Source organism: Xanthomonas arboricola (assembly GCF_003353015.1).
Taxonomy (GTDB): Bacteria; Pseudomonadota; Gammaproteobacteria; order Xanthomonadales; family Xanthomonadaceae; genus Xanthomonas; species Xanthomonas arboricola_E.
The window spans coordinates 284,073-341,743 of the sequence record NZ_QREM01000010.1 but is presented as its reverse complement, the minus strand read 5'-3'; the positions used below and the strand labels follow the sequence as shown (position 1 = coordinate 341,743).

At 66.7% G+C, this 57,671-nt stretch carries 48 protein-coding genes, 1 other RNA gene and 1 pseudogene (1 of these 50 only partly in view); 30 read left to right on the top strand and 20 right to left on the bottom strand.

Features of this window, described 5'->3' with window-relative positions:
• Nucleotides 1-33 precede the first annotated feature (33 nt).
• Nucleotides 34-252: a twin transmembrane helix small protein gene (locus C0541_RS18940; protein WP_115050948.1), complete on the bottom strand. Its 219-nt coding sequence runs from the start codon at nt 250-252 to the stop codon at nt 34-36.
• A 60-nt stretch (nt 253-312) separates the two neighbouring features.
• Here C0541_RS18940 and C0541_RS18935 point away from each other — a divergent pair, with 60 nt between their 5' ends.
• Genes C0541_RS18935 through cyoE form a run of 4 tightly spaced genes read left to right on the top strand, consistent with a single transcriptional unit; the run spans nt 313 to nt 3,714 of the window.
• Entirely contained in the window at nt 313-1,038 is a 726-nt protein-coding gene (locus tag C0541_RS18935) for an SURF1 family protein (RefSeq protein WP_115050947.1), read from the top strand.
• 27 nt (nt 1,039-1,065) lie between these two features.
• Entirely contained in the window at nt 1,066-1,641 is a 576-nt protein-coding gene (locus C0541_RS18930; RefSeq protein WP_115050946.1) for a hypothetical protein, read from the top strand.
• A 10-nt stretch (nt 1,642-1,651) separates the two neighbouring features.
• Entirely contained in the window at nt 1,652-2,815 is a 1,164-nt protein-coding gene (locus C0541_RS18925) for a COX15/CtaA family protein (protein ID WP_115050945.1), read from the top strand.
• Nucleotides 2,816-2,817: 2 nt separating this feature from the next.
• The gene (cyoE, locus tag C0541_RS18920; RefSeq protein WP_115050944.1) at nt 2,818-3,714 is read left to right on the top strand and encodes a heme o synthase; all 897 of its coding nucleotides are present in this window, start codon (nt 2,818-2,820) and stop codon (nt 3,712-3,714) included.
• Nucleotides 3,715-3,932: 218 nt separating this feature from the next.
• Here cyoE and C0541_RS18915 read toward each other — a convergent pair whose 3' ends face one another.
• The 6 genes and pseudogenes from C0541_RS18915 to rpsU all read right to left on the bottom strand — a co-directional run bounded on the left by C0541_RS18915 (nt 3,933) and on the right by rpsU (nt 10,899).
• Complete coding sequence (locus C0541_RS18915; RefSeq protein WP_115050943.1) at nt 3,933-5,480, bottom strand: thioredoxin family protein; 1,548 nt, start codon at nt 5,478-5,480, stop codon at nt 3,933-3,935.
• A gap of 301 nt (nt 5,481-5,781) precedes the next feature.
• Nucleotides 5,782-6,702: pseudogene (locus C0541_RS18910) on the bottom strand (bile acid:sodium symporter family protein).
• Nucleotides 6,703-6,929: 227 nt separating this feature from the next.
• Complete coding sequence (dnaG, locus tag C0541_RS18905) at nt 6,930-8,678, bottom strand: DNA primase (protein WP_115050942.1); 1,749 nt, start codon at nt 8,676-8,678, stop codon at nt 6,930-6,932.
• A gap of 109 nt (nt 8,679-8,787) precedes the next feature.
• Nucleotides 8,788-9,738, bottom strand: coding sequence for a YhjD/YihY/BrkB family envelope integrity protein (locus C0541_RS18900; RefSeq protein ID WP_115050941.1), 951 nt, complete (start codon nt 9,736-9,738; stop codon nt 8,788-8,790).
• Between the two features lie 248 nt (nt 9,739-9,986).
• The gene (locus tag C0541_RS18895) at nt 9,987-10,433 is read right to left on the bottom strand and encodes a GatB/YqeY domain-containing protein (RefSeq protein WP_115050940.1); all 447 of its coding nucleotides are present in this window, start codon (nt 10,431-10,433) and stop codon (nt 9,987-9,989) included.
• 250 nt (nt 10,434-10,683) lie between these two features.
• A complete protein-coding gene (rpsU, locus tag C0541_RS18890; protein ID WP_002808376.1) occupies nt 10,684-10,899 on the bottom strand; it encodes a 30S ribosomal protein S21 in 216 nt (71 codons plus the stop codon).
• Nucleotides 10,900-11,179: 280 nt separating this feature from the next.
• Here rpsU and tsaD point away from each other — a divergent pair, with 280 nt between their 5' ends.
• From tsaD to C0541_RS18875, 3 genes are all read left to right on the top strand, one after another.
• Nucleotides 11,180-12,244, top strand: a complete 1,065-nt coding sequence (gene tsaD / locus C0541_RS18885; protein ID WP_115050939.1) for a tRNA (adenosine(37)-N6)-threonylcarbamoyltransferase complex transferase subunit TsaD — start codon at nt 11,180-11,182, stop codon at nt 12,242-12,244.
• A gap of 74 nt (nt 12,245-12,318) precedes the next feature.
• On the top strand, nt 12,319-12,675 hold the full coding sequence (gene folB, locus C0541_RS18880) for a dihydroneopterin aldolase (RefSeq protein WP_115050938.1): 357 nt from the start codon (nt 12,319-12,321) through the stop codon (nt 12,673-12,675).
• A 232-nt stretch (nt 12,676-12,907) separates the two neighbouring features.
• Nucleotides 12,908-15,079: a glycoside hydrolase family 3 N-terminal domain-containing protein gene (locus tag C0541_RS18875; protein WP_115050937.1), complete on the top strand. Its 2,172-nt coding sequence runs from the start codon at nt 12,908-12,910 to the stop codon at nt 15,077-15,079.
• Between the two features lie 287 nt (nt 15,080-15,366).
• Here the strand turns inward: C0541_RS18875 and C0541_RS18870 are convergent, their stop codons facing one another.
• From C0541_RS18870 to C0541_RS18835, 7 genes are all read right to left on the bottom strand, one after another.
• Nucleotides 15,367-16,545 carry a PQQ-dependent sugar dehydrogenase gene (locus C0541_RS18870; protein WP_115050936.1) on the bottom strand — a complete coding sequence of 393 codons (1,179 nt, stop codon included), beginning with the start codon at nt 16,543-16,545 and terminating at the stop codon, nt 15,367-15,369.
• A 165-nt stretch (nt 16,546-16,710) separates the two neighbouring features.
• Nucleotides 16,711-17,043: a hypothetical protein gene (locus tag C0541_RS18865; protein WP_115050935.1), complete on the bottom strand. Its 333-nt coding sequence runs from the start codon at nt 17,041-17,043 to the stop codon at nt 16,711-16,713.
• Nucleotides 17,044-17,210: 167 nt separating this feature from the next.
• Nucleotides 17,211-17,708 (bottom strand): hypothetical protein, encoded by a 498-nt coding sequence (locus tag C0541_RS18860; RefSeq protein ID WP_115050934.1) that lies wholly within the window; start codon nt 17,706-17,708, stop codon nt 17,211-17,213.
• Nucleotides 17,709-17,796: 88 nt separating this feature from the next.
• The gene (locus C0541_RS18855; RefSeq protein ID WP_115050933.1) at nt 17,797-19,104 is read right to left on the bottom strand and encodes an APC family permease; all 1,308 of its coding nucleotides are present in this window, start codon (nt 19,102-19,104) and stop codon (nt 17,797-17,799) included.
• Nucleotides 19,101-19,877 (bottom strand): L,D-transpeptidase family protein, encoded by a 777-nt coding sequence (locus C0541_RS18850; RefSeq protein ID WP_115050932.1) that lies wholly within the window; start codon nt 19,875-19,877, stop codon nt 19,101-19,103. The genes C0541_RS18855 and C0541_RS18850 overlap by 4 nt, the downstream gene beginning before the upstream one ends.
• A 399-nt stretch (nt 19,878-20,276) precedes the next feature.
• Nucleotides 20,277-21,374, bottom strand: a complete 1,098-nt coding sequence (locus tag C0541_RS18840; protein ID WP_115050930.1) for a dipeptide epimerase — start codon at nt 21,372-21,374, stop codon at nt 20,277-20,279.
• On the bottom strand, nt 21,371-22,783 hold the full coding sequence (locus tag C0541_RS18835; protein ID WP_115050929.1) for an SH3 domain-containing protein: 1,413 nt from the start codon (nt 22,781-22,783) through the stop codon (nt 21,371-21,373). Before C0541_RS18835 ends, C0541_RS18840 begins: the two co-directional genes overlap by 4 nt.
• A gap of 307 nt (nt 22,784-23,090) precedes the next feature.
• On the opposite strand from C0541_RS18835, the gene C0541_RS18830 reads away from it, so the two are divergent.
• The 11 genes from C0541_RS18830 (at nt 23,091) to hglS (ending at nt 30,768) form a co-directional block, all read left to right on the top strand.
• Nucleotides 23,091-23,897 carry an N-acetylmuramoyl-L-alanine amidase gene (locus tag C0541_RS18830; protein ID WP_115050928.1) on the top strand — a complete coding sequence of 269 codons (807 nt, stop codon included), beginning with the start codon at nt 23,091-23,093 and terminating at the stop codon, nt 23,895-23,897.
• 103 nt (nt 23,898-24,000) lie between these two features.
• The gene (locus C0541_RS18825; RefSeq protein ID WP_115050927.1) at nt 24,001-24,747 is read left to right on the top strand and encodes a M15 family metallopeptidase; all 747 of its coding nucleotides are present in this window, start codon (nt 24,001-24,003) and stop codon (nt 24,745-24,747) included.
• Nucleotides 24,748-24,825: 78 nt separating this feature from the next.
• Nucleotides 24,826-25,023: a CPXCG motif-containing cysteine-rich protein gene (locus C0541_RS18820; RefSeq protein ID WP_115050926.1), complete on the top strand. Its 198-nt coding sequence runs from the start codon at nt 24,826-24,828 to the stop codon at nt 25,021-25,023.
• A gap of 137 nt (nt 25,024-25,160) precedes the next feature.
• Nucleotides 25,161-25,538: a hypothetical protein gene (locus C0541_RS18815; RefSeq protein WP_115050925.1), complete on the top strand. Its 378-nt coding sequence runs from the start codon at nt 25,161-25,163 to the stop codon at nt 25,536-25,538.
• 225 nt (nt 25,539-25,763) lie between these two features.
• Nucleotides 25,764-26,126: an EF-hand domain-containing protein gene (locus tag C0541_RS18810; RefSeq protein ID WP_115050923.1), complete on the top strand. Its 363-nt coding sequence runs from the start codon at nt 25,764-25,766 to the stop codon at nt 26,124-26,126.
• 284 nt (nt 26,127-26,410) lie between these two features.
• On the top strand, nt 26,411-26,818 hold the full coding sequence (locus C0541_RS18805; protein WP_193725975.1) for an EF-hand domain-containing protein: 408 nt from the start codon (nt 26,411-26,413) through the stop codon (nt 26,816-26,818).
• A 37-nt stretch (nt 26,819-26,855) separates the two neighbouring features.
• On the top strand, nt 26,856-27,614 hold the full coding sequence (locus C0541_RS18800; protein WP_115050919.1) for an HAD family hydrolase: 759 nt from the start codon (nt 26,856-26,858) through the stop codon (nt 27,612-27,614).
• A 121-nt stretch (nt 27,615-27,735) separates the two neighbouring features.
• Nucleotides 27,736-28,323, top strand: a complete 588-nt coding sequence (locus C0541_RS18795) for a hypothetical protein (protein ID WP_115050916.1) — start codon at nt 27,736-27,738, stop codon at nt 28,321-28,323.
• 160 nt (nt 28,324-28,483) lie between these two features.
• The gene (locus C0541_RS18790) at nt 28,484-29,095 is read left to right on the top strand and encodes a hypothetical protein (RefSeq protein WP_115050914.1); all 612 of its coding nucleotides are present in this window, start codon (nt 28,484-28,486) and stop codon (nt 29,093-29,095) included.
• 42 nt (nt 29,096-29,137) lie between these two features.
• A non-coding RNA gene (locus C0541_RS18785) (sX9 sRNA) lies at nt 29,138-29,214 on the top strand.
• Between the two features lie 186 nt (nt 29,215-29,400).
• Nucleotides 29,401-30,768: a 2-oxoadipate dioxygenase/decarboxylase HglS gene (gene hglS, locus C0541_RS18780; RefSeq protein ID WP_115050912.1), complete on the top strand. Its 1,368-nt coding sequence runs from the start codon at nt 29,401-29,403 to the stop codon at nt 30,766-30,768.
• Between the two features lie 468 nt (nt 30,769-31,236).
• Here the strand turns inward: hglS and C0541_RS18775 are convergent, their stop codons facing one another.
• The 3 genes from C0541_RS18775 to C0541_RS18765 form a co-directional block, all read right to left on the bottom strand.
• Nucleotides 31,237-34,377, bottom strand: coding sequence for an efflux RND transporter permease subunit (locus C0541_RS18775; RefSeq protein WP_115050910.1), 3,141 nt, complete (start codon nt 34,375-34,377; stop codon nt 31,237-31,239).
• A gap of 130 nt (nt 34,378-34,507) precedes the next feature.
• Nucleotides 34,508-37,756, bottom strand: coding sequence for an efflux RND transporter permease subunit (locus tag C0541_RS18770; protein ID WP_115050908.1), 3,249 nt, complete (start codon nt 37,754-37,756; stop codon nt 34,508-34,510).
• Between the two features lie 98 nt (nt 37,757-37,854).
• Complete coding sequence (locus C0541_RS18765; protein ID WP_115050906.1) at nt 37,855-39,093, bottom strand: efflux RND transporter periplasmic adaptor subunit; 1,239 nt, start codon at nt 39,091-39,093, stop codon at nt 37,855-37,857.
• 256 nt (nt 39,094-39,349) lie between these two features.
• On the opposite strand from C0541_RS18765, the gene C0541_RS18760 reads away from it, so the two are divergent.
• The 6 genes from C0541_RS18760 (at nt 39,350) to C0541_RS18735 (ending at nt 47,318) form a co-directional block, all read left to right on the top strand.
• Nucleotides 39,350-40,666 (top strand): M20 family metallopeptidase, encoded by a 1,317-nt coding sequence (locus C0541_RS18760; protein WP_115050904.1) that lies wholly within the window; start codon nt 39,350-39,352, stop codon nt 40,664-40,666.
• A gap of 168 nt (nt 40,667-40,834) precedes the next feature.
• Nucleotides 40,835-41,650, top strand: coding sequence for an NADPH-dependent 7-cyano-7-deazaguanine reductase QueF (gene queF / locus C0541_RS18755; RefSeq protein ID WP_115050902.1), 816 nt, complete (start codon nt 40,835-40,837; stop codon nt 41,648-41,650).
• A 103-nt stretch (nt 41,651-41,753) separates the two neighbouring features.
• A complete protein-coding gene (locus tag C0541_RS18750) occupies nt 41,754-42,047 on the top strand; it encodes a LysM peptidoglycan-binding domain-containing protein (protein WP_115050900.1) in 294 nt (97 codons plus the stop codon).
• Between the two features lie 83 nt (nt 42,048-42,130).
• Nucleotides 42,131-42,688 (top strand): hypothetical protein, encoded by a 558-nt coding sequence (locus C0541_RS18745; protein WP_115050898.1) that lies wholly within the window; start codon nt 42,131-42,133, stop codon nt 42,686-42,688.
• Nucleotides 42,689-43,079: 391 nt separating this feature from the next.
• The gene (locus tag C0541_RS18740) at nt 43,080-45,311 is read left to right on the top strand and encodes an NADP-dependent isocitrate dehydrogenase (RefSeq protein WP_115050896.1); all 2,232 of its coding nucleotides are present in this window, start codon (nt 43,080-43,082) and stop codon (nt 45,309-45,311) included.
• A gap of 270 nt (nt 45,312-45,581) precedes the next feature.
• A complete protein-coding gene (locus C0541_RS18735) occupies nt 45,582-47,318 on the top strand; it encodes a caspase family protein (RefSeq protein WP_115050894.1) in 1,737 nt (578 codons plus the stop codon).
• On the opposite strand, the gene C0541_RS18730 is transcribed toward C0541_RS18735, so the two are convergent.
• A complete protein-coding gene (locus C0541_RS18730; RefSeq protein WP_115050891.1) occupies nt 47,315-47,908 on the bottom strand; it encodes a response regulator transcription factor in 594 nt (197 codons plus the stop codon). The two genes, C0541_RS18735 and C0541_RS18730, sit on opposite strands and share 4 nt — an antisense overlap.
• Nucleotides 47,909-48,518: 610 nt before the next feature.
• Between C0541_RS18730 and aceK the strand changes: the two genes are divergently transcribed.
• Entirely contained in the window at nt 48,519-50,258 is a 1,740-nt protein-coding gene (gene aceK / locus C0541_RS18725; protein WP_115050888.1) for a bifunctional isocitrate dehydrogenase kinase/phosphatase, read from the top strand.
• Between the two features lie 108 nt (nt 50,259-50,366).
• On the opposite strand, the gene rho is transcribed toward aceK, so the two are convergent.
• Both rho and trxA read right to left on the bottom strand, forming a co-directional pair.
• Nucleotides 50,367-52,262: a transcription termination factor Rho gene (gene rho / locus C0541_RS18720; RefSeq protein ID WP_161960156.1), complete on the bottom strand. Its 1,896-nt coding sequence runs from the start codon at nt 52,260-52,262 to the stop codon at nt 50,367-50,369.
• A gap of 217 nt (nt 52,263-52,479) precedes the next feature.
• Nucleotides 52,480-52,821: a thioredoxin TrxA gene (trxA, locus tag C0541_RS18710; protein WP_010370143.1), complete on the bottom strand. Its 342-nt coding sequence runs from the start codon at nt 52,819-52,821 to the stop codon at nt 52,480-52,482.
• Nucleotides 52,822-53,019: 198 nt separating this feature from the next.
• Between trxA and rhlB the strand changes: the two genes are divergently transcribed.
• From rhlB to ung, 5 genes are all read left to right on the top strand, one after another.
• Nucleotides 53,020-54,738: an ATP-dependent RNA helicase RhlB gene (gene rhlB, locus C0541_RS18705; protein WP_115050885.1), complete on the top strand. Its 1,719-nt coding sequence runs from the start codon at nt 53,020-53,022 to the stop codon at nt 54,736-54,738.
• Nucleotides 54,739-54,813: 75 nt separating this feature from the next.
• The gene (gene ftsE / locus C0541_RS18700; protein ID WP_064629648.1) at nt 54,814-55,500 is read left to right on the top strand and encodes a cell division ATP-binding protein FtsE; all 687 of its coding nucleotides are present in this window, start codon (nt 54,814-54,816) and stop codon (nt 55,498-55,500) included.
• On the top strand, nt 55,497-56,447 hold the full coding sequence (gene ftsX / locus C0541_RS18695; protein WP_115050882.1) for a permease-like cell division protein FtsX: 951 nt from the start codon (nt 55,497-55,499) through the stop codon (nt 56,445-56,447). The genes ftsE and ftsX overlap by 4 nt, the downstream gene beginning before the upstream one ends.
• 8 nt (nt 56,448-56,455) lie before the next feature.
• A complete protein-coding gene (locus tag C0541_RS18690) occupies nt 56,456-57,298 on the top strand; it encodes a response regulator (protein WP_161960155.1) in 843 nt (280 codons plus the stop codon).
• A gap of 5 nt (nt 57,299-57,303) precedes the next feature.
• A protein-coding gene (ung, locus tag C0541_RS18685) for a uracil-DNA glycosylase (protein ID WP_115051160.1) crosses the window boundary here: on the top strand, nt 57,304-57,671 show its 5' portion. It continues 358 nt past the right edge of the window; only the first 368 of its 726 coding nucleotides appear in the window; the start codon lies at nt 57,304-57,306; its stop codon lies beyond the right edge, outside the window.

Below are 57,671 nucleotides of genomic sequence, written 5' to 3'. Positions count from 1 at the left end.
CCCAATGCCGACTCCCCAATCCCATTGGCCGCGTCAGCGGCCGAGCCCATGCGGCTTGATCCAGCCGGTATAGATGCCCAGGATCACCACGGCGATCAGTGCGACCGATAGACCGATGCGCCAGGTCAGTGCGTTGACGGTGCGCCTGGTTTCGCCTCGGTCGGTGAGCAGGTAGTACAGGCCCGCACCCAGGTTCCACAGGATCACGATCAGGAAGGCGACAATCAGCAGCGTCTTGAGCGAATCGTTCACAACAGCCCCGGTGGTCGTCGGCGTGGTAACGGCATTGCACGCCTTTTTGCGTCGCTTGTCATGATGCGCAAGCACACGGCGGTGCTGGGATGGTGCCTGGCCGTGCTGGTCAGCGCGGGTTTTGCCGCGCTGGGGCAGTGGCAGTTGCAACGCATGCACAGCAAACAGGCGTTGCTGGAACGTGCGGCGCAGGTGCGTCAGACGCCGTTGACGCTGGTGCAAGCATTAGCCACGCCACGCGACCTGGCCTGGGTCGGCGGGCGCGTACGGTTTCTGCCCCAGCAGGTGCTGCTGGACAACCAGCTGCATGCCGGACGTGCCGGCGTGCGCGTCTATCAACTTGCCGCGCCGCAAGGCAGTCCGGTCACGCTGCTGGTTGATCTGGGTTGGTTGCCGTTGCCGGCTAACCGGCAGTTGCCGACTATCGTGCCACTGCAGGGGAGCCAGGCAGTGCAGGGGTTGCTGAGTGCGCCACCCTCGGCCGGACTTGCCATGGGGCCGGCGTTGGCCGCTGCCAATGCGCCGCAGACCTGGCTGGCCACGCGTCTGGAAACCAGCGCGTTGCGCAGCGCGTTGGGCAGGCGCGACATTTCGTCGCAGGTCCTGCGCCTGGATCCGGCCCTGCCGGTCGGTTATGCACGCGACCTGGAGATGCTGCCGAATACGCTGCCACCCGCGCGGCACTTGGGTTATGCGGTGCAATGGTTCGGTCTGGCCGCAGCCGTGCTGGTCACCGCGACGCTGCTGAGCTGGCGTGCGCGTCGCCGCCGTCGACGCGGGCACTGACGCCTGCGGCATGAGAAAATCGCCGGCATGACCTCCTCCCCATCGGCCACGCCGCATTCGGTCAAACGCGGCCGCAGGATGCTGATTGCCCTGGCGGTGCTGTTCTTCGGCTCGATGTTGCTGGCCGGCGTGCTGCGCTTTTCCGGGTGGCAGCCGGCATCGATGCGCAATCACGGCGAACTGCTCAAGCCGCCTGCGGACCTGCGCGGGTTGGTGCCGCTGCGCGCGGACGGACAGCCGTATGCGTGGGCGCCGGCCGAACGGGTGTGGCGGATCGCGCTCGCACCGCCGGCCAGCTGCACGCAGCAGTGCGTGACCTTGGCGGCCGAACTGGACAAGGTATGGCAGCTGCTCGGGCATCGCGCCGACAAGGTGGAGGTGGTGTGGATCGGCACCCCGCCGGCCGGGTTGCCGCCGATGCCGGCCCTGCGTGTGCTGCGCGACGATGTGCGGCTGCGGCAGGGCTTGCCGCGTGCCGACGATGCCGCCGGCGTGCCGGTGTATGTGATCGACCCCAACGGCTTCGTGATCCTGCGCTATGCCCCGGGCTTCGACCCGGCCGGCCTGCGTGCCGATCTGGTCAAGCTGCTGAAACTGATGTGAGCCCGTTTCGATGAACCTGTTTGCGCCACCGGCATTGTTCCGCCACTTCCATCGCATGGCCTGGCTGGCTGCGCTGTTCACTGCGAGCACGATCCTGTTCGGGTCGTTCGTGCGGCTGTCCGATGCCGGCATGAGCTGCCCGGACTGGCCGACCTGCTATGGCCGCGTCACCTGGCCGCAGACCAGCGACGAAGCCAATACGCATGTGGCCAGCAAGATCCGGCCGCTGGAATCGCACAAGGCCTGGCGTGAGCAGGTGCACCGGTTCCTGGCTGGCGCGCTCGGAGTGGAGGTGCTGGTGCTGTCGTTGCTGGCGGTGCGCCGCCGCCGCATGGGCATTGCCCAGGTGGTTTCTGCCGCGCTGCTGGTGGCGTTGTCGATTCCGCTGTACATGTCCGGCTGGCACACGCTGGCGTTTGGCGTGGCGATTGCAGGCGAGGCGATCCTGCTGCTGGCGGCGCTGCGCTGGAGCAATATCGACCTGGCGCGTGCGGCGGTGCTGACGCTGGCGGTGGTGATCTTCCAGGCACTGCTGGGCATGTGGACGGTGACGTTGCTGCTCAAGCCCATCGTGGTGATGGGCCATCTGCTCGGCGGCATGCTGATGTTCTCGCTGCTGGTGTGGATGGCCTGGCGCGCAACCCACCTGCCGATCACGCTGGCCGATGCCTCGCGGCTCAGGTGGCTGTTGCGCGCAGGCGTGGCGGTGCTGGGCCTGCAGATCGCGCTGGGCGGCTGGGTCAGTGCCAATTACGCGGCGCTGGCCTGTGGCGGCGGCAGTTGGTCGGCCGACAATTTCCCGCGCTGCGTCAGCCAGTGGTGGCCGCCGCACGACTTCCGCGAAGGCTTCACACTGTGGCGCGGGATCGGGGTGGATTACGAAGGCGGCGTGCTCGACGGCGCAGCGCGGATCGCCATCCAGATGGCGCACCGGTTGTGGGCGATTGCGACGGCGCTGTATCTGTGGTGGCTGGCCTGGCGGCTGTCGCGCTCGCCGGGCATGCGGGTGTGGGCCGGTGCGCTGGCGGTGCTGGTGGCGGTGCAGGTGACGCTGGGCATGCTCAACGTCAAGCTGGCCCTGCCGCTGGAAGTGTCGGTGCTGCATAACGGCGGCGCGGTCGCCCTCTTGTTCGTGCTGGTCTCGTTGTTGGCGCGGCTGCGCGCGCCGGAGTGAGCATGGCCGCCAGCGCACGCGATTACTGGGATCTGACCAAACCCAAGGTGGTGGCACTGATCGTGTTCACCGCGTTGGTGGGCATGTTCCTGGCCATCCCCGAGGTGCCGACGTGGGTGCAGGTGCGCACCGGTGCGTTGGGTTTTCTGGGCATCTGGCTGGCGGCGTCGGCGGCGGCGGCAATCAATCAATTGCTCGATGCCAAGATCGACGCGCAGATGGCACGCACCTCATGGCGGCCGCTGGTGGTGGGCAAGGTGCGGCCGTGGCAGGTGCTGGTGTTTGCCGGCGCGCTGATCGTGATCTCCATGACCATCCTGGTGGTCTGGGTGAATGTGATCACCGCGGTGCTGACGTTTGCCTCGCTGATCGGCTACGCGGTGATCTACACCGTGTACCTGAAGCGGGCGACCTCGCAGAACATCGTGATCGGCGGGCTGGCCGGCGCCACGCCGCCGATGCTGGGCTGGGCCGCAGTGACCGGCTTGCCGACCAGCGCCGACTGGATCAACGCCTCGCTGCTGGTGCTGATCATCTTCATCTGGACGCCGCCGCATTTCTGGGCGCTGGCGATCTTCCGCCGTGCCGATTACGCCAAGGCGGCGATCCCGATGCTGCCGGTCACCCACGGCGTGCCGCATACGCGCAAGCAGATCCTGGTGTACACGGTGCTGCTGGCGATCGTGACCCTGCTGCCGGTGGCGGTGGGCATGAGCGGGTTGTTCTACCTCGGCGGCGCGGTGGTGCTCAACGTGGTGTTCCTCTGGTACGCCTGGCGCATGCTCGACCCGCCGGACGAGCTGTTTTCGATGAAGATGTTCGGGTACTCCATCGTGTATCTGATGGCGCTGTTCGCGTTCCTGATGGTGGATCACCTGCTGCTGCCGTGGGTGCGCTAGCGGCAGCGCGGTGAAAGCCCGCCGCCGCCAACAGCCATCGGTAACCCTGCGGGGGTGTTGTGGGATGGAGATGGACGGTGGTTGGAATCTGTCCATCTCGCTCATGGCCGCCGGTTGCGCGCGTGGTCGGGCATCCGGCGGCCATGAGCCAAACCGCCGCCGCGATGGTGTCAGCGTGTCCACACGCGCGGTGCGGCTGGCTGCGCCGTCATGCCGGCTCAGCCCAACCAGCCGGCGCATTCGCCGGTGTTCTTGTTGCTGCAGCTGCGCTGCATCTTCTGCTGCAGGCGCGCCAGCACCGCAGTGCCGTCCTGGTGATGCTGCGTGCTCCAGGTCTTCAAGGCGGCGCCCAGCGTGGCAAAGCGCTGCCGGGTCCGTTGGCGGTAGCCATCGGGTTGCCCGGCCAGTTCGCCGATCACCTGCGTGGCAGCGGCTTCGATGCCGGCGGTGTCGTCCGGGCTGAGCCGGATCAGGCCATCCACGTACAGCACGCCCCACTGCACGCGGGTGGCCGGCCCTTGCGCGCTTTCGTACGCCTTCCTGAGCCAGGACAGCGCGGTCTTCTTATCGCCGCGGTGTTCGGCCAGCTCGGCCAGTTCGGGCATGTAGTAGTAGGGCGTCTTGCTGCGCGCCAGCTCGGCCAGCAGCAACTGTTCGGCGCCGCTGTTGTCGCCCACCTCGCCGAGCAATGCCGCAGCGGTGCTGATGGTGGACTGGCGTTCCTCATCGGTCCTGGCGGTGTCGGTGGCCCATTGCACGCGTTGCTGCACGGTGTCGACCACGGCCTTGGGCAGCGGCGGCTGCGCGCCCTTGGCCTCGGTTTCGGTGGGCTGGCCTTGCGCCAGGCGGGCCAGCTGGATGCGTGCGTACGCGGTGCCGAGCCGGTCGGCGATCGGCAATGCAGGGTCGGCATAGATCTTGTCCAGCGCCAGATTCAGCGCGTTGGACAAGGTGGTGCGCTCGCCGGCATCGCTGCTGGCCGCGGCGACCAGCCGTGCCGGCATGTAGTTCAGCGTGCCGAGGTTGGCGCGCACCTCTGCCGGGTCGGCCAGCACCGCGTCCAGCAAGCGGCGCGACGCCGCGCTGGCGGCCGGCGGGTGCTTGGCTGCGGTAATCGCTGCCAGGGCGAAGCTGCGTTGCAGGGCCGGCTGCGGCGCCGACCTGGACAGGCGCGTGAGCACATCGACGGCCTGCTCCGGCTCGACCAGCCGGTCATCGGTGCCCCAGGCGTAGTTGCCGAGCACGGCCCAGTCGTCCGCGCTGAGTTGCTGCGGGGTCTGCAGTGCGGTGTCCAGCAGTTGCCTGGCGGTGCTGGTGCTCTTGGCCGCGACCCGCAGCACATCGGCCAGACGCGCGTTGTCGGCATCGCCGGCCAGGCGGGTGATCTCGCTGCGATCCGGGCGCAGCACGATGATGGTCGGGTAGCCCTTGATGCCGAAGCGCTCGCCCCAGGCCTGCGCGCCCTCCGAATCGCCATCCAGATGCACCGCCACGAATTGCCGGGTGCGGGCGATGAAGGCCGGGTCCTTGAACAAGGTGGCTTTCAGGCGATTGCACGGCGGGCACCAGGCCGCACCCCAGTACAACAGGATCGGCTTGCCGCTTTCCCTGGCCTCGGCGAAGGCATCGTCGACGTCGCCTTCGCGCCAGGCGATGCTGGACGCGGGGGCCGGCGTGGTCGTCGCCTTGGTCGGTGCGGGGGCTGGCGGCGTGGCGGGCTTGTTGCAGGCGGTGAGCGTGGCCAGTACTGCCAGCAGCGCGATCAGGGGCGGGGCAGGCGTCGGAACGACAGCGTCATGGCAATCACCGATGGGCGTGGCAGGCAGGTGGATCGAACACTCTAGCGAGCGGCACCGTGCCGGCGTCGGAGTGCCTCATGACCGTTGTCCATCTGCTTACAACCGCCATCGGCAGGCAACGCGAACCGGTGTCGCGCCGGGCGTAGCGGCGTGACGAAGGCCGGCGCAGGCAACGCGCACGCGGCAAGGCAAGCGGGCCTTCGCAGGACACGCAGCGCGGACTGCGCCGGGTGTCGTCGATCAGACGACCATGGTCGTGCGGTGGCCGTCAGGTGCGATGCCCACCGGCATCGGCCGGCGTCTCGCCCGGGGCGGTGCGCGCATAACGCGCGGCCACGAAGGCGCAGACGATCAGCTGCAGCTGGTGATACAGCATGATCGGCAACACGATCGCGCCCAGGCCACCGCCGGCAAACATCACCTTGGCCATCGGCACGCCGGTGGCCAGGCTCTTCTTGGAGCCGCAGAAGACGATGGCGATCTCGTCGGCGCGGTTGAAGCGCAGGCGCCGCGCGATGAAGGTGATCGAGAGCATCGCCACCGCCAGCAACAGCGCGGCCGCACCGAGCACGGCGAGCAAGGCCGGCAACGGCGTCTTCTGCCACAGGCCTTCGTTCACCGAGGCGCTGAAGGCGGTGTAGACCACCAGCAGGATGGTGCCCTGGTCGGTGTAGCGCAGCACCGCGCGATGCCGTTCGACCCAGCCGCCGATCCACGGGCGCATGAAATGGCCAGCCAGAAACGGGACCAGCAACTGCAGCAGGATCTTGCCGATCGCTTCGGCCGGGTGCGCCATCGCGCCCTGACTGTCTCTTATACACATCTANTTATACACATCTAGATGTGTATAAGAGACAGCGCACAGGAACAGCACGCCGACATACAGCTCCGGTGTCAGCGCAAGATGCGCGAGCGGTTTGAACAACAGCCCGAGCAGCGGGAACAGCACGAAGGTGCAGGCCAGGATCAGCAGATGCAGGCGCCAGTGCAGCGCGCCGGCCTTGACCGCCTCGCGCGACAGGCGCGCGCCGTGCAGGAAGAACAGCGCGGCGATCGCCACGTCGGTGACATCGTCCATGATCGCCGCGGCGGTGCCCGAGACCGGCAGGAACGAGGCGAGCGTGACCGTGCACAGCAGCGCGAGGGTGAATGGATCAATGCGCAACCGCGCCAGCCAGTGTTTGATCATCGTGCGTATTGAGGGGGAGCGGTCTGCAGAGTGCCATTGTAGAGGCCCGTGTGCCGCCTGCGCGTCGGTCGCGCCGGCATCGGCCGACACCCGGGACCGGAGTGAAGCAGTCAGCGCGGCGCTCGGCTCGATGGCCAGGAGCTTGTTCAGGCCGCTATGAGCGCGTGCCTGGATGGCTGGCCGGGGACGTCGGCAACAGCTGGTCTGCTCCCACCGCCCCCTGCGCGCTACAGCGCGGCGAGCGCCTTGAACAATTCGCGCAGCTCGTACTTGTCGGTGTCGTCCAGGCCCTGCGCGCGCTGCTTGTCCTGCAGTTCGTCCAGGCGCTGCCGCAGCAATTGCTTGTCCAGTTGCGCGACGACGTCCTGCAGCTCCATCGCCCAGCTGTGTTCATCGCCGGGCAATGCCTGTGCGGCCAGTTTCTGCAGGGCCACCAGTTCGTCGCGTTCGGCGAAGTGCTCCAGCAGCGCGCCGGTGCTGATTTCCGGGCGTTGCCGCACCAGCGCCAGCAGTTCCATCAGCAGGTCGATGCCGGGCAGGCGCAGGCCGGAAAAATCGTGGTCGCCTTCCAGGCTCATCGCCAGCGACGGCCGCTGCAGCAGGATCGCGATCGACGCGCGGACCAGGCTGCGTTTTTGCGTGGGCGCGCCCATGCGGGCAGGTGGCCGTGCTTGCGGTGCGGACGCCTGTGTCGCGCTGGTGGCGCCCACGCCGGTCAGGCGCGACAGCTCCTGCTTCATCAGATCGCCGAACGCGCCTTCGGGAATCTGCGCCAGTATCGGCTTGGCGCGCTCGGCCAGCCGCGCCTTGCCGTCGAGCGTGTGCAGGTTGATCTGCCGCGACATCTCGTCGAAGAAGAACTGCGACAGCGGCGTGGCCTGTGCCAGACGTTGGTCGAAGGCCTGCGCGCCCTCCTTGCGCACGATGGTGTCCGGGTCCTCGCCGTCGGGCAGGAACAGGAAGAACGCCTGGCGGCCGTCCTTCATGCGCGGCAGCACCGATTCCAGCGCACGCCAGCCCGCCTTGCGGCCGGCGTTGTCGCCGTCGAAGCAGAAATACACGTCCGGCGCATTGCGGAACAGCAGTTCGGCATGTTCGGGCGTGGTCGCGGTGCCCAGCGTGGCCACCGCCTGGGTGACGCCGAACTGGAACAGCGAGACCACGTCCATGTAGCCCTCGACTACGATCAGCCGCTCGATCTTCTGGTTGGCCTGGCGCACCTGCCACAGGCCGTACAACTCGCGGCCCTTGTGGAACAGCGCGGTTTCCGGCGAATTGAGGTACTTCGGGCCCGGGTCGCGGCCGTCGGCCGGCGCGCCCATGATGCGTCCGCCGAAGGCGATCACGCGGCCACGGCGGTCGAAGATCGGGAACATCACCCGGTCGCGGAACTTGTCGTAGACGTGGCCGCGATCGTTCTTGGAAAACAGCCCGGCGCGTTCGAGCACGCTCATGCGGCGCGCATCGGTGCCCAGGGTGTCCTTCAACGCGCTGTAGCCATCGGGGGCGTAACCGATCTGGAAGCGCGCGCGGTTGTCGGCATCCACGCCGCGGCCGTCCAGGTAGTCGCGGGCGCGTTCGCTGCCCTCGAGCTGGCGCTGGAAGAACTTGGTCGCCGCTTCCAGTGCCGAATACAGCTCGCGGCTGTCGTCCTGCTGCTGCGGGGTGCGTTGCTGGGTTTCGCGCGGGATCTCCATGCCGGCGCGCTTGGCCAGCTCGTCGACCGCATCGAGAAATTCGAGGCGGTCGTAATTCATCAGGAAGCTGATCGCGGTGCCATGCGCGCCGCAGCCGAAGCAGTGGTAGAACTGCTTGGTTGGCGAGACCGTGAACGAGGCCGAGCGCTCGTCGTGGAACGGACAACGCGCCGAGTATTCCTTGCCCTGACGCTTGAGCGGCACCCGGCCGCCGACCACCTCGACGATGTCGGTGCGTGCAAGCAGTTCGTCGATGAATGCGTCGGGGATGCGGGCCATCCCGCTAGGATATCGCAGCCGCCGGCGCCCGCCGATTGCGCTGAGCGAATGTTCCCCGGCGAAGCGGTGCGTGCCGCGCGGTCATGTCCGCAGGGCACGCGGCGCGCCATCAGCTGCGTGTCGGTGCGTCCGGCGGCTGCAGCGTGGTAGCTGGTTCGGCCGCGACCGGCGGCAGGTTGTCGGTATCCACGCCGGCCTCGCGCAGCTTGCGATGCGAGCGCACGCGCTCGTCGATCACCGCGGTCAGCAGGGCGCCGACGAAGAACACCACCGAGGCGTAGTACATCCACACCAGCAGGATCACCAGGGTGCCCATCGATCCGTACGCGCTGCCAGGTGCGGCCTTGGCGATATACAGGCCAATGCCATAGCGACCCAGCGCGAACAACAGCGCGGTGATCACGCCGCCGACGAAGGCCTGCCGCCAGTTGACGGTGCGATCGGGCAGATAGCGATACAGGAAGGCGAAGGCGAGCGAATACAGCGCAAGCGTGGTGATGTAGCCGATCGCCGGCAGCACCGAGGGCAGGCGTGCGAACACCACCTGCAGGGCGGTGGTGGCAATCATCGACACGATCAGCAAAAAACCCAGGGCCAGGATCACGCCGAAGGAGAACACTCGCTTCTTCAGCCACGCCATCAGCCCTTCCAGGCGCTGCTTGTCGGTGCGGAAGATCAGGTTCAGGGCGTTCTGCAACTGCGCGAACACCGCGGTGGCACCGATGAACAGCAGCAGCGTGCTCCACAGGCCGGCCAGCGAACCCACGCCGGGTTGATCGGTGGCGTTGCGGATCACCGTATCGGCCACTTCCGCCGCGCTGCCGCCAGCCAGTTGCGCGATCTGCTGCACCAGCGCTTCCTGCGCCGGCGGATACAGCGAGGCGGTCAGCCACAGCAGCAGCACCAGCAGCGGTGCCAGCGACAGCAAGGCATAGAACGACAGCGACGCGGCCTGCGTCATCACGTCGATCTCGAGAAAGCGATTGAGCAGTGCCATCGGCAGGCTGCGCTGCAGGCGGCCCAGATGTTTCTGCAGGTGTTCGGTTGAGAGCTTCGTCACCGGCGGGGGAATCCTTGGGCATACCGTTGTGTGCGCAGGCGTGGTGAGGCGAAGCCGGCATGCGGAATGCTTCACCCGGGCCTGTGCTGGCGAAGGTGTTCTAGCAGGGCGTGTTCAAAGATCGGGTGAAAGCGGGCGCTGGATGTTGTGCGTGTACTGGGATTGAGACGGCGCTGCAGCCAGCCGCACCCAGGGGGCTCGCTGCAGTGCCCTGGCCATCGGGCACAGGGCGCTGCGCAGGCGCAGACTCAGCCTGCCAGATGCTGCTTGACCAGCGTGGAGACCAGGCCCATGTCGGCCTGACCGGCCAGCCTGGGCTTGAGCGCGCCCATCAACTTGCCGATATCGGCCGGACTGCTGGCGCCGGTCTGCGCGATGGCCGCCTGGATGGCCGCGACGATCTCGGCTTCGCCCATCTTGGCCGGCAGGTAGCGCTCGATCACCACGATCTCCTCGCGCTCGATCTGCGCCAGGTCTTCGCGTGCGGCGGCTTCGTACTGGGTGACCGAGTCCTTGCGCTGCTTGACCATCTTGTCGAGCACGGCGATCACCGCGGCATCGTCCATCTCGATGCGCTCGTCCACTTCCTTCTGCTTGATCGCGGCATTGATCAGCCGGATCACGCCCAGGCTGTGCTTGTCGCCGGACTTCATGGCGGCCTTCATGTCATCGGTGAGTTGCTGCTTGAGGGGCATGGTGTAACTCCTGGGAGTGCGTGTGACGGATGTGCCGATGCGCCATGACGGGCGCAGTGCATCGGCAGGAAGTGGGGCCTGGGCGGCGCGGACGACCGCGGGCATTGCCGGTCGCCCCTGCAGTTGCGCAGCGCTCGCCTGGCATCGGACCAATGCAAAAAGCCGGCGACGCTTGCGCGTGCCGGCTCCTGGGTTCCACCCGGTGGGCCGCGCCTTCAGCGCATGCCCCTCGGCAGGGAACCGCGTTCGATCAGTACAAGCGCTGGCGCTTGGTGACGTCGCGCGAGGAACGACGCAGCTGACGCTTCACAGCAGCGGCAGCCTTGCGCTTGCGCTCCTGGGTCGGCTTTTCATAGAACTCGCGCTTGCGGGTTTCGGCCAGCACGCCGGCCTTTTCGCAGGTGCGCTTGAAACGGCGGAGCGCAAATTCGAAGGGCTCGTTCTCGCGGACTTTAACGCTGGGCATGTGTTCTCCAGAAAATGGGATTTCCGTCCGGGAGCCCCGGGCGGGTGCGAGCGGACTCGCGTGACGGAATTTCCGGGTTGCCCCGGCGAGCCGCGCATTATAACGACTTGCCGGCCGCCTGCAAGCCCCCGGCAGCAGGTGGGCGCGCATGCCTGATAACGCCTGCGCTTGGACGTGATCCGCTGGCGATCGCATGGCCACGCGGTGGATCGCCGCTGGCCGATCTGCGCAGCGCAAAAGCTGCGAAAATGGGCCGCATCTACCTGCCTGCCGAGTTGCCGTGAAAGTTCTTGGGATCGAATCATCGTGCGATGAGACTGGCGTGGCGGTCTACGACACCGCGCTGTCCGGCGTGCCGGCGCTGCGCGCCCACGCGGTCTACAGCCAGATCGCGCTGCATGCCGAGTATGGCGGGGTGGTGCCGGAACTGGCCAGTCGCGACCATGTGCGCAAGCTGCTGCCGCTGATCCGCCAGACCCTGGACGAGGCCGGACTGGGGATCGACGAGCTCGATGGGGTGGCCTATACCGCCGGCCCCGGCCTGGTCGGCGCACTCCTTGTCGGTGCCGGCGTGGCGCGGTCGCTGGCCTGGGCGCTGGACGTGCCGGCGATCGGCGTGCATCACATGGAAGGCCATCTGCTGGCGCCGTTGATGGAAGACGACCCGCCGCAGCCGCCGTTCGTGGCGCTGCTGGTCTCCGGCGGCCACACCCAGCTGGTGTCGGTGAAGGCCCTGGGCCAGTACGCCGTGCTCGGCGAGACGCTGGACGATGCCGCCGGCGAGGCCTTCGACAAGACCGCCAAGATGATGGGCCTGCCGTATCCAGGCGGGCCGCAACTGGCGGCGCTGGCCGAAACCGGCACCCCGGGGCGTTACAGGTTCGCGCGGCCGATGACCGACCGGCCGGGTCTGGATTTCAGTTTCAGCGGACTCAAGACCCAGGTGCTGCTGGCCTGGCGCGGCAGCGACCAGTCCGACACCACGCGGGCGGATATCGCGCGCGGGTTCGAGGATGCGGTGGTGGAGACGCTGGCGATCAAATGCCTGCGCGCGCTGGATGCAGCCGAGTGCAACACCCTGGTGGTGGCCGGCGGCGTGGGCGCCAACAAGCGCCTGCGCGCACGCCTGCAGGAGGCGGCGCAGCGGCGCGGCGGCCGGGTGTGCTTCCCGCGGCCGGCCCTGTGCACGGATAACGGCGCAATGATCGCCTTCGCCGGCGCGCTGCGGCTGGAGGCCGGCGAGCGCGCCGACGCGGCGGTGCATGTGACGCCGCGCTGGGATATGGCGGGCTTGCCGCCGCTGGCGGCGGCGCGGGATTCGGGAGTGGGGATTGGAGATTCGTAGAAGCTAGTCCCTCTACCTGCTGTCTGTCGCGCTCTTGCCAATCCCCACTCCCGAATCCCCAATCACGGCTCCCAATGGACAAAGTTTTTATCGAAGGCCTGGAAATCGATGCGCTGATCGGCATCTACGACTGGGAGCGGCGCATCCGCCAGACGCTGCGGTTCGATCTGGAGATGGGGTTCGACAACCGCATTCCGGCCGCCAGCGACGAGATTGCCGACACCTTGAACTACAAGGCGGTGAGCAAGCGCTTGATCGACTTCGTGCAGGCCTCGGACTTCGGGCTGGTGGAGACGCTGGCCGAGCGCTGCGCGGCGATCGTGCTGGACGAGTTCGGCGTGCACTGGCTGCGGTTGAAGCTGAGCAAGCCCGGTGCGGTGCGTGGCGCGCAGGCGGTGGGGGTGATCATCGAGCGTGAACGGGCTCGCTGAAGGCCACCGAGTGCCGCATCGGGCGGGGCCTTCGAGCCATTGCCGAGCCCCGGAGATCCCACCGGCACCGGACCGGCGCTCCACAACCACGCGGCCGATCCCCAGCCCCCGAAGCGTGGTGCAACCGGCCCCGACAAATCCCCAATCTCCAATTCCACCTCCCGACACTTGCACCCTCGCGGTCGCGTCAGGCTAGAATTGACGGCCATGTAAACGTTTTCTCAAGGATCTCATGGCTGCTGATCGTATCGAAACCCTGATTGCCCAGATGACCGTCGAAGAGAAGGTCGGACAGTTGGGTGTGTTCGCCGACATGGTGCGGCCGTTCGCGCCGGACGTGAATCCCGAAGCCAACGTGCTCAACGCCGACGAGGTGCTGCAGCAGGTGCGCGCGGGCCGGGTCGGCTCGCTGTTCAACGGCGTCGGCGCCGCGCTGGGCGTGCAGATCCAGAAGGTGGCGGTGGAAGAAAGCCGCCTTGGCATCCCGGTGATCCTGGCGGCGGACGTGATCCACGGTATGCGCACGGTGTTCCCGATCCCGCTGGGCGAAGCGGCCAGCTTCGAGCCCGAGCTGGCCGAGCGCACCGCGCGCGCCACCGCGATCGAGGCGACCGCCGCCGGCCTGCACTGGACCTACGCACCGGCCGTGGACATCGCACGCGACCAGCGCTGGGGCCGTGGCGCGGAAGGCGCCGGCGAAGACGTGGTGCTGGGCGCGGCGTTTGCCGCCGCCCGCGTGCGCGGCTTCCAGGGCAGCGACCTGAAGGCCGACGACTGCCTGCTGGCCACCCCGAAGCACTTCGCCGCCTACGGCGCGGTGGCTGCGGGCATGGAATACAACACCGTGGACATCGCGCCGCAGACCTTGCGCGATGTGCACCTGCCGCCGTTCAAGGCCGCCTTCGATGCCGGCGCATTGAGCGTGATGTCCTCGTTCAACGACATCAACGGCGTGCCGGCCAGCGCCAACCATGAATTGCTGACCGAGATCCTGCGCGGTGAGTGGCAGTTCCCCGGCGTGGTGATTTCCGATTACACCGCCGACATGGAACTGATTGCGCACGGCTATGCGGCCGATGAGCGCGATGCGACCAAGAAGGCGTTCCTGGCCGGCCTGGATCTGAGCATGCAGAGCGGTTTCTATGCCGCGCATCTGCCGTCGCTGGTGGAAAGTGGTGAGGTGCCGATGGCCACGCTGGATGCCAGCGTCCGCCGCATGCTGCAGCTGAAGGAAGCGATCGGGCTGTTCGACAACCCGTACCGCTCGCTGGATCCGGCACGCGAAGCCGATACCACGCATCTGCCCGCGCACGATGCGCTGTCGCGCGATGCGGCGCGGCGTTCGATCGTGTTGCTGAAGAACGACGGCAACGTGTTGCCGTTGAAGAAAAGCGGCCAGCGCATCGCGCTGATCGGGCCGTTCGTGCAGGACCGCGAGAACATCGAGGGTTGCTGGACGTTGTTCGGCGACAAGGACCGCTACGTGACCCTGGAGCAGGGCGTGCGTGCGGTGGTCGGCAGCGAGCATCTGACGGTGGTGCCGGGCTGTGGCCTGGAAGAGGCGCTGCCGGACGGCATGTCTGCCGCCATCGATGCGGCGCAGGCTGCCGACGTGGTGGTGCTGGCGCTGGGCGAGCCGCAGCGGTTCAGTGGCGAGGCGCAGTCGCGTACCGAGATCGTGTTGCCGCCGGCGCAGCAGGCATTGGCCGAAGCCATCGCCGCCACCGGCACGCCGATGGTGGTGTTGCTGCGCAATGGCCGCGCGCTGGCCCTGAGCGGTGCAGTGCGCGATGCCGATGCAATTGCAGTGACCTGGTACCTGGGCACGCAGACCGGGACCGGCGTGGCCGATGTGTTGTTCGGCGACTACAACCCGTCCGCGCGTCTGCCGATCAGCTTTCCGCAGGTGACCGGGCAACAGCCGTATTTCTACAACCATCTGCGCACCGGCCGCCCGGAGCTGCCGACGCTGTCCGAATACAAGGCACGCTGGCGCGAGATGCCCAACGAGCCGCTGTATCCGTTTGGCCATGGCTTGAGCTACACCACCTTTGCCTATGCGCAGCCGCAGTTGAGCAGCGCGCAGCTTGGCTGGGACCAGACGCTGACCATCACCACGCGCGTCACCAATACCGGCCGCGTCGCTGGCGAGGAAGTGGTGCAGCTGTATGTGCACGATCGCGTCGCCAGCCGGGTGCGCCCGGTGCGCGAGCTCAAGTGCTTCCGCAAGGTGCTGTTGCAGCCTGGCGAAAGCGCGGACGTGACCTTCACCCTGGCGCGCGACGCGCTGGCCTTCACCAATCACAGGAACGTGTTTGGTGCCGAGCCGGGGCTGTTCGATGTATGGGTCTGCGCGTCGGCCAAGAGTGGCGAGGCAGTGACGTTCGAGTTGCTGGACGCCTGAGTAGGCGCGCAAGCGGGTGCGGTGGAGCGCACTCGCATGATCGGCAGCGGCGTGCGGCGACCGCTTCAGGTTGACTGTGACGGGCATGGCCCAAGGGCGTGCCGTCAGCGGGTCACCGGCGCACAGGCGCGTGGCCAATCGGTGGTGCCCCGGATTCGCGTCTTTGTGCGAGCCGCGGCATGGACCGCGCCCGGTCGAAGGCCGCGTGGCGCTGAAAATCGTGGCCACCGCCAACGCACGGGTGGCACGTGGCGGTGGCACGATCCCCTGGACGCACTTTTGCAGGACTACGCGTCGTTCTCGACCGCTGCCTTGCTCTTGGGTGTCAGCTTGAGCAGGCGCCCGGTGCTGCCACTGGCTTCGTCTTCCAGCAACCACAGCGCGCCATCCGGACCCTGTTCCACTTCGCGGATGCGCGCGCCCATGTCGTAGCGGGCCACCTCGCGTGGCTGATCGCCAAGGGACACCTGCACCAGCGCCATCGACGACAACCCGCCGATGAAGCCGTTGCCGCGCCATGCCGGGAACTGCTTGCCGCTGTAGATCACAAAGCCGGCCGGCGAGATCACCGGGGTCCAGCTGATCTTGGGCGCGGCAAATTCCGGGCGGGTATTGTGGTCGGGGATCGGGGTCCCGTCGTAGTTGTCGCCGTTGGAAACGACCGGATAACCATAGTTGGCGCCGCGCTGGATCAGGTTCAGCTCATCGCCGCCGAGCGGGCCCATTTCGTGCTCCCACAAGCGCCCCTTGCCGTCGAAGGCCAGGCCGAGAATATTGCGGTGGCCCAGCGACCACACCTGCGCGGCAACGCCGCCCTGCGCAGCGAACGGGTTGTCGGCCGGCACGCTGCCGTCGTCGTTGAGGCGGATCAGCTTGCCGAGATTGGCTTGCATGTCCTGGGCGGGGGTGAACTTCTGGCGCTCGCTGGAGCTGATCCACAGCTTGCCGTCCGGGCCGAAGGCGAGCCGATGCCCGAAATGGCCGTTGCCGCTGACCTTGGGATCCTGGCGCCAGATCACCTTCAGATCCGACAGCGTGCCGCCGCCGGTGTCATCCAGCGTGAGCTTGGCCCTTGCCACCGCGGCGCCGCGGGTGTCGCCCTGCCCAGGTTCGGCGTAACTGACATAGACCAGGCCATTCCTGGCAAAGCGCGGATGCGCCAGGACATCGCCGAAGCCGCCCTGGCCGCCGTAGGCCACGGCCGGAATGCCGGTAATGGCACTCTTGCGCCTGGTCTTGAGGTCCAGCCGCATCAACGCACCGCGTTTTTCGCTGACCAGCAGGCTGCCATCCGGCAGGAAGGTCATTGCCCAGGGTTCGTCGAAATCGGCAACGGTGGTGGCCTGGAATGGCCACTGCGCCTTGGGAACGGCAGCGGCCGGCGCGACAGCAGGCGCAGCGCATGCGGCAGTGGTGGTGAACAGGCTGGCCGAGCAGGCCAGGGCAAGCAGACGTCGGACAGACATGAGGTCCTCCTGGGGATGGGCGCAGTGACGTTGCAGCCCTCCCGCAACGTGTCCTGCGTCGGGTTTTCAAACACCCTACACGACGCCGTCCAGGCCGCCCTTGTCGTAGGTCACTCTCTAGCCGTCGATACAACAACGCCACCTCGATGGTGGCGTTGCGGTATGTCAGGGCTTGGACTTGGTGTCGCCGGTGACGAAGTCTGCAGCATTTTCCCAGGCACGCTTGACTGCGTGACGGGCCTTGCTCCAGCTCAGGCCGTCGGTGCCGCGATTGGCTTCCCATTCGCGATGCAACTCGGCTTCCACCTGATCGTAGGCACGCGCATTCTCGCGGATGCGCGCCTCATGTCCGGCGAGGTAGGCGCCCTCGTAATCTTCGTAGCGATCACCCTCGGTGTAATACGACTCTTCGGTGAAGCGCTCACGCCAGTAGTTGGATACGTTCTGGCTGCGGTCTTCGTCCGGCGCGCGGCCTGGAATCTGATACGGCACGTTCATGCTCGTCTCCGTGGTGAATGTGCGACCTAACCTAGGTGGGACCGTGTTAAATCCGTTGCCAGGACGGGTGAGGAGGGCATCAAGACGTGCGGCGTCTGGCAATGCTTTCCGGGGCACTCCAGCCAGCCGTGCGCCGCGCTCGGCAATTCAACCCGTGGTGGCGCGCATCACGTCGCTGCCGATGCGGCTTCATACGGCAACGGCGTGGCACCGGCGGCACGCAGGCTGGCTTCGGCGTGCTGCAGCGCTGCCTCCTCGGCATCGATGATGACCAGCACGCGCCCGGCCTGGATTTCGTCCTCGAACTGGCGGCGTACCGGATCGGGCACGGTGGCGCCGATCAGTGCGGAGGACCAGGTGCCGACCAGCGCGCCTGCCAGTGCCATCACGCCTGCGCCGGCGATGGTCAGGCCGATTGGTGGCACGGCAATGGCCACCAGTCCGGCGACCAGACCTGCAGCACCGCCGGTCGCGGCGCCACGCGCAGCAGCAGGAAGAAAATCCGTCTTGGCGTCCTTGCGCTCATCGGGGATGCCTTCCAGCTCGATATCCGAACGGGCAATCAACGACAGCGCATCGTTGTCGATGCCGGCGCTGCGTGCGGCCTGCATGACGCGTTGCGCACTGTCGATATCGGGCGTGCTGTAGACACGGCGCAGTTTCATCGCAAGCTTCCAGGCGGGTGAGGGCTGCAGCGTTGGACGCGCACGGTTAGGCGTGCGTGAGTGTTGCGCGAGCGTCCTGCGAAAGTGGCTACGCCGGCTTGCGCGGAAACAGGTAGATCACCCAGCCCACCAGCAGCGCGACCCCGGCGGCCGCCAGGTTTTGCCAGCTGGCGCTGGCGAGCAGGCCCAGCGACAACAGCAGCGCGGCGATGGGAATGGCCGGCCCGCCCGGCAGGCGCAAGGTGTCGCTGCGTTGCCGATAGCGACGCGCCAGCACGATCACTGCCGCAGCCGTACCGATGTAGGCGAACAGCCGGGTGACCATCGACAGCAATGCCAGCTGCGTAAACGAGCCCGACACCGCCAGCGCCAGCGACAGCACGCCCTGGGTCAGCACCGCCGCTGCCGGGGTGTGGAAGCGCGGATGCACACGTGCCAGGAATGCCGGGCCGTAGCCATCCTGTGCCAGCGCAAATAGAAAACGCGGCCCGAGCATGACCGTATTGCTGGTGGTGCCGAGGATGGAAATGGTGGCGCCCACGGTGAGGATCAGTGCCAGCGCTTCACCGCCGAAACGGCTTGCGGCATCGGCCAGGGGCGTCGGCGAGGCGGCAAGGTTGGGCAGCGTGCCTTGTGCCACGACCTGGACCGCCGCATAGATCAAGGTGACGGTGACGATCATGGTGATCAGCGCAAACGGCACATCGCGACGCGGGTTGCGATACTCGCCGGCGGCCGCAGGAATGTTTTCGAACCCGGCATAGGCGAACAGCAGCAGCAAGGCCGCCTCGCCGAGATTGCCCAGGTCGCGCAGGTCTGGCGTGGTGCCGGCAAAGGCCCACGACCAGTCCACGTAGAACACCCCGATTGCCACGAACAGCAGCAACGGCACCAGCTTGCCGATCACCAGCGCGATGCCGGTACGCGCAGCCGATTTCACCCCGATCACGTTGATGGCGGTGAGCACACCCAAGGAACCGACGACGACCAGCAGGCGCGCCCAGTGATCGGTTGCCACGGTGGGCCAGAACCGCGCGACCGCATCGGCCAGGCCGTTGCTCAATGCCGCTGCCGAACTGATGCGGGTGAGCCAGATCATCCAGCCGATCTGAAAACCGACGAACGGGCCGAACGCCTCACGCGTGTACAGATAACTGCCGCCCGGGGTGTCGAAGTAGCTCGCCGCCTGCGCGTAGCACAACACCAGCAGTGCCACGGCCAGACCGGCCAGCAGCACTGCCCACAGGCTCATCGGCCCCAGCAGCGCAGCGGTGGCCGCCGGCAGCAGGTAGATGCCGCTGCCGATGACATCGTTGATCGACAAGCCGACGATCTGCCAGCGGCTGACCACGCGGACCAGGCCAGTGGGGTCGGGTGCGGGAGCCGCGCTGCTCATCGGCCCACCTCATTCAATTCGGGCAACTGCCAGCGGGCCTGCAGGCGTGCATATTCGGCACGCGGCAACAGCACGAACAGCGGTGCGTCGTCGGGCTTCAACCAGGCCAGCAGGCGTTGCATGTCGGCCGGCGCCATCGCGGTGCAGCCGGCGGTGAACTGGCCCGGCGTGCGCCACAGGTGGGCGAAGATGCAGCTGCCGTGCCCGGGCACCGCATCGGGGTTGTGCGCGATCACGAAGCCCTCGCTGTAGCGCGCATCGCCGGGATGTTGCAGGTCCAGGCGCATCGGTTCGGTCGACCCGGCCACTGCGGCCTCCCCGACCTGCGCGGCGTCGACGATGCGGTTGTACAGCGGCGAGCTCGGCACATCCATGCAGTAGTGGGTGGCGCGCATCGCCTGGTATGGCATGGCGCTGTCGATCTGCTGGGCGTAACCGAAGGCCGGGCCGATCGCGAACACGCCGGCCGGGCTGCGGCCGTCGCCTTCGCGCTTCTGCGGGCCTTGCGTCTGCCTGGGATGCAGGCCATCGCCCCAGGCGCTGCCATGCCGCCCGAGCGCGACCGTGAAGCCCGGTGCGGCCGCTTGCCAGTGGCCGTCCACACGGGTGAATGTCTGCAGGCGTGCCTGGGTGCTGTTCCAATCCGGCGTGGTCACCACGATCAATGCGCGCGCTTGATTCAAGGCGTCGATTGGACCGGCAGCGACGGCAAGGCTGCTGCAGCTCGCCAGCGCCAACAGCACGATGGATCGAAACAAGGTGGCAAGGCGCATGCAGGCTCCGGGGGAATGGGTCTGGCAGGGTGAGCTGCGTTGAGTCGATCGGCGGTTGGCGGCGACAGTGCGGTGCCCCGACGCTGCATCACTGACCAACACCTTATCGCTACTGTACCCAGCAATGCAGCCGTGTAGTGCATGCGTGCGCGATGTTCGTGTGCGTGCTTGGGGGCTTTGCAGCGGCTGAGACCATGCGAGAGTGGGTATGCATGGTTTTCAGTGAAGCAACCGACCAACTCTCCGGTGCGGTGCCCTCGCCGGTTGCCGGACCGTGTGGCGGCATGGATGCCGCCACCGACCCTCCACGGCCGGATTCACGGCGTGTCCCGCGAGCGGCGAGGGCACGGCGCGCTCGACAGACCGACCGACGCGGCTCGGAAATATCCAAATGGCGCTTTAGCCCGGCAAGAGCTCCAGCCCTTGAATGCGGCGGATGCCCAGGCCTGGCGAGTCGTCGATATGGATCCGGGCATCGTCGAACTGCACGCCGCCCTCGGTGGGATCGAACTGCCCGAGTGCAGGCGCATCCAGATCCGCCAGGGTGATGCTGTCGGCCTTTGCCACTGCCAGATGCACTGCCGCAGCCACGCTGATGCTGGATTCGATCATGCAGCCGATCATGCACGGCACGCCGTACACGGCCGCGATATCGGCGATGCGGATCGCATTGGATAATCCGCCGGTCTTCATCAGCTTGATGTTGACGATATCGGCGGCGCGGCGCTGGATGAGGTCGATCACCTGGACCGGCGAGAACACGCTTTCGTCGGCCATCACCGGTGTGTCGATGCGTGCGCTGACAAACGCCAGTCCGTCGATGTCCGCGGCCTTGACCGGCTGTTCCACCAGTTCCATCACGATGCCGGCGTGTTCCAGCGTGCGCATGGTCCGCACGGCCTGCTTGGGCGTCCAGCCCTGGTTGGCATCCAGGCGCAGCGATGCGCGACCGGCGACCGCGGCATGTATCGCCGTGATCCGTTCGACATCCGAGCCGCTGTCCTTGCCGACCTTGATCTTCAGCGATCGATAGCCGCGCGCAAGCGCCGAGTGCGCCTGCGCCACCATCACCTCGATGCCATCGACGCTGATGGTGATATCGGTGGTGATGCGCGGCGTGCCACCGCCGAGCGCGCGATAGAGCGGGGTGCCCAAGGCCTGCGCCCACAGGTCGTAGAGCGCGATCTCCACCGCCGCCTTGGCGCTGGTGTTGCGCTCCAGCGCGTGTTGCACCAGCACGCATAGCCGGTTGAGATCGGCCACGTCCTGGCCGATCAACGCCGGGCCGATGCAATGGCGGATGGCGGCGATGATGGCGCCGTGCGTATCGCCGGTGATCGGCGCAGTGGCCGGCGCGGCGCCATAACCGATATGGCCGCTATCGGTCTGCAGCAGCACCACCACGTCCTCGATCGCCTGCACGGTGCGGACTGCTGTCTTGAACGGGGTCTTCAGTGGCACGCGCAGCATGCCGAGGCGAAAGCCGGTGATCTTCATGGGGAGCCAATCGGTGCGATGCGCTGGATGCGGGTGATGTGATCGACGAACGGCGTGCCGTCGCTGGCGAGCAACGGCAGCAGCGGGGTCACCGACACACCGTTCAAGCGCGCGCGCTGCACGTTGCCGGCGGCGTCGCGGTAATGGGCACCGGCCACATCATGGATCACCCATGGCGCACCGTGCTCGTGCCCGATCACCAGCATCACATGACCGGGGATATAGACCAGATCGCCGACCTGCAGCCGTGCAAGCTGCTGCAGGCGCTGCGGCAGTGGCGCCTGCGTCTGGAACGGAACGCCGAGCAGTGCCGGACTGCGTGCCTGGTCGCCGGTATTGCGCGGCACTGCGATGCCCAGGCTGCGATACACGTCCAGCACGAAGCCACTGCAGTCGCGCGCATCGTAGTCGTTGCCCCAGCCATAGCGTTCGCCAAGGAATTTGAACGCCTGCTGCAGCAATGCTGCCGGCGTGGCCGGTAGTGGACCAACGCGCACGTCGGCGCCGCGCGGGATCAGTGCCGGCACCAGCTGCAGCCGACCATCGCCGTTGCGCAGCGGCAACTGCACGACGTGGGCAGCCTGCGGCAGCTGCCCGTTGACCGGTTGCTGCGGTGGCCAGTCGCCAAGCAGCGGCACGCTGGTGCCCATGTCCAGCGTCAGTGCGGAGACGGCCGGCACGTCCGGGGTGTAGGCGCTCTGCACGCGTGCGCCGGTGACCACCAGCTGCGGGCGGCGGCGTGCGTAGTCCAGCACCTCGCGACGCGTGCCCAGGGCGATCCGGTCGGCGGCGATCCAGGCCGCATAGTTGGCCGCCAGCACAAAGTGCCATGCACCATCGGCGCTGGTGTGCAGCACCGCCACCGGGGTGCCGGGGTAGAGCGCCGATTCCTGGAAGCGGTCGATATCGTGGTCGTCGGTGGTGCTGAACACGCGTTGCGCGGTAGGGAAGGTGCGCAGTGCTGCACGCTTTACCACCAGCGCAAACCGGGGCGTGACCTGTGCGGGCAGCGCCTCCAGTGCCAGGGCGCGGCGCAGTGCCGCAAGGCGCGAGGCATCGACGCTGCGTCCATCGCTGTCGTACAGCGCACGCGTCGGTGTGGCCGACCGTGCTTCGATGCGCGCGCGCACCTCGGCCGCCGGCAGTACCTCGGCCAGCTGCGACAGGTCGTGCATGGAGCCATCATCGCGCAGCAGGCGTGCATTGAAGGCGGCGATCTGTGCGGCCGTCATGCGCAGCGTCTGCGCGTCGCCGCTGCGCTGGATCCAGTCGTCGGCCGTCAGCTGCGCATCGCTGGGCGCAAATGGCGCGGTGTGCGGCGTTGGGGGGGCAGGGCTTGCCGCAGCAGCACCGCAGGGCAGGCCGATGACCAGCAGCAACAACGTCAGCAGGCGGCGCGACAATGGCATGAAGAAGACTCTTGAGGGGTGCGGCGACTGACGAGGATCTGTACAAGGAACCATGACCGCAAGCGCCGTGTGGAGGTGCGAGGGCTGCCACGGTTTGTAGTGTACGCATGCGCACGGATCCCGGTGCGGATTGCGTGGGGTGCGGCGCTGGCGGCGTTCGCAAGTGCCCGCGCAGCCGTCTGCCTGTCGCCTGCCGCAGCGGCGTGACGCACGCCATCGCCCGCCGGCAGATAATGGGCGCCTCGCATGTGCGGCCCATCGGGGGCAGGTACAGCGCACGCCCTTGCCGTTTCACCAGGAGACTCCGATGTCATCTGCTTCCACGCTGTCGCCATCGTCGTGGCTACGCGCCGCGCTGTGTCTGGTGGTGCTGTCGCTGGGTGCGTGTGCGCATGCGCCGCAGCGCAACCCGTTGGCCCAGTGGGTGCCTTCGCCCAATTACGACGCGCGGCGGCCGATCCTGATCGTGCTGCACTTCACCGACCAGCAGTCGGTGCCGCAGAGCCTGGGCACCTTGCGCGGGCGCAATAGCGGCGGCCGGGTCAGTGCGCACTATCTGATTGGCGAAGATGGCACACGCTATCAATTGGTCAGCGACGACCAGCGCGCCTGGCATGGCGGTGCAGGGCGCTGGGGCACCATCACCGACATCAACTCCGCCTCGATCGGCATCGAGCTGGACAACGACGGCAACGAGCCGTTCGCGCCCGCCCAGATCGACAGCCTGCTGGTGTTGCTGGAGGACCTGTGCACCCGCCTGCGCATCCCGCGCACGCAGATCGTCGGCCATGAAGACGTGGCCCCGACCCGCAAGAACGATCCCGGCCCGCTGTTTCCCTGGAAGCGCCTGGCCGACGCCGGCTTTGGCCGCTGGCCTGCCGCCGACGCCCCCGCCGCGCCGGCAGGTTTCGACCCCTGGCAGGCGCTCGCCTTGCTCGGCTACAGCCTGGACGATCCCGCCGCCACCCTGAAAGCGTTTCATCATCACTACCGTGGCAGCGACGCCCGCACGCTGGATGCCGAGGATGTGCGCATCCTGCATGCGTTGACCGCGCCGCTGCGACCACCCGGCCTGCCGGTTGCAGCCGAACGGCTTGAGAGCGACGGCTCATAGGTGCATCGTGGCCGCGGTTGCGGTCGTCACGCGCCTTTGGCGAGGCGATACGGACGCGCCGCCTGGGCTGCGGTGTCCCCATGTGATTGCAAAGGGAAAAACGATGAGGCACATCAAGTCGGTAGGGGCATTAGCTTCCCGGTTCCGGGGTGGGGTCTGTTGCGCGCTGCTGTCGATCGGGTTGGCGCCGTGCGTTGCCACAGCTGCCGAAGTGCAGGTCTCGCCGGCAACAACCGCCGCACAAGCCGGTCTGGTCAATGTGCAGGGCCTCGCGCCGGAGATCGCGGTGGACATGCGTTACGCGGGCAGCAACAACTTCACCGGGCGCGTGGTGCCGGGGTATCTGGCGCCCACCTGCTACCTGCTGCGTCCGGCGGCGCAGGCCCTGGCGCGGGTGGCGCAGTCGCTCAAGGCCCAGGGGTATCGACTGCAGGTGTTCGATTGCTACCGGCCGGTACGTGCGGTGCAGGCATTCGTGGCCTGGGCTGCGGATCTGCAGGATCAGTCGACCAAGGCGCAGTACTACCCGCGTGTGGACAAACGCGCGCTGCTGGGCGATTACATCGCCGAGACCTCCGGGCATAGCCGCGGCGCAACGCTGGATCTGGGCTTGCTCGACTGCCGGCATGGCCCCTGCCAGCCGGTGGAGATGGGCACCGAGTTCGATTTCTTCGATGCGCGTGCACATACCGATGCGCGCGACCTCAGCCCGGCACAGCGGTCACACCGCCAGCTGCTGTTGCATGCGATGGCGGCGGAGGGATTTGCCAACTATCCGATGGAGTGGTGGCACTTCACGTTCCGCCCCGAACCGATGCCCGATACCGCGTTCGATGTACCGGTCAACTGAGCAGCCGCGCCGCCGGCGATGCCACGTCCGCCACGCTATCGCTCTGTCCCTTACCCCACGCTGCTGCAAGGAATTGCCATGTCCGACCCGGAACGCTTCGTCGATATCGCCTGCCCGTATTGCGGGGAGTGGATCACCCTGACGCTGGATCTGACCGGCGGCGACCAGCATTACATCGAAGATTGCCAGGTGTGCTGCAAGCCGATCTCGGTCAGCGTGCAGTGGGACGAGGACGGCGAGGCACAGGTGGGTGCGCGCGGGCAGGACGATGCGTGAGCGTGGCGTGGCGCAGGGCCGGGTAGCTTGACCGTCCGGCCAGGCCTGGTTCGCGTCGCCGCGCGCGCCTGCGGCTCCGGCCGGGATCCATTGCCCGCAACCGCTAGACTGAGGCGCCTGCTGCCTGGATCCTCACGATGAATCTGCCCCTGCACTTCGGTCTGCTCGGTTCGCTGGAGGCCGGCCTGATCGCGTTGGTGCTGGGCGTGCTGGTGTTCGCGGCGGTCGAGCACGTCGGCCGGCGTCTGCAGTTCAGCCACGGGCACACGCTGGGCATCGCCTGCCTGCTCGCCATCGCCATCGGCGGTGGCTACGACATCTGGAATCTTGTCTATACCAGCATCGTGCGGCTGGAGTCGCCGCTCTACGCGCGTCTGGCGCTGTCCAAGATCCACGATCCCAACGAGCTGGGGTCGCGCGTGGTGCTGGAAGTGGCCGGGGCGATCGCCGGGGTGGTGGTGGGTTGGAAACTGTTCAGCTCCGGAAGCTGGGATGACGAGCCGCCGAACGCATGATTCCACGTGCCGAAATGCGGCGTAGTTCGCATATCTGGATGCATTGAATGATGTGCTTCCATTTGGCTCACCGATGCCTAACAGACGGCTAGGCGCAAACATCCAGCGGGTGGTTAAGAGGATGTTTTGCGCGAAATTGCGGCGGGTTTTACGTTCATTCGGGCCGGGTAAGGTGAGTCCATGTGCGGCGACACCGCGCATTCCCAAGCCAAGGAGACCTCCCTAATGAAGAATCGCAACCGCACCTCGCTGCTCGCCGCCACCGCCGCCCTTGCCGCCGCCCTGGCGCTGCCGGCCATGGCGCAGGACACGCAGCAGGATGCCGCCGCGACGTCGGCCCAGTCCGGAAGTTCCGCCACCACTGCAGCACAACCCGCGCAGTCCGGTGGCGGCCAGACCTGGGCAAGCGTCGACACCGACAGCGACGGCGCCATCAGCACGCAGGAGGCCCAGGTCAACGCCGGGCTCGCGCAGATCTTCAACGACGCCGATTCCGACAAGAACGGCAAGCTCACCCCGGACGAATACAAGGCGTTTGTCGCCAAGCAGCAGGGCGGCGCTGCGGGAAGTGGGTCGCAAGGCAACTGAGGTAGAGAGGTCGCAAGATAGTAAGTTCGTTTGTTGACATGTTTTCTCGGTATCAGGAGGCCGCTTCGCAGTAGCAGCCGTTGGAGCAGTTGTTCTTTTCGATGTGCGGCATCGTCCTTGGATGCCCGGTATCAACAAGCAAGCGCATGATCAAGTAACAGGATGGACACGCGGGAGCGATCTGCCAGGGTCGCTCCCGTTTTTTTTACGTGCACCGCGCTAGATTTGCCGGCCCGTCCCTTCGGCACACTCCCATGCTGCTGCGTATCGCCGTGCTGGTCGGCCTGTCGAGCCCATTGTGGGCACTCGCCGCGCCGCCAGAGCTGCCGCCAGCCAATGCGCCACGTGCAGGGTCTTCCACTGATGGGGCAGCGGCACCGGCGATGGCGCCGTTGCCGATCGACCCGCCACCGCCCGCCACCACGCCCCTGCTACCAGCCGACGCTGCCGCGCCATCGGCTGCCAAGGGCGGGGCGGAGGCCGCGCTGGCGCCGCAGGCCGGCACATTGGCGCCCCGCACGTTCCGCGGCCTGGACAGCGATGCCGACGGGTGGTTGACCATGGCCGAAGCCGGCGCCGACCCCATCCTGCGCGAGAATTTCGCCGGCTTCGACAGCAACGGCGATGGGCGCCTGTCGCGCGACGAATTCGCCAGCTACCAGCCCGGTCCGGGCGATGCCGCGGGGGATTGATCGCGGCAGCGCTCCAGGGCGCTGCTAAACTGGCGCCATGACCTCTCTTGCACAGCGCGACGGCCAGGCGATCCAGCTGGTCGGCTTCGACGGCGACGATACCCTCTGGAAAAGCGAGGACTATTACCGCACTGCCGAAGCGGATTTCGAGGCGATCCTGGCCGATTACCTGGATCTGGCCGACAGTCGCATGCAGCAGCACCTGCTGGCGGTGGAGCGGCGCAATCTCAAGGTGTTCGGCTACGGCGCCAAGGGCATGACGCTGTCGATGATCGAGACGGCGATCGAACTGACGCAGGCCCGCATCAATGCACGCGACATCCAGCGCATCGTCGATATCGGCCATGCCACGCTGCAGCACCCGGTGGAGGTGATTGCCGGCGTGCGCGAGGCGGTCAGCGCGATTGCCGCCGACCATGCGGTGGTGCTGATCACCAAGGGCGACCTGTTCCACCAGGAGCAGAAGATCGAGCAGTCCGGTCTGGCCGACCTGTTTCCGCGCGTGGAGATAGTGTCCGAAAAGGATCCCCGGACCTATGCGCGCGTGCTGGGCGAGTTCGACCTGCCGGCGCAGCGTTTCGTGATGATCGGCAATTCCCTGCGCTCGGACGTGGAGCCGGTGCTGGCCATCGGCGGCTGGGGCATCTACACCCCGTACGCGGTGACCTGGGCGCACGAGCAGGAACATGGGGTGGCCGCCGACGAGCCGCGCATGCGCGAAGTGCCCGATGCCGCCGGCTGGCCGGCAGCAGTGCGTGCGCTGGATGCATTGGCCCGGCAGCACGCGCTAAGCTGACTTCCATCGCAGCCATGCCGCGGCCTGGATCTACAGACGCAACCGCCGGCACGCTGCAGTGCCCAGCAACAGGATGTTTCCGGTCAGGCGAGGGTGCCTGGCCGACTAGGAGGGATCACCGATGCGCATGTTGTCGTTTACCTGCCGTGTCAGCCTGGCCGTGTTGTTGGGCCTGTCAGGCGGCGCGCCGTCGCTGGCGGCTGCCGAGCTCGAAGAAGAAGTGATCAACCCGAGCGAAGTGATCTTTCGCGACGGTCAGCCTTACTACGACGATGGCGGCAACCATGTCCGCCTGCATACGCGTCGGGACGCAGGAGAGCTGGTGTATTTCCGCATGGTGCGCTTCGACCGCGAGCAGGGCTATGTGGATGCGCAGGGACAGAGTGTTGCGACCTTGCCGACCCGGCCGGCCCGGCGTGGGCGCAGCAGCGTGTTTGCTGCCGACGGGTATTCGGACGAGCGCTACGGCCCATACGGCGGCGATGCCCGCGGATACCCCGGGTATGGCGCCGGGCTGCGGCTGGGCGCGTCGCGCAACCGCCCCTACGGGCAGGTCTATTACGGCAATGGCCTGTATGGCCCGGACCCTTACAGCAGCCCGCACAATCGCGACGCGCGGCAGCGTTACATCGGCCCGGGCTATGTGGGTGCCTGCGATCTCAGTGGCTGCCGCGAAGTGCACTACGGCGGTTTTTACGATCTGCGCTGAGCGCGGCCGGCGTGGCGGCGCGCGCCAGACAGGCGACTGCTCGCGGCGGTCCGGTACCACACCTCCGTCGCGACCCGGGGCATACCACGCAGCTGCCGTGCTGACGGCGCCCCCCCGTGCCGGTGGCAGGCGGTGCGCTCGGCCTGACAGCGACGCGGGCATGCGGCATCATCGGCGCATGCCTTCACTGCCCACTTCGCTGTTGCGTTCCCTGCCACTGCTGAGCGCGCTGCTGCTGCCGATGCAGGCAGTTGCGCAGACCTCGCCTGCGCCAGCATCCGCGCCGACCGCTGCGACGCCGGCAGTGACGCCGGGTACCGGGGATGCCTGGGTGGACCAGCATCTGGCCGACATGGGCAGCTACGCACAACGCTATCCGGACAGTTTCATCGATGAAGTCGCGCGCTACACCGGCACCCCGCGCGGCTATGTGCAGGCACTGCTGCAGGTGCATGGATGGCACGCCGGCGACATCTATTTCGCCTGTTTCTGGGCGCAGACCCTGCAGGTGTCCTGCCGCGACACGGTGCGCGCCTACAGCCGCGACCATCATGACGGCTGGGAGGGCGTGATCACGCGACTGGCGGTCACCCCGGAGACCGTGCATATGCGCGCGCTGCGGCACGCCATCGTCGCCAGTTACGACCGCTGGGAACGTCCGATCACCCTGGACGCCCTCCTGCGCCGCCAGCTCGGCGATCACGCGCAACGGCTGGAAGCGGCGCGCCAGGCCAGCGAGGCCGACGAGGCAGCGGCGCAGGCCGGGCTTTAGCTCCGCTGGCGAACGCATGGCGCGGCCGGCGTCTGGATCGACAGGGGCCGCTCGCACGCTACGGTTCTGACCGTGCTGTCCGCGCCCACCTGACCACTGCACACTGCGTGTTGCCAGCCGCTTCGGTGCGTTCTCGGTCCGTCGGGACCCTGGGCAGTGGCAGGGCGTGCGGTGACCAGGTGGCTGCGCGGCTGTCTGCGCGGCAACGCACCAGCCGGCATGCTGCCGTGCAGCTGGTCGCCGCGGGGCGCGGTCGGCGAGAATGCCGCAACGCCGGCGTTGGCCGGCCCTGCCAAGACCAGCCCATGCGCGATACCGTGTTTGTCTCCCCCGATCACATCCGCAGCCTGTTTGCGCAGGCGATGTCGGACATGTATCGCGCCGAGGTGCCGTTGTACGGCGACCTGATGACGCTGGTTGCGCAGGTCAACGCGCAGACGCTGGAAGCCGATCCGGCCCTGGCCGCGCGGCTGCAGCGCAACGACGAGCGCGCACGCCTGGACCTGGAGCGGCATGGCGCCATCCGGGTCGGCACGGCGCAGGAACTGGCCACGTTGCGGCGGCTGTTTGCAGTGATGGGCATGCATCCGGTGGGGTATTACGATCTGTCGGTGGCCGGCGTGCCGGTGCATTCCACCGCGTTTCGCCCGATCGACGAGGCGGCGCTGTCGGCCAATCCGTTCCGCGTGTTCACCTCCTTGCTGCGGCTGGAATTGATCGAAGACGCCGCACTGCGTGCGCAGGCGGCGCACATCCTGGAGCAGCGGCAGATCTTCACTGCCGCCGCGCTGGAGCTGATTGAACAGCATGAGCGTCACGGTGGACTGGAAGCGGCGCAGGCGCAGCAGTTCGTGGCGCAAGCGCTGGAAACCTTCCGCTGGCATGGCGATGCCACCGTCTCGCTGCCCACCTACCGTGCACTGAGCCAGGCACACAAGCTGATCGCCGACGTGGTGAGTTTCCACGGTCCGCATATCAATCACCTGACGCCGCGCACGCTGGATATCGATGCGGCGCAGGCGCAGATGCAGCGCGCCGGTATCGATGCCAAGGCGGTGATCGAGGGGCCGCCGCGTCGGCGTGTGCCGATCCTGCTGCGCCAGACCAGCTTCAAGGCGCTGGAGGAGCCGGTGCGCTTTGTCGGCGACAGCGGGCAGGCCGAGCACGGCACGCATACCGCGCGCTTCGGCGAGATCGAACAGCGCGGGCTTGCGCTCACGCCCAAGGGCCGCGCGCTATACGACGCGCTGCTGGCGCAGGCACGCGACAGCGATGGCGCGGGCAGCACCGGCGCCGATTACGCCACACGCCTGCAGACCGCGTTCGTGGCGTTTCCCGACGACGAAGCCGTGCTGCGCCAGGAGGGCCTGGGCTATTTCCGCTATGCGCTGACCGAGGCCGGACGCGCCGACCCCGCGCAAGTGGCGGCAATGCCGGCAGAAACCGCCATTGCGCTCGGTCTGCTCAGTGCCGATCCGATCATCTACGAAGATTTCCTGCCGGTGAGTGCGGCCGGCATCTTCCAGTCCAATCTCGGTGGCGCCGAACAACGCGCCTACGCCGCCCATTCGAGCAAGCGCAGCTTCGAACAGGCGCTGGGCGCGCAGGTACACGATGAGTGCGCGTTGTACGCGCAGCTGGAACGGGCGTCGCTGCAGGCGTTGCTGGTGTAGCGGTCGCGGCGCGGCGCGTGCGTGTGCAGGCCTGCGATCTGCCGGCCCTGTTGCGCGTGGCGTGGCGTGATCGCGTGGTGCACATTGCAAGGATGTGCGCCGCTGCGGATTCGATGGCGCACTCCCGACGTCAGACCATGAAAGCAGACGAGATTCCGCTCAGCAGCGGCGTCTGGATGCGGTCAGGCGGTGGGCTCAGGCCAAAAGCTCGGTGAGTCGAGGGCGCGATGCCCTCACCGCTTGCGGAACACGCCGCAAGTACGTCCATGTCGGCGCGGTGGCGGCATCCATGCCGCCACACGGTCCCGCAAGCGGCGAGGGCACCGCACCTGCCAACGTGGTCGTGTACCGATGGGAACCAGAAAGCCTGCGCCATCCATGTGGCGGTGAGCTTAGTAAAAAATAGCCCGATCTGTTACCCAAACAAAGACCGCACGCGTCTGGCGGAGTGCGGTCTTTTGACCAGGCTCAGTGCGCCGACGCTGCCGGGCGCCGTGCCGCCGCGCGCGCTGCCCGACGGGCACGCGCACGTGCGCGACGCGCCTTCCAGCGTTCGCTCAGGCAGGAGAAGATCACGTACAGCGCCGGGGTGCTGAGCAGGGTCAGGCTCTGCGAGAAGATCAGCCCGCCGATCATCGCGATGCCCAGCGGACGGCGCAGTTCCGAGCCTTCGCCCAGGCCGACCGCCAGCGGCACCGCCGCCAGGATCGCCACCATCGTGGTCATCATGATCGGGCGGAAGCGCACGATCGAAGCCTCGCGTGCGGCCGCGCGCGCATCCATGCCGTGCACGCGCTGCGCCACCAGCGCGAAGTCGATCATCATGATGGCGTTCTTCTTGACGATGCCGATCAGCAACACCAGTGCAATCATCGAGATCACCGACAGCTCGGTGTTGGTCAGGAACAACGCCAGCAACGCGCCGACGCCGGCAGCAGGCAGCGTGGACAGGATGGTCACCGGGTGGATCAGGCTCTCGTAGAGCATGCCCAGCACGATGTAGACGGTGAGCACCGCGGCCAGCAGCAGGATGCCCATCGAATTGGGGCTCAGCTGCACGTTGAAGCCGCCGCCATCGCTGATGCGGATGCCGTCGGGCAGCCGCAAGCCTTCCACCGTGGTCTTGATGATCAGGTCCGCCTCGCCGGTGCTCACGCCCGGTGCGAGGTTGTAGCTCAGATCCATCGTGGTGTACTGGTTGTCGTGGGTGATCTGCGGCGGCGCCAGCCCGGGCACCTGGGTGGCAACCGCGGTGATCGGCACCATCTGACCGGCGCGGTTGGGCACGAAGATCTGGTCCAGCGCCTTGGGCGTGGCGGTCTGCGACGGCAGCGCGTTGACCACCACGCTGTACTGGTTGAGATCGGAATAGATGGTGGAAATGGAGCGCTGGCCGAAGGCGCCATACAGCGCGCCGTCGATGGCGCCGACCGAGATGCCCAGGCGCGCGGCCTTGGCGCGATCGATCACGATGTTCTGGCGCAGGCCCGAGGTGTCCACGTCGGTGCCCACATCGCGCAGGCGCGGGTTCTTCTTCAGTGCGGCCTGCACCTTGGGCAGCCATTCCTGCAGCTGCGCCAGATCGTTGCCCTGCAGCGACACCTTGTACTGCGCGCCCTGGCTGGTGCCACCGCCGCCGTCGCTGGGCAGGTCCTGGATCGCGCGCAGGCGCAGGTCCAGGTCCGGGTAGCGGTCGGCCTTGGCGCTCAGGCGCGCGACCACCTGCGCGGTGGTATCGCGGCGGCCTTCGTCGCGCTTCTTCAATTCGATGTTGAACGACGCACTGGAACCCTGCCGGCCGGAGCCCAGCCGTGCACCGACGGTCTTCACCGCCGGGTCGGCCATCAGCATGTCGGTGATGCGGCGCTGGCGGCTGACCATGTCGGCAAACGACACCGTGGCGCTGGAATTGGCCCTGCCCCAGATCAGGCCGGTGTCCTGCGCCGGGAACGAGCCCTTCTTGACCGCGCCGCCGAGGAAGACGGTGGCCGCGATCAACAGCAGCGGCGTCAGCGACAGCAGCAAGGCGTGCCGCAGCGAGAAATCCAGCGCCACCGTGTACACCGACAGCATGCGCGCGTGCATGCGATCCAGCCAGGCGCCAAATCGGCCGGGTGTTTCCGGCTCGCTATGCGCCGACAGGAAGCGGCTGCACAGCGCCGGCGTCAAGGTCAGCGACACCAGCATCGACACCACGATCGCCGCCACCAGGGTCACGGTGAACTCGCGGAAGAACGCGCCGATCATGCCGCTGGCAAACAGCATCGGAATGAACACCGCCACCAGTGAGGCGGTGATCGAGACGATGGTGAAACCGATCTCGCGCGCACCGGCCATGGCGGCCTCCAGGCGCGGCATGCCTTCGTCCAGATGCCGCATGATGTTTTCAATCACCACGATCGCATCGTCGACCACAAAACCAATCGCGATGACCAGCGCCAGCAGGCTGAGGTTGTTCAAGGTGAAGCCCAGCATGTACATCACCAGCGCCGAGCCGGCCAGCGACAGCGGCACGGTGACTGCGGCAATCAGCGTGGGCGCCAGCCGGCGCAGGAACAGCGCCATGGTCAGCACCACCATCACCAGGCTGATCATCAGCGTGGCCTGCACCTCGTGCAGCGAGGCGCGGATGGTCGGGGTGCGGTCGAAGTAGGGCGTGAGCCGGGTGCCGGGCTGCAGATAAGTGCGCAGCTCGGGAATCTGCGCCTTCACCTGGTCCACGGTCTCGACGATGTTGGCGCCGGCACGGGTGAAGGCATACATCACCACCGCCGGCTTGCCGTCGAACCAGGCCGCCTGATACGCATCCTGCTGGCCGTCATAGACGGTGGCCACATCGCCCAGCCGCACGATGCGCCCGTTGGACTGGGTGGAGATCGCCAGCTGCGCGAAGTCGGCGGCCTTGGCCACCGCATCGTTGGCGATGATGGCCATGGTGGTGTTGCCGTCGGACAAAAAGCCGGTCGGCGAGGTCACGTTGGCTGCGCGCACCGCATTGCGCAGATCGTCCGGAGTCAGCCCCAGCGCGTTGAGCGCGCGCAGGTCCACGTCCACGCGCACCGCCGGCGTGGAGGCACCGGCGATGTCCACCGAACTGATGCCGGTGATCTGGCGCAGGCGCTGCGCCAGCAGCGAGTCGGCCACGTTGTAGAGCTCATCGGCCGATTGCGTGTCCGAGGTCAGCGCGATCGCGATGACCGGATCGTCGTTCGGGTTGGCTTTCTGGTACATCGGCGTGCCCAGGCCCGAGGGCAGATCCGATTGCGCGGCATTGATGGCGGTCTGCACATCCTGCGCGGCCGAATCGATGTTGCGATTGCTCTGGAACACCATGAACACCATGCTGCTGCTCTCCGAACTGGAGGAGCGCATGCGGTCGATGCCGGGCAACTGGCCCAGGTGGCGTTCCAGCGGCGCGGTGACGGTGGAGGCCATGGTGCCGGCGTCGGCGCCGGACTGGGTGGCGTGCACGAAGATCACCGGGATCTGGATGTTCGGCAACGCCGCCACGCCCAGCCGCAGGTAGCACATCAATCCGATCACGAACAAACCGATCGCCAGCAGCGAGGTGCCGATCGGGCGCTTGATGAAGGGCGCGGAGATGTTCATGGCTGTGGTGCCGGGATTTGGGAATCGGGATTGGGGATTCGGCAAGCAGGGCCAGCGCCACGCCTGAGCGCGCCTGCGGGCAGGCGATGCCGCACGCCGGTAATCTGATCAGCGATTGCCGCAACAGTCCTCACGCCGGGCGCTCCGAGGTGGAGGCCGGGTTCACGCCGTCGCGGCGGGCGGCACGGCGCGCGCGCCAGTCGCGCAGCCGTTCGCCGGCACGTTCCATGTACAGGTAGATCACCGGCGTGGTGTACAGCGTCACCAGCTGCGACAGCAGCAGGCCACCCACAATCGCGATGCCGAGCGGGCGGCGCAGTTCCGAGCCGATGCCGGTGCCCAGCGCCAGCGGCAGCGCGCCCAGCATGGCGGCGGCGGTGGTCATCATGATCGGGCGGAAGCGCAGCAGGCAGGCGCGCCGGATCGCGTCGTGCGCATTGGCGCCTTCGCGGCGTGCATCGATGGCGAAGTCGATCATCATGATCGCGTTCTTCTTGACGATGCCGATCAGCAGCACGATGCCGACGATGCCGTCCACCGACAGGCTCAATCCGCAGATCATCAACGCCAGCAGCGCGCCGACGCCGGCCGGCGGCAGCGTGGAGATGATCGTCAGCGGGTGGATGTAGCTCTCGTACAGCACGCCGAGCACGATGTAGATCACCACGATCGAGGCCAGCAGCAGCCACACGATATCGGTCTGGCTGCCGGTGAATTCGGCCGCCTTGCCGACGAATTGCGCGTGCACCTGGGTCGGGATCTTCAGGTCCTGGCGCGCCTGCTCGATCGCCGCCACCGCCTGCGACAACGAATGCCCCGGCGCCAGATTGAACGAGATGGTGACCGCCGGCAGCTGCTGCTGGTGGCTCACCACCAATGGCGTGTTGGTGACCTTGGCCTCGGCCAGCGACGCCAGCGGAATGATGCTGCCGGCCCCGACCACGATGCCGGTGTTCTGCGCGCCTACGCCGGTGGCGGTGGAGGAGTTGGACGAGGTCAGCTGGCCGAAGCTGGTGGCATTGGTGCCGGTCAGCGCGCCGCTGCCGTTGCTGGCCACCGCCAGCTGGTTCATCAGTGCGGTGCTGCTGCGGAATTCCGGCGCCACTTCCAGCACCACCCGGTACTGATTGAGCTCGGTGAAGATGGTGGAGATCTGGCGCTGGCCGAAGGCGTCGTACAGCGTGTCGTCGATGGTCTGCATCGGCACGCCGAGCATGCTGGCCTTGTCGCGGTCGATGCTCAGCTCCAGCGCACGGCCCTGGTTGGCCAGGTTGTTGTCCACGTCGGCCAGCTCGGGCAGCTTGCGCATCGCCTCGGTCATGCGCCCGGCCCAGCTGGCCAGCTCGCTGCTGTCCACGTCCGACAGCGAATACTGGTATTCGGTGGCGGCCACGCGGGTGTCCAGGGTGACGTCCTGCACCGGCTTGAGGAACAGCGCCACGCCCGGAATGCCGGCCACCGCCTGTTGCAGGCGCGGCAGCACCTCGTCCAGGCCCTCGCGCTCGCCACGCGTCTTCAGCACGATCGACAGCTGGCCCTGGTTGATGGTCGGGTTCATGGTGCCGGCGCCGATGAAGGCGGCCACGCCGGTCACCGCCGGGTCCTTCTGCAGCGCCGCGGCCACCGCCTGGGTGCGCTGCTCCATCTGCGGAAATGCCACGTTCTGGTCGGCCTGCACCACGCCGGTGATCAGGCCGGTGTCCTGCTCGGGCAGCAGGCCCTTGGGGATCGCCACGTACAGCACCACGGTCAGCGCCACTGCGCCGATCGCCACCGCCAGGGTCAGCGGCTGGTGCGCCAGCACCCAGTCCAGGCTGCGCTCGTAGGCGCCCACGGTGCGCGTCCACAGGTTGGTCTTGCCAGCGGCGGCGGCGCGTTCGTGCGCGTCCTCGCCTTCGGGCAGGGCGTCGGGCTTGAGCAGGTAGGCGCACATCATCGGCGTCAGCGTCAGCGACACCAGCATCGAGATCACCACCGCAATCGACAGCACCCAGGCGAACTCGTGGAACAGGCGCCCGGTCACGCCGGGCATCAGCAGCAGCGGCAGGAACACCGCCACCAGCGACACGGTCAGCGACAACACGGTGAAGCCGATCTGCTTGGCGCCGATTTCGGCCGCCTCCGGCCCGCTCTTGCCCTGTTCGATGTAGCGCACGATGTTCTCGATCATCACGATCGCATCGTCGACCACGAAACCGGTCGCCACCACCAGCGCCATCAGCGACAGGTTGTCCAGCGACATGCCGGCGAACGCCATCACCCCGAAGGTGCCGGCCAGCGACAGCGGCACCGCCACCGAGGGAATGATGGTGGCCCACAGCCGGCGCAGGAACACGAAGATCACCGCCACCACCAGCGCGATGGTCAGCACCAGGGTGAACTTCACCTCGTGCACCGAGGCGCGGATGGTTTCGGTACGGTCGGAGAACACTTCCAGGTGCACGTCGGCCGGCAGCACCGCCTGCAGCTGCGGCAGGATGCTGCGGATCTGCTCCACCGTCTGCACGATGTTGGCGCCGGGCTGGCGGCGGATCTCCAGCAGCACCGCCGGCTTGCCGTCGGCCCAGGCGGCGAGCTGGTCGTTCTCCACTCCGTCGACCACGTTGGCCACATCGGCCAGCCGCACCGGGCGGCCGTTGGCGAAGCTGATGATGGTCTCGCGGTACTGCGCCGCGTCCACCAGCTGGTCGTTGGTGCCGATGCTGTAGGACTGGGTCTTGCCATTGAGCGAGCCCTTTGGCGCGCTGACGTTGGTCTGGGTCAGCGCGCTGCGCAGCGACTCCATGGTCAGGCCCATGTTCGACAGCTGCGCCGGATTGACCTGGATGCGCACCGCCGGGCGCACGTTGCCGGCGATCGACACCAGCCCCACGCCCGGCACCTGCGACAGGCGCTGGGCCAGGATCGCATCGGCGTAGCGGTTGACCTCGCGCAGCGGCAGCGAGTCGGAGGTGAGCTTGAGCGTGAGGATCGCCGCGTCGGCCGGATTGACCCGGTTGTAGACCGGCTGGTACGGCAGCGACGAGGGCAGGGTGGCCTGGCGGATCGCCGCCTGCACGTCCTGCGCGGCGATGTCGATGTCGCGGTCCATCGAGAACTGCAGGATGATCGTGGACAGGCCCGCCGACGAATCGGAGGTCATCATCTGCAGCCCGGAGATCTGCCCAAACTGGCGCTCCAGCGGCGTGGTCACCAGCGAGGCCATGGTGGTCGCGTTGGCGCCGGGATACTGGGTGGTGACGACCAGGCTGGGCGCGTCGATTTCCGGCAGCGCCGAGACCGGCAATTGCCGGTAGCCCAGGATGCCCAGCAGCAGGATGCCCGCCATCAACAACGAGGTGGCGATCGGGCGGCGGATGAAGATGGTCGAAAAGCCCACGGGGGTGTCCTTGCTGGAGACGTCAATCGATGCCGGCGCATGCGGTGCCGACGCGCACCGGCGACGGGGCGTTCCCGTCGCCAGCGGTCAGGCAGGCATCAACGCGGGCCGCCGCCGCGACGGCCGCTGCCGCCGCGCTCCTGTTTGTTCTGCGCGGCCTTGAGTTCGGCCTCGGTCGGCTCCGGCGGGGTTTCGCCGGGCTTGAGCGCACTGACCTTGCTGCCTGGCTTGAGCCGGAACTGGCCTTCGGTCACCACCCGCTCGCCCGGCTTGAGGCCCTTGGTGAGCTGCACATGGCTGTCGTCTACTTCCACCCCCTGCACCACGGTGCGCATCTGCGCGGTGCTGTCGCTGCCGACCACGTAGACGTAGTCGCCGTTCGGGCCGCGCTGCACGGCCTGGGTCGGCACCACGGTGCCGCCGGAGATGGTGCGCAACTGCAGGCGCACGTTGACGAACTGGCCCGGCCACAACGCGTTGTCGGTGTTGGCGAAGATCGCACGCGCGCCGAAGGTACCGCTGTCGGCGGCGATGCGGTTGTCGATCACCTCCAGCTTGCCGTCGCCGCTGATCACGTGCGCATCGCCGCGATCCAGCGCCGCCACGTCCAGCGGGGCGGCCGCCTGGCCGCTGCGCACCGCCTGCAGCTCGCGCTCGGGCAGGTTGAAGGACACGTAGATCGGACGGATCTGGGTCAGGGTGACGATGGTGGAGCTGGCGCTGACGATATTGCCTACGTCCACGCCACGCAGACCGGCGATGCCGTCGATCGGCGCGGTCACGCGGGTGAACTGCAACTGCACCTGCGCCGAGCGCATCTGCGCATCGTTGGCCGCCACCGCCGCCTCGTACTGCGCCACCTGGTTGCGCTGGGTGTCCAGATCGGTGCGCGAGACGTACTGCTTGTAGGCCGGGTCGTTGGAGCGCTGGTAGTTCACCCGCGAGGTCGCCAGCAGCGCCTGGTTCTGGCGCTTGGCCGCCAGCGCCTGGTCGTAGCTGGCCTGCAGGGTGCGCGGGTCGATCTGCGCCAGCAGCTCGCCCTTCTTCACTTCCTGGCCTTCCTTGAAGTTCAGGCTCATCAGCTGGCCGCCGACCTGCGGGCTGACCGTGACCGTATTGAGCGCGGTCACCGTGCCCAGCGCGCTGGCGTAGACCGGCACATCCTGGGTGGTGGCGGCCACGACCGTGACCGGCACCGGGCCGCTGTTCCCGGTGCCATTGCCGTCCGGCGCGTCTGCCTGCTTGCCGTGGTCGCCCCCACCGCCCATCCGCATTGCGACCAACACCACGACGAGCACCGCTACGACCAGCAGTGTGATCTTCCAAAAACGCGACATGCGACAACTCCTGATGGCGGGCCGGGCGCTGGTGCGACCGTGGGGCGGCTGTGCGCAGCATATCGTTGCGATCAGGCAATTGAGCGTTACTGAAGTAACGGCTCGCCAGGCGAAACGACCACAACGTTCACAGGTGCAGTGCAGCGGCAACGCGTCAGGGCCGATGCGGTTGACCGCAGGACTGAATCGAGGCCCACTGCAGCCCGCCGGGCGCGCGCCTGCACTACATTAAGCAACCACCTTCAGAGGATTGCCGATGCGCCACTCCCGCCTGCTGACCAGCGCCTTGCTGCTGGCCCTGCCCACCCTGGCCGCCGCCCAGGCCGCGCCCCGGCCCGAGGTGCAGGCCGCCGCCGCGCCGCTGCAGACCAAGCTGGTGCAGTGGCGCCGCGACTTCCACCAGCATCCGGAGCTGTCCAACCGCGAGGAGCGCACCGCCGCAACGGTGGCCGCGCAGCTGCGCAAGCTGGGCCTGAAGCCGCGCACCGGCATTGCCCATCACGGCGTGGTGGCCATCATCAAGGGCGGCAAGCCGGGCCCGAGGATCGCCCTGCGCGCCGACATGGACGCGCTGCCGGTCAAGGAGCAGACCGGGCTGCCGTTTGCCTCCAAGGCCACCGCCGAGTACCGCGGCGAGCAGGTCGGGGTGATGCATGCCTGCGGCCACGACGCCCACACCGCGATCCTGCTCGGCGTGGCCGAGGCGCTGGTGGGCATGCGCGAGCAGCTGCCGGGCGAAGTGATGCTGATCTTCCAGCCCTCCGAGGAAGGCGCGCCGGGCAACGAAGAGGGCGGCGCGTCGCTGATGCTCAAGGAAGGCCTGTTTGCCGACTTCACGCCGCAGGCGGTGTTCGGCCTGCATGTGTTCTCCAGCGTGCAGGCCGGCAAGATCGCCGTGCGCAGTGGCCCGCTGATGGCAGCCTCGGACCGTTTCGCGATCAAGATGATCGGCCGCCAGACGCATGGCTCGGCGCCGTGGAACGGCATCGACCCGATCGTGGCCAGTGCCGACATGATCGGCGCCGCGCAGACCGTGGTCAGCCGCCGCGCCAACCTGTCCAAGCAGCCGGCGGTACTGAGCTTCGGCGCGATCAAGGGCGGCATCCGCTACAACATCATCCCCGACGACGTGGAGATGGTCGGCACCATCCGCACCTTCGACGAAGGCATGCGCCAGCAGATCTTCGCCGATCTCAAGACGGTGGCCGAGCACACTGCCGCCGCCCACGGCGCCACCGTGCAGGCGCAGGTGCCGGACCAGCCCGGCAACCCGGCCACGGTCAACGACCCGGCGCTGACGGCGAAGATGCTGCCCAGCCTGCAGGCCGTGGTCGGCGCCGACAATGTTTACGAGCCGCCGTTGCAGATGGGCGCCGAAGACTTCTCGTTCTACGCCCAGCAGGTGCCGTCGATGTTCTTTTTCGTCGGCTCCACCGCCAAGGGCATCGACCCGGCCACCGCGCCCAGCAATCACTCGCCGCAGTTCCTGCTCGACGAATCGTCGCTGGATGTGGGCTTGCGCGCGCTGTTGCAGGTGTCGCTGGATTACCTGCATCAGGCGGAGGCTGGCTGATTCGGGAATCGGGATTCGGGAATGGGGAATCGTGTGCAGTTGCACGGTTCCCGTTGACCGGTGGCGATCCGTCGGGCAGCGGTCTGCTTGGAGCGGCCTGCCGTCGGCAGCGCGCTCCCGCGTTCGCCATATACCTCAGGGCCAGCCCGTCCGGCCTAAAATGCTGCAATGAATACTCCAGAAGATTCCACTCTCGGTCGCGAGGTTGCCTATCCCAGTGGCTACGACCCGTCGCTGCTGTTTCCGATCCCGCGCGTGGCCGGGCGCGAGGCGATCGGCCTGCGCGGTGCCTTGCCCTTCATCGGGCGCGATCGCTGGCATGCCTATGAACTGAGCTGGCTCGATGCACAGGGCAAGCCGTGCGTGGCCACCGCCACCTTGCACGTGCCCTGCGATTCGCCGTCGTTGATCGAATCCAAGTCGCTCAAGCTGTATCTCAATTCGCTCAATGCCACTCGTTTCAACAGTGCCGAAGCGGTGCGCACGCGCATTGCCACCGACCTGTCCACGCGCGCCGGTGCCGATGTGACGGTGGACTTCGGTCTGCCGCCGATCGATGCGGTCGGCGAGGGCGAATCGATCGACGCGCTGGACGTCAGCATCGACGACTACGGCCCGCCCAATGCCGCGTATCTGTCGGCGCACGCACGCCCGGTCGTGGAAGAAGTACTGGGTTCGGCCCTGCTCAAATCCAATTGCCCGGTCACCGGCCAACCGGATTGGGCCAGTGTCACGCTGCGCTACCGCGGCGCGCCGATCGACCGCGAAGGCCTGCTGCGCTATCTGGTGAGTTTCCGCGACCACGCCGAGTTTCACGAGCAATGCGTGGAGCGGATCTTCAATGACGTGCTGCTCCGCTGCGCGCCGCAGTGGCTGGTGGTCGAGGCGCGCTACACCCGCCGTGGCGGGCTGGACATCAACCCCTTGCGCAGCTCGCCCAGCGTGCCGACACCGCTGTCGATCTTTCGCGACCTGCGCCAGTAACCACGCCCGTTCCGGGATCGCGCCAGCTTCACGGTGGCGCGATCCACGCTTAACAGCGCACCGCGCACCCTGCAGTCCATCGTGATGCAAAGGGATTGCGGCAATGAGTGTCGACAAGAAAGCAGATTTTTCCAACGTGACCGCCTCGGTCGACAGCACCGCAGAGGTTGCTCCGGCGGCGGATTTTTCCAACGTCCGCACCAGCGTGCAGAGCACCGCGCAACTGGTCGGCGAGTCGGTCACCGTGCAGGCGGGCGACAGCCTGTCCAGCATCGCCAAGCGCCATTACGGCGACGGCAATGCGTGGCCACGTATTTTCGAGGCCAACCGCGAAACGCTCAAGGATCCGGACAAGATTTTTCCCGGGCAGGTCCTGCAGTTGCCGCCGAAATCCTGAGCGAGTCTCGCCTCGCGCACCTGGCGCGTCTGCAGGCCTCCGTTTCGAAACCCACTTTCCTCTTGATCTCCGGAGATTGATCCATGCGTACTCCTTCCGTTTCCAGCACCATCGCCATTGCACTGGCCGGCGTCCTCGCCTTGTCCGGCTGCAGCAAGAAGGCCGACGACGACAGCGTGTCCAAGGATCCGACCTCCGGCGCCGCGACCGACGCGATGCCGGGTCCGGCCGCAACGCCGCCGGCAAGTGACCAGGCCGGCCAGAGCACCGCGACCGGCGCTGCCAGCACCGATAGCGCTGCCACTGCCGGATCGGCAGTCGCGGTTTCCAGCGTGGTGGTCGGCACCGAGGCCGCTGCCGACAAGAGCGTGACGCCGTCGGCCAGCATCGGGACCAAGAGCACCATCATCGTGTCGATCAAGACCGACGGCACGGCCAGCAACGTCCCGGTGTCGGCCAAGATGACCTACCAGGACGGCCAGGTTGCCGGCGAACAGACCGCCACGCTCAACACCAGTGGAGCCGAGACCACCAACCTGAGCTTCAGCAAGCCCGATGGCTGGCCCGCCGGCACCTATACCGTGCAGGCAATGGTGGATGGCAAGCCGGCCGGTACGCCGCAGACCGTGACGGTGAAGTAAGCGCGCCAGCGATCGGGTGCATCGCGTATCGCATGCGAGCGATGACCGGCAACGGCCATTTCCAGGCACGCGACGATGGCGGTACCACGTAGTACGGCATGCTCGACGCGCCGGGCGATGCAGCAAGGGCGCGGCCGCAAGGTCGCGCCCTTTCGCATGGATGGCCTGGTCGTTACAACTGCATCCATTGCATTGGTCGGGTGGCGGGATGGAGCATCCGCCTGTGGTCGCTTTACCCGGGCGCGGCTCAGACGCGACAATGTCGTGCTGATCCATCGCCGCGTTCCACGCGCTGGCCGATCGGCGTGCCAGCAGCGACCTGCGTCGCGCACGCCAACGCCAGTACCGCGACCGCCGGCGCTCCCTCCGACCACACGAGCCATCGCACCTTATGTCGAAGACACCGAAGATCATCTACACGCTCACCGACGAAGCACCGTATCTGGCCACGCAGTCGCTGCTGCCGATCATCGATGCCTATACCGATACCGCCGGCATCGTGGTCGAAACCCGCGATATCTCGCTGGCTGGCCGCATCCTGTCGCTGTTTCCCGAACACCTGAGCGACGCGCAGAAGATCGCCGACGACCTCGGTGAGCTGGGCGAGCTGGCCACCACGCCGGAAGCCAACATCATCAAGCTGCCCAACATCAGCGCCTCGGTGCCGCAGCTCAAGGCCGCCATCGCTGAACTGCAGGGCCAGGGCTATGCGCTGCCGGCGTATCCGGACACGCCCAAGGACGATGCCGAAAAGGACGTCAAGGCGCGCTATGACAAGGTCAAGGGCAGCGCGGTCAATCCGGTGCTGCGCGAGGGCAACTCCGATCGCCGCGCGCCGCTGTCGGTGAAGAATTACGCACGCAAGCATCCGCACCGCATGGGCAAGTGGAGCAGCGATTCGAAGTCGCACGTGGCGCACATGGACGAGGGCGACTTCTTCGGCAGCGAGCAATCCACCACCGTGGCCGCTGCCGGCGCGTTGAAGATCGCGTTCGTCGGCAACGATGGCAGCAGCAGCGTGTTGAAGGAAAAGGTCGCGGTCAAGGCAGGTGAGATCGTCGATGCCGCCGTGCTGAGCAAGCGCGCGCTGGCCAGCTTCATCGACGCGCAGATCGCCGATGCCAAGGCCAAGGACGTATTGTTCTCGGTGCATCTGAAAGCGACCATGATGAAGGTCTCCGACCCGGTGCTGTTCGGCGTGGTGGTCGGCGAGTTCTACAAGGACACGCTGCGCACGCATGCCGAGGCGCTCGCGTCGGTCGGCTTCGATCCCAACAACGGCATCGGCGACCTGTACGCACGCATCGCCACGCTGCCGGAAGCGCAGCAGGCGCAGATCAAGGCCGATATCCAGGCCGAATATGCGCAGCGCCCGGCCCTGGCCATGGTCAATTCCGACAAGGGCATCACCAACCTGCATGTGCCCAGCGACGTGATCGTCGATGCATCGATGCCGGCGATGATTCGCGATTCGGGTCAGATGTGGAATGCCGAAGGCAAGCTGCAGGACACCAAGGCGGTGATCCCGGATCGCTGCTACGCCGATGTCTACCAGGCCGTGATCGACAATTGCAAAGCGCACGGCGCGTTCGATCCGTCCACCATGGGCTCGGTGCCCAACGTCGGCCTGATGGCGCAGAAAGCCGAGGAATACGGCTCGCACGACAAGACCTTCCAGCTTCCCGCCGCCGGCACCGTCAAGGTCACCGACGACAAGGGCAACACAGTGTTCGAACATGCGGTGGAAGCCGGCGATCTGTGGCGCATGTGCCAGGTCAAGGACGCACCGATCCAGGACTGGGTCAAGCTGGCCGTCGAACGTGCGCGCCTGAGCGAGACGCCTGCGGTGTTCTGGCTGGACAAGGCCCGCGCCCACGATGCGCAGGTCATCGCCAAGGTCGAAACCTATCTGAAGGATCACGACACCAACGGCCTGGATCTGCGCATCCTGCCGCCGGTGGAGGCGACCACCTTCTCGCTGGAGCGCATCCGCAAGGGCCAGGACACCATCTCGGTCACCGGCAACGTGCTGCGCGATTACCTCACCGACCTGTTCCCGATCCTGGAGCTGGGCACCAGCGCCAAGATGCTGTCGATCGTGCCGCTGATGGCCGGTGGCGGTTTGTTCGAAACCGGCGCCGGTGGCTCGGCGCCCAAGCACGTGCAGCAGTTCGTCGAGCAGAACAGCCTGCGCTGGGATTCGCTGGGCGAGTTCCTGGCTCTGGCCGCCTCCTTGGAACATCTGGGCAACCGCTACGACAACCCGTCGGCCACGGTGCTGGCCAAGGCGCTGGACGTGGCCAACGGCCAGTTCCTGGACAACAACAAGTCGCCGGCACGCAAGGTCGGCGAACTCGACAACCGCGGCAGCCATTTCTATCTGGCGATGTACTGGGCGCAGGCCCTTGCCGCACAGACCGAAGACACCGCGCTGCAGGCCAAGTTCGCGCCGCTGGCCAAGGCCCTGACCGATAACGAAGCCACGATTGTCGCCGAGCTCAACGGCGCGCAGGGCAAGCCGGTGGAGATCGGCGGCTACTACCACCCGGACCTGGCCAAGGTCAGCGAAGCGATGCGCCCGAGCAAGACCTTCAACGACGTACTGGCGACGCTTAAAGCCTGATCCTGATGGCTGAAGCCGCCTTCTGAGGCGGCGTGTCCGCATGCATGTCCCCACGACCCGCTTCGAAGGAAGCGGGTCGTTCTGTTTCCGCGGCACCGATGAGAAGGCAGCCAGCGTGCGATCGCGTATGCCGTTGCGGGTGCCTTTCCCAGATCCTGGCGTTCGCTAACGCCAACCATCGCCAACCATTGGCGTGCTCGTCCATGCCAATGCGCCGTTAGGCACACTTGAGCGTTCGGCTGGGTCGTTGGATCCACGGATCTGGGCACGATGGAGGATAAAAACCGGATCCATCGATGCATGGCCGGTTCGCACAAACGCGACCAGCATTGGATTACTCGGCAAACCGCCGGGCAACGATCGACGCGATACAAGGGAGTCTTCCCGATGACAACGCGAGCGCTTGTAGTTGGTATCAACAACTACCCAGGGACCAATGCACTACCGAGTTGTGTACAGGACGCAACCGCATTTTCAACGCACCTGCAGTCCAAATTTGCATTTCAGGAAATCAAGGCGCTGACCGACCAGCAGGCAAGCAAGCATGCGGTTCTGGACGGACTTGCATGGCTGTTCAATGGAGCCACGCAGCAGGATCGTCTGGTGTTCTTCTACTCCGGTCATGGCTACCGGCCGCAGATCAACGGCGAGTTGCGCGAGGCGCTGGTGACGCAGGACAGCCAGTTCCTCGATGACACCGAATTGGCGGCTGCAATGGTATCGGTGCCGGATGGTGTGCTGACGATCGTTCTGGATACATGCTTCTCCGGTGGTTTGGAGAAACTCTTCATTGCTGAAGACGGCAGGATTGCCCATGTCGTCAAGTCCAAGTTCTGGACTGCCGAGGCGCCGACGAGCCCGGTAACTAGCTCCAAAGGATTTGAACCTACTGCAGTGTCCTTCAGACCATTCGGGTTGGTCCTGCCCCCTGCGTCGAAGGGGTATGTACCCGGCACCGGTGATGCAACGGTCACCACGCTCACGCTTCCGGCGTCCAAAGGCTTGCTCATATCCGCCGCACAAGCCGATGAGACCGCATCTGCGTCCACGCCAGAAACCAACGGAATGTCTGCCTTTACATACGCCTTGCTGGATCAGGTCGATCAGCCTGGCGCAGCACGCTCATCCATCGACCTTGTCCTAGGAGCGGGAAACACGCTTCGACGTCTGTTCGTGAAGCAGACGCCCGCAATCAAGTTGCCGATCAAGCCGGCTGGAATGGGGCAGTTGAGCTTTTTGAAGCTCGACCCGCTTGCCGTCTCTTCGCCTGCCAATGATTCCCCTCTTTCTTCGCATCCTTCAGAGGTCAACGTCATGTCCGCATCCATCTCCAGTGGTTTCAATTCCTCGGCCCTGCTCGCCGGCCAATCGCTTTCGGTAGACAAGGCGTGGTACGACAGCATCACCCGCGCGGTGGGCACGGCATTGCCAATCGTGTTGCCGATCGTGACCCAGGCAATGCAAAGCAAGGGCTTTTCGCCAACAGCGCAGGCGCAAGGCCTGGCCGTGGGCAGCGTGGATGAAAAAGCCTGGTACGACAGCATCAGCCGCGCCGTAAGTACGGCGTTGCCGATCGTATTGCCGATGGTGACCCAGGCAATGCAGAGCAAGGGTTTTTCACCGCAAGCGCAAGGCCCGGCCACAGGCAGCGTGGGTGAGAAAGCCTGGTACGACAGCATTACCCGCGCGGTCAGCACGGCACTGCCGATCGTGCTGCCGATCGTGACCCAGGCGATTCAAAGCAAGGGATTTTCACCGGCAGCGCAGGCGCAGAGCCTGGCCGTGGGTAGCGTGGATGAAAAAGCGTGGTACGACAGCATCAGCCGGGCAGTGAGCACGGCATTGCCGATCGTGTTGCCGATGGTGACCCAGGCAATGCAGACCAAGGGCTTCACGCCTGCGGTTAGTGCAGGCACGCCAAACGACGAAGGCTACGATAAAGCCTGGTATGACACCGTGCTCGATGTGGCCAAGACCGTTGCACCCGTTGCACTGGCCCTGGTCTAAGGCATCGAAAAAGCGGCGCCGATGTTCACCACCGCTTGCAGGCGTGTGCGTGCATCGGTCTTTCTGAGCACGCTGTGTACGTGATTTTTTACGGTAGCCAGTTCGATACGCAGATTGCGTGCAATTTCCTTGTTGCTCAGTCCGCGCGATAACAGGTCGGCCACCTCACGCTCGCGTGGGGTGAGTCGGTACATCGTCGGTTGTGGTGAGGCCGACATGGCGCGTCTGTTGGGAGGACGTTCGTGGAAGTTGTTGCCAAGGACGCTCAGCATTTCTTCGACGCCCACTTGACGGCCAAAGATGTAATTCATGCTTGCGCCGTTGCAGATCACCTCCTGACTGGAAGAACTTAATCCAAATGCCACCATCAAGGTCTGTGGCCAACGACGCCTGAGCGCTGACAGGCTTGGCAGAACGCCATCGGCGCCCACATCCAGCAGCACGGCATCCATTGCACGCTTTTCCATTTCTATGACGGCTCCGCCGATGCTGGTGGCCAGGGTCACTGTGATCTGTGCCTGTGCGGTACGCAGCAGTGAATCGAGCGCATCACCATAGATCTGTACCTCGCTCAGGACCAACAACTGCATGCGTATTCCTTGTCATTGCATTGTTGCGGCTTTGTCGGGAAACAGTGGCGCCAGACACGACGTGTCTGCCTGGCGCAACAACATCGCCTGATCCTGTATCAACAGCGGTAGCGCGCCACGTTACCGACGATGCTACTGATCGGTATGCGTGAAGGGTCTGATGGCAGCATCTGCGTTGCCCGGTGTCTGTACAGATCCTGACAAACTCTGGCCTGCAGCCGATGGAAGAAAGCGTAACGACGCCCCGCGATTGCGCCGCTGCCTGGTTCCAGCAAGGCTGGGTCGCGCGTCCTCAAGAAAGGCCAGGCCAGTGGAAAGAGCACAAGCTTTCTGTTGCTCCAGAAAACCCTGAAGCCAGAAATAGCATATGCGGTGTCTGCAGGTCCCTGACGAATCTCTCTCTGTGGCAAGTGCGTCAACTGGCTGGACTTCCCGCGCGCAGTCGCGGCCGTTGCCGTACGTTTGCCAGAACCGGCTGGATTTCCCGCGTGCAGTCGCGCCCGTTGCCGTACGTTTGCCAGGATCGTATCTTCAGCGAGGTCGTAATGCTGCCGAGGCCACTTGCGACATTGCGTGTCGTCCGACGCCCCACGCTGGGTACACTGCCGCCATGAGCCCACTTCCGTTACCGCCGCAGTCCGAGCGCCGCGCGTTGGCGATTGCCCATGCCGTGTACGAGGCCTTCGAGGACTACCACGCCCGGTTTGCCGAGATCACCGCACGCGCCAAGCAGCGCTTCGAGACGCGCGACTGGAGCGGCGCACGCGAGGATGCGGTGGCGCGGATCGCGCTCTACGACCAGTACATCAGCGAATGCATGCTGCGCCTGCGCGCGGTATTGCTGGGGCAGGCGCACGATCGCGCGCTGTGGATGCGCGCACGCGAGCATTACGCCGCGCTGCTGACCGGGTTGATCGATCAGGAGTTGTACAAGACCTTCTACAACACCCTGACCCGGCGTTACTTCGGCACCCACGGCGTGGATGCGGAGATCGAATTCATCGCGCTGGATATCGAGCCGACCGATGCGATCACCGTGCCGGTGGCGCGGCATACCTACGCGGTCTCGCCCGGCCGGCTGACCGACATGCTGGTGCGCGTGCTCGGCGATTATTCCTTCGACGTGCCGTATGCGCATCGCACCCGCTGCGCAGCGGCGATCGCGGTGCGCCTGCTCGACGATCTTGCGCACTGGGGCGAGCACCCGGTGCGCAGCGTGGAACTGCTGGAGACCGTGTTCTATCGCGAGCGCCGCGCCTACCTGGTCGGCCGGGTGTTCGGCGAACATCGCTTCTCGCCCTGCGTCATCGCCCTGGTCAACGACGACGCCGGCCTGCGCGCCGAAGCGGTGCTGACCCGGCGCAGCGATGTCGCGCAACTGTTCAGCAACTCGCGCAGTTACTTCCAGGCCGATCTGTCCACCGTCGGCGATGCGGTGGTGTTCTTGCGCAGCCTGCTCACCCACAAGCCGGTCGACGAGCTGTACACGATGCTCGGGCGCGCCAAGCAGGGCAAGACCGAGCGCTATCGCACCTTTTTCAGCCATTTCCAGGCACATCCGGCCGAGCAGCTGGTGCATGCCGATGGCACGCCCGGCATGGTCATGGTGGTGTTTACGCTGCCCAGTTATCCGCTGGTGTTCAAGCTGATTCGCGACCGCTTCGCCTACCCCAAGACCATGAGCCGCGCGCAGGTGGAGGGCAAGTACGAGCTGGTGTTCCAGCTCGATCGCATCGGCCGCCTGCTGGACGCGCAGCCGTATCGCTTCCTGCGCTTTCCCAAATCGCGTTTCGCGCCCGCGCTGCTGGAAGAGCTGCAGACCAGCTGTGCCGCGAGTCTGAGCGAAGATGGCCAGGACGTGCTGATCGCGCTGTGCTACGTGCAGCGCCGCCTGCGCCCGCTCAATCTCTACCTGCGCGAACAACTGCCCGAGGCCGCGCATGCGGCTGCGCTGGACTACGGCCAGGCAATCAAGGACATGGCGCGCAACAACATCTTTCCCGGCGACATGCTGCTGAAGAACTTCGGCATCACCCGTCATCAGCGCGCGGTGTTCTACGACTACGACGAGCTGTGCCTGATCACCGAATGCACCTTCCGCGACTGGCCCACGCCCACCACCTACGAAGAACAGATGGCTGCCGAACCCTGGTTCCATGTCGGCCCACGCGATGTGTTTCCCGAGCGTTTTGCACTGTTCATGGGCCTGCCGCCCTCGCAGCTGCAAGCGGTCAAGCACCTGCATCCGCAGCTGTTCGACCCGCAATGGTGGCGCGACCTGCAAACCCGGTTGCGCGAGGATGATTATCCGGACACGCCGCCCTATGCGGACTCGCGTCGGCTGGCCTAGTCGCCCTATGCCTGCGCGGCGACAACCCGGTGCGCTTGTGCGCGGACGCCGCGCCCACAAAAAAGCCCCGCGATGCGGGGCTTTTTCTTGTCGAAAACGCCGAGCGACTCAGCGCTTCATCGAACTGAAGAACTCGTCGTTGGACTTGGTGGTCTTCATCTTGTCCAGCAGGAATTCCATCGCTGCGATTTCGTCCATCGGATGCAGCAGCTTGCGCAGGATCCAGATCTTCTGCAGCAGCTCCGGTTCGATCAACAGATCTTCGCGACGCGTGCCCGAGCGGTTGATGTCGATCGCCGGATACACGCGCTTTTCGGTGATGCGACGGTTCAGGTGCACTTCGCTGTTGCCGGTGCCCTTGAACTCTTCGTAGATCACCTCGTCCATCTTGCTGCCGGTTTCCACCAGCGCCGTGGCGATGATGGTCAGCGAGCCGCCTTCCTCGACGTTACGGGCCGCACCGAAGAAGCGCTTGGGACGGTGCAGCGCGTTGGCGTCCACACCGCCGGTGAGCACCTTGCCGGAGCTGGGCACCACGTTGTTGTAGGCGCGTGCCAGGCGGGTGATCGAGTCGAGCAGGATCACCACGTCCTTCTTGTGCTCGACCAGGCGCTTGGCCCGCTCGATCACCATCTCGGCGACCTGCACGTGGCGCGCGGCCGGTTCGTCGAAGGTGGAGGAGATGACCTCGCCGCGCACGGTGCGCTGCATTTCGGTCACTTCTTCCGGGCGCTCGTCGATCAGCAGCACGATCATGTGCACTTCGGGGTGATTGGTGGTGATGGCCGTGGCCACCTGCTGCATCATCATCGTCTTGCCGGCCTTGGGCGGGGAGACGATCAGCGCACGCTGGCCCTTGCCCTGCGGCGCCATCAGATCGAGGATGCGGCCGGTGATGTCCTCGGTGGACCCGTCGCCGCGTTCCAGGCGGAAGCGCCGGCGCGGGAACAGCGGGGTCAGGTTCTCGAACAGCACCTTGTTCTTGCTGGCTTCCAGCGGCTCGCCATTGATGGTGTCGACGATCGACAGCGCGAAATAGCGTTCGCCGTCCTTCGGGAAGCGGATGCGGCCGGACAGGTGGTCGCCGGTGCGCAGGTTGAAGCGACGGATCTGGCTGGGCGAGATGTAGGTATCGTCCGGGCCGGCCAGGTAGCTGGCTTCGGCGGCACGCAGGAAGCCGAAGCCGTCGGGCAGGATTTCCAGCACGCCGTCGGCGGCAACGCCTTCACCGTGGCGGGTCAGCACCTTGAGCAGGGCGAAGATCACATCCTGCTTGCGCGCGCGCGCCACGCCTTCCTGGATGTTGAGCTGGTCGGCGATATCCAGCAGCTTCTGCGCCGGCATCCGCTTGAGATCGCTCAGCGAATAGACCGGGAAGCCTTCCGGCACGGCCGGATGCGGACGCGCGATGAACGGCTCGTTGCTGCCATCGGACGACGGCATGCCACCACCGCCCTCGTTGCCGAAACGGTCGCGGCCACGGTCGCGGCGGTTGCGGAAGCGGTCACGGCGGTTGCCCTGCTGGTTCTGCCCCTGGCCCTGGCCTTGCTGATTCTGGCCGCCATTCTGGTCCTGGCCCTGGCCCTGGCCCTGGCCTTGCGCCTGGGACTGGCCCTGGTTCTGGCCCTGACCGCGGCTTTGTGCCTGATTCTGGTTCTGCTGCTGCTGCGCCTGGTTGAAGCGCTGCTGCTGGGTCTGGCCACCCTCGCGGGAGTCGCCATGGGCGTCGCCGCCCTGGTTGCCCTGGTTGGCGCTGGGGGCGTGACCGGCATGGGAGGCGCCATCGCCGGACGTCTGCACCGGTGCCGGGTCGGCAGCGTGCGACGGTGCCTGCGGGGCACGTGGAGCGTCGGGTGCGGGGCTGGCGGGCAAGGGCAGGTTGGGCTGCTGCGCGCCACCGTCGTCGGTGGCAGCGGCGGTCTTGCTCACGCGCGGCTTGCGCACGCGCTTCTCGACAGGAGCGTCGACGCTGCTCCCGGTATCGGAGGAAGGATGATCGGACAAGTGCGTGATTCCTCGCTAAGAGTGCGAGCGCCCGGCTGGGGGGCGAACTTTAGGTGATGGGAGTCTAGAAGAGGTTTCTAGAGGGGTACGTCGGCGCACGAACGTGCTCCGGATCGACTGACACTATCACCGCTGCGCGCAACCGCGCAAGCGCCTGCCGCAGCAGGGTTTAACTGCCGGCGCATCATCGGGCGCCCATCGCTGGACGCCCACCCGCTCAGGCAGCCGCGCCGCCCAGGGTCTTGTCGATCATCTGGGTCAGCTGGCCCTTGCCAACCGCACCGATCTGGGTGGCCTGCACTTCGCCATCCTTGAACAGCAACAGCATCGGGATCGAGCGCACGTGGTACTTGATGGCCAGGGCGCGGTTCTGGTCCACATTGACCTTGGCAACCTTGAGCCTGCCCTGGTAGGTATCGGCCAGATCGTCCAGCACCGGGGCGATCATCTTGCAGGGTCCGCACCATTCGGCCCAGAAATCCACCAGTACCGGTTCGCCGGATTGCAGTACAGCTGTGTCGAAGTCGGCATCGCCGACATGTTGAACCTTGTCGCTCACGTTGGGTCTCCTGGAAACCAAAACGGCCCGCCCGAACGGGCAGGCCGCTACATTGCGTTAAACTGGGGCATTGCGCGACTGAATCAAGTGTCAGTCCTGAAGCCGCGCTGTCCGCCACAACAGCCGCAGTTTGCGACGCTGTCGGCATCGATGCAAGCCGCGCCCGGGCTGCCCAGGGCGCCTCACGAAGACGGAATAATGAGCGACAAACCGCTGACCGATTTGACTTTTTCCACGTTCGACCTGCATCCGGCGCTGATCGCCGGGCTGGAGAGCGCCGGGTTTACCCGCTGTACCCCGATCCAGGCGCTGACCCTGCCGGTCGCGCTGCCGGGCGGCGACGTCGCCGGCCAGGCCCAGACCGGCACCGGCAAGACCCTGGCATTCCTGGTGGCGGTGATGAACCGCCTGCTGATCCGCCCGGCGCTGGCCGACCGCAAGCCGGAAGACCCGCGCGCGCTGATCCTGGCCCCGACCCGCGAGCTGGCGATCCAGATCCACAAGGACGCGGTCAAGTTCGGCGCCGACCTGGGCCTGCGCTTTGCGCTGGTCTATGGCGGGGTGGACTACGACAAGCAGCGCGAGCTGCTGCAGCAGGGCGTGGACGTGATCATCGCCACCCCGGGCCGGCTGATCGACTACGTCAAGCAGCACAAGGTGGTCTCGCTGCACGCCTGCGAGATCTGCGTGCTGGACGAAGCCGACCGCATGTTCGACCTGGGCTTCATCAAGGACATCCGCTTCCTGCTGCGGCGCATGCCCGAGCGCGGCACCCGGCAGACCCTGCTGTTCTCGGCCACGCTCAGCCATCGCGTGCTCGAGCTCGCCTACGAGCACATGAACGAGCCGGAAAAGCTGGTCGTCGAGACCGAGAGCATCACCGCCGCACGGGTGCGCCAGCGCATCTATTTCCCGTCCGACGAAGAGAAGCAGACGCTGCTGCTGGGCCTGCTGTCGCGCAGCGAAGGCGCGCGCACCATGGTGTTCGTCAATACCAAGGCGTTCGTCGAGCGGGTGGCGCGCACGCTGGAGCGGCATGGCTACCGGGTCGGCGTGCTGTCGGGCGATGTGCCGCAGAAGAAGCGCGAGTCGCTGCTCAACCGCTTCCAGAAGGGCCAGCTCGAGATCCTGGTCGCCACCGACGTGGCCGCGCGCGGCCTGCATATCGACGGGGTCAAGTACGTCTACAACTACGACCTGCCGTTCGATGCGGAAGACTACGTGCACCGCATCGGCCGCACCGCGCGGCTGGGTGAAGAAGGCGATGCGATCAGCTTCGCCTGCGAGCGCTATGCGATGAGCCTGCCGGACATCGAGGCCTACATCGAGCAGAAGATCCCGGTCGAACCGGTGACCTCCGAGTTGCTGACGCCGCTGCCGCGCACCGCGCGCGTGCCGGTGGAAGGTGAAGAGGCCGACGAGGACGCGGGCGACAGCGTCGGCACGATCTTCCGCGAGGCGCGCGAACAGCGGGCGGCCGAAGAACAGCGTCGCGGCGGTGGCCGCAGCGGCCCGGGCGGCGCATCGCGCAGCGGCAGTGGCGGCAGTCGTCGCGATGGCGGCAGTGCCGACGGCAAGCCGCGTCCGCGTCGCAAGCCGCGGGTGGAAGGCGAAGCCCCGGCAGCGGCCGCGCCGAGCGAAACCCCGGTGGTTGCCGCGGCGTCGGTCGATGCACCGTCCACCGTCGTCGCCGATGCCGAGCGCGCACCGCGCAAGCGGCGCCGGCGTCGCAACGGCCGCCCGGTCGAAGGGGCCGAGCCGGCAGTGGCCTCCACACCGGTCCCCGCACCTGCCGCACCGCGCAAGCCCACCCAGGTGGTCGCCAAGCCGGTACGCAGTGCGGCCAAGCCGTCCGGCAGCCCGTCGCTGCTGAGCCGCATCGGCCGTCGTCTGCGTTCGCTGGTCTCCGGCAACTGATCGTTTGCGGCCTGCGTCGCATCGCCGGGCTCCGGCGATGCGACGCAAGCGCTGGCGCTCCGGCATAATCGCCGGATGACCGTTCTGCGTTTCGACAACGTCAGCAAGCACTACGCCGGTGGCCACCAGGCGCTGACCGATGTCAGCTTCGAAGTGGCCGATGGCGAGATGCTGTTCGTGACCGGCCACTCCGGCGCCGGCAAAAGTACCCTGCTCAAATTGATCCACCTCAGCGAGCGTCCCAGCCAGGGCGCGGTGCTGCTGGGCGAGCGCAACCTGCTCAAGGTGCGCGGCCGGCAGATTCCGCTGCATCGTCGCCAGGTGGGGGCGGTCTATCAGGACCACCGTCTGCTCAACGACCGCAGCATCGCCGAGAACGTGGCCTTGCCGCTGATCCTGCGCGGTACCCGCCGTGCCGAGATCGGCAAGCGCGTGCGTTCGGCATTGGAGCGGATCGGTCTGGCCCATCGCGACAAGGCGCTGCCATCGCAGTTGTCGGCCGGCGAGCAGCAACGCGTGGGCATCGCCCGCGCCATCGTCGGCGAGCCGCGCCTGCTGGTGGCCGATGAGCCCACCGGCAATCTGGATCCGGCGCTGGCTGCCGAAATCATGCAGTTGTTCGCCGAGCTGCCGGCACGCGGTACCAGCGTGCTGGTGGTCAGCCACGACCTGGCCCTGCTCAAGCAGATGCGCAAGCGCGTGCTGATCCTGGACCACGGCCGGCTGGTCGACGACATCTCGCCGCAGGATCTGGCCGAATGAGCAAGCCCGCCAATACCGAAGCCGTCGCCCCCTCGCGGTTCGGCGTGTGGATCGACCACCACCTGCACAGCATCGCCTTCAGCCTGGGCCGTGCCATGCGCAAGCCCTGGGCCACCTTGCTGACCATCGTGGTGATGGCGCTGGCGCTGGCCTTGCCGCTGGGGCTGTCGATCGCGCTGGACAACGTCAAGTTGCTGGCCGGCAGCGTGCAGCAGTCGCGCGAGATCAACCTGTTCCTGAAGGTCGAGATCGGCGCCGAGGCCGCGCAGGCGCTGGCCGGCGAACTGCGCGCGCGCCCGGACGTTGCCCGGGTCACGCTGCGCACGCCAGCGCAGGGGCTGACCGAGCTGCGCGAGAGCGCAAAGCTCGACGAGGCGATCGATGCGCTCGGCGACAACCCGCTGCCGACGCTGTTGATCGTCACCCCGACCGATGCGGCCGACGATGCGCAACTGGCCGGTGCGCTGCAGGCCTTGCCGCAGGCCGACCAGGTGCAGCATGACGCGCTGTGGCGCAAGCGCCTGGATGGCTGGCTGCGTTTCGGCGAGCGGCTGGTGCAGGTGCTGTCGGCACTGCTGGGGATCGGCGCGGTGCTGGTGGTCGGCAATACGGTGCGGCTGGATATCCAGTCGCGGCGCGAGGAAATCGGCGTGCTGCAGTTGCTGGGCGCCAGCGATGGCTTCATCCGGCGTCCGTTCCTGTATCTGGGGGCCTGGTACGGGCTCGGTGCCGGCGCCGTGGCGCTGGCGCTGATCGCCGTCTCCGGGCTGGCGCTGCGCGCGCCGTTGGCGAGCCTGGCCGACAGTTACGGCAGTTCCTTTACCCTGCACGGGCTGGATCTGCTGCATTCTGCGATGGTGCTGGTCGGCACCCTGGTCCTGGGCTGGCTGGGGGCCTGGCTGGTGACCGGCCATTTCCTTCGCCAGACGCGTCCCACCGAGACCTGAGGCCTGCCATGCATCCACCGGATCTCAAGCACCTGATCAGCGATGCGCCGCGCGTGATGGTGGTCGATGGCTCCAAGCTGGTGCGCAAGCTGATCGCCGATGTGTTGCAGCGCGACCTGCCCAATGTGCAGGTGATCGGCTGCTCCAGCATCGCCGAGGCGCGCCAGGCACTGGAAGCCGGTGCGGTGGATCTGGTCACCACCTCGTTGTCGCTGCCCGATGGCGACGGCCTGACCCTGGCGCGCAGCGTGCGCGAGGCGGCCGGCCAGGCCTATGTGCCGGTGATCGTGGTCTCCGGCGACGCGCAGCAGCATCTGGTGGAGCGTCGCTTCACCGAATACGTCACCGATTATTTCGACAAGGCGCTGGGCCATGAAGCCCTGGCGACCTTCATCCGCGGCTATGTGCAGCCCGAGCCGGTGGTCGGCGCGACCGTGCTGTATATCGAGGACAGCCGCGTGGTGGCCGAGGCGACCAAGCGCATGCTCGAGCGCCAGAGCCTGAAGGTGGTGCATGTGCTCACCGCCGAGGATGCCTTCGCGCTGCTCACCGCCGAATCGCTGGGCCGTACCGAGCGCCGCATCGACGTGGTGCTGACCGACGTGACCCTGAAGGGCGAACTCAACGGCCGCGACGTGGTCGAGCGCATCCGCATCGATTTCGCCTACGGCAAGCGTCGCCTGCCGGTGCTGGTGATGACCGGCGACACCAATCCGCGCAACCAGTCCGACCTGCTGCGCGCCGGCGCCAACGATCTGGTGCAAAAACCCATCGAAGAACGTCTGCTGGTGACCAAGGTGCTGTTCCAGCTGCGCCTGGCACGGCTCGAGGACCAGGCCGTCACGCTATGACCGACGTGGCTGAAGGCGAAGCGCGCATCCAGCTGGAACCGTCGTGGAAGGCGCGGGTGGGCGACTGGCTGCTGCGCCCGGAGATGCAGGAACTGTCCGCATTCCTGCGCCAGCGCAAGGCGGCCGGGGCGCGGGTGTTCCCGCCGGGTCCGCAGATCTTTGCGGCCTTCGACGCCACCCCGTTCGAGCAGGTCAAGGTGGTGATCCTGGGCCAGGACCCGTATCACGGCGAAGGCCAGGCACACGGGCTGTGCTTTTCGGTGCTGCCCGACGTGCCGGTGCCGCCGTCGCTGCTCAATATCTACAAGGAACTCCAGGGCGACCTGGGCATCGCGCGGCCGGACCATGGCTACCTGATGCCGTGGGCACGCCA

Excerpts from the sequence above, each read along its gene's own strand:
- C0541_RS18935 (WP_115050947.1), top strand. The coding sequence starts at position 313 with ATGATGCGCAAGCACACGGCGGTGCTGGGATGGTGCCTGGCCGTGCTG.
- C0541_RS18930 (WP_115050946.1), top strand. The coding sequence starts at position 1,066 with ATGACCTCCTCCCCATCGGCCACGCCGCATTCGGTCAAACGCGGCCGC.
- C0541_RS18925 (WP_115050945.1), top strand. The coding sequence starts at position 1,652 with ATGAACCTGTTTGCGCCACCGGCATTGTTCCGCCACTTCCATCGCATG.
- cyoE (WP_115050944.1), top strand. The coding sequence starts at position 2,818 with ATGGCCGCCAGCGCACGCGATTACTGGGATCTGACCAAACCCAAGGTG.
- dnaG (WP_115050942.1), bottom strand. The coding sequence starts at position 8,678 with ATGGCCCGCATCCCCGACGCATTCATCGACGAACTGCTTGCACGCACC.
- C0541_RS18895 (WP_115050940.1), bottom strand. The coding sequence starts at position 10,433 with ATGCCCCTCAAGCAGCAACTCACCGATGACATGAAGGCCGCCATGAAG.
- rpsU (WP_002808376.1), bottom strand. The coding sequence starts at position 10,899 with ATGCCCAGCGTTAAAGTCCGCGAGAACGAGCCCTTCGAATTTGCGCTC.
- folB (WP_115050938.1), top strand. The coding sequence starts at position 12,319 with ATGGACAAAGTTTTTATCGAAGGCCTGGAAATCGATGCGCTGATCGGC.
- C0541_RS18875 (WP_115050937.1), top strand. The coding sequence starts at position 12,908 with ATGGCTGCTGATCGTATCGAAACCCTGATTGCCCAGATGACCGTCGAA.
- C0541_RS18870 (WP_115050936.1), bottom strand. The coding sequence starts at position 16,545 with ATGTCTGTCCGACGTCTGCTTGCCCTGGCCTGCTCGGCCAGCCTGTTC.
- C0541_RS18865 (WP_115050935.1), bottom strand. The coding sequence starts at position 17,043 with ATGAACGTGCCGTATCAGATTCCAGGCCGCGCGCCGGACGAAGACCGC.
- C0541_RS18860 (WP_115050934.1), bottom strand. The coding sequence starts at position 17,708 with ATGAAACTGCGCCGTGTCTACAGCACGCCCGATATCGACAGTGCGCAA.
- C0541_RS18855 (WP_115050933.1), bottom strand. The coding sequence starts at position 19,104 with ATGAGCAGCGCGGCTCCCGCACCCGACCCCACTGGCCTGGTCCGCGTG.
- C0541_RS18850 (WP_115050932.1), bottom strand. The coding sequence starts at position 19,877 with ATGCGCCTTGCCACCTTGTTTCGATCCATCGTGCTGTTGGCGCTGGCG.
- C0541_RS18840 (WP_115050930.1), bottom strand. The coding sequence starts at position 21,374 with ATGAAGATCACCGGCTTTCGCCTCGGCATGCTGCGCGTGCCACTGAAG.
- C0541_RS18835 (WP_115050929.1), bottom strand. The coding sequence starts at position 22,783 with ATGCCATTGTCGCGCCGCCTGCTGACGTTGTTGCTGCTGGTCATCGGC.
- C0541_RS18830 (WP_115050928.1), top strand. The coding sequence starts at position 23,091 with ATGTCATCTGCTTCCACGCTGTCGCCATCGTCGTGGCTACGCGCCGCG.
- C0541_RS18825 (WP_115050927.1), top strand. The coding sequence starts at position 24,001 with ATGAGGCACATCAAGTCGGTAGGGGCATTAGCTTCCCGGTTCCGGGGT.
- C0541_RS18820 (WP_115050926.1), top strand. The coding sequence starts at position 24,826 with ATGTCCGACCCGGAACGCTTCGTCGATATCGCCTGCCCGTATTGCGGG.
- C0541_RS18815 (WP_115050925.1), top strand. The coding sequence starts at position 25,161 with ATGAATCTGCCCCTGCACTTCGGTCTGCTCGGTTCGCTGGAGGCCGGC.
- C0541_RS18810 (WP_115050923.1), top strand. The coding sequence starts at position 25,764 with ATGAAGAATCGCAACCGCACCTCGCTGCTCGCCGCCACCGCCGCCCTT.
- C0541_RS18800 (WP_115050919.1), top strand. The coding sequence starts at position 26,856 with ATGACCTCTCTTGCACAGCGCGACGGCCAGGCGATCCAGCTGGTCGGC.
- C0541_RS18795 (WP_115050916.1), top strand. The coding sequence starts at position 27,736 with ATGCGCATGTTGTCGTTTACCTGCCGTGTCAGCCTGGCCGTGTTGTTG.
- C0541_RS18790 (WP_115050914.1), top strand. The coding sequence starts at position 28,484 with ATGCGGCATCATCGGCGCATGCCTTCACTGCCCACTTCGCTGTTGCGT.
- hglS (WP_115050912.1), top strand. The coding sequence starts at position 29,401 with ATGCGCGATACCGTGTTTGTCTCCCCCGATCACATCCGCAGCCTGTTT.
- C0541_RS18775 (WP_115050910.1), bottom strand. The coding sequence starts at position 34,377 with ATGAACATCTCCGCGCCCTTCATCAAGCGCCCGATCGGCACCTCGCTG.
- C0541_RS18765 (WP_115050906.1), bottom strand. The coding sequence starts at position 39,093 with ATGTCGCGTTTTTGGAAGATCACACTGCTGGTCGTAGCGGTGCTCGTC.
- C0541_RS18760 (WP_115050904.1), top strand. The coding sequence starts at position 39,350 with ATGCGCCACTCCCGCCTGCTGACCAGCGCCTTGCTGCTGGCCCTGCCC.
- queF (WP_115050902.1), top strand. The coding sequence starts at position 40,835 with ATGAATACTCCAGAAGATTCCACTCTCGGTCGCGAGGTTGCCTATCCC.
- C0541_RS18750 (WP_115050900.1), top strand. The coding sequence starts at position 41,754 with ATGAGTGTCGACAAGAAAGCAGATTTTTCCAACGTGACCGCCTCGGTC.
- C0541_RS18745 (WP_115050898.1), top strand. The coding sequence starts at position 42,131 with ATGCGTACTCCTTCCGTTTCCAGCACCATCGCCATTGCACTGGCCGGC.
- C0541_RS18740 (WP_115050896.1), top strand. The coding sequence starts at position 43,080 with ATGTCGAAGACACCGAAGATCATCTACACGCTCACCGACGAAGCACCG.
- C0541_RS18735 (WP_115050894.1), top strand. The coding sequence starts at position 45,582 with ATGGAGGATAAAAACCGGATCCATCGATGCATGGCCGGTTCGCACAAA.
- C0541_RS18730 (WP_115050891.1), bottom strand. The coding sequence starts at position 47,908 with ATGCAGTTGTTGGTCCTGAGCGAGGTACAGATCTATGGTGATGCGCTC.
- aceK (WP_115050888.1), top strand. The coding sequence starts at position 48,519 with ATGAGCCCACTTCCGTTACCGCCGCAGTCCGAGCGCCGCGCGTTGGCG.
- rhlB (WP_115050885.1), top strand. The coding sequence starts at position 53,020 with ATGAGCGACAAACCGCTGACCGATTTGACTTTTTCCACGTTCGACCTG.
- ftsE (WP_064629648.1), top strand. The coding sequence starts at position 54,814 with ATGACCGTTCTGCGTTTCGACAACGTCAGCAAGCACTACGCCGGTGGC.
- ftsX (WP_115050882.1), top strand. The coding sequence starts at position 55,497 with ATGAGCAAGCCCGCCAATACCGAAGCCGTCGCCCCCTCGCGGTTCGGC.
- C0541_RS18690 (WP_161960155.1), top strand. The coding sequence starts at position 56,456 with ATGCATCCACCGGATCTCAAGCACCTGATCAGCGATGCGCCGCGCGTG.